The 48,734-nt window shown below is 71.7% G+C and carries 43 protein-coding genes, 5 tRNA genes and 1 pseudogene (1 of these 49 cut by a window edge); 27 read left to right on the top strand and 22 right to left on the bottom strand.

Annotated features, from left to right (window positions below; translation table 11 throughout):
* Nucleotides 1-157: 157 nt before the first annotated feature.
* Nucleotides 158-1,687: an MFS transporter gene (locus ACZ60X_RS21270; protein WP_469600566.1), complete on the bottom strand. Its 1,530-nt coding sequence runs from the start codon at nt 1,685-1,687 to the stop codon at nt 158-160.
* A 98-nt stretch (nt 1,688-1,785) separates the two neighbouring features.
* On the opposite strand from ACZ60X_RS21270, the gene ACZ60X_RS21265 reads away from it, so the two are divergent.
* Nucleotides 1,786-2,364 carry a TetR/AcrR family transcriptional regulator gene (locus tag ACZ60X_RS21265; RefSeq protein ID WP_469600564.1) on the top strand — a complete coding sequence of 193 codons (579 nt, stop codon included), beginning with the start codon at nt 1,786-1,788 and terminating at the stop codon, nt 2,362-2,364.
* A gap of 24 nt (nt 2,365-2,388) precedes the next feature.
* On the opposite strand, the gene ACZ60X_RS21260 is transcribed toward ACZ60X_RS21265, so the two are convergent.
* The gene (locus ACZ60X_RS21260; RefSeq protein ID WP_469600561.1) at nt 2,389-3,690 is read right to left on the bottom strand and encodes a PucR family transcriptional regulator; all 1,302 of its coding nucleotides are present in this window, start codon (nt 3,688-3,690) and stop codon (nt 2,389-2,391) included.
* A gap of 164 nt (nt 3,691-3,854) precedes the next feature.
* Here ACZ60X_RS21260 and ACZ60X_RS21255 point away from each other — a divergent pair, with 164 nt between their 5' ends.
* Nucleotides 3,855-4,781 (top strand): proline dehydrogenase family protein, encoded by a 927-nt coding sequence (locus tag ACZ60X_RS21255; RefSeq protein ID WP_469600558.1) that lies wholly within the window; start codon nt 3,855-3,857, stop codon nt 4,779-4,781.
* A 49-nt stretch (nt 4,782-4,830) separates the two neighbouring features.
* Nucleotides 4,831-6,462, top strand: a complete 1,632-nt coding sequence (pruA, locus tag ACZ60X_RS21250; protein WP_469600556.1) for an L-glutamate gamma-semialdehyde dehydrogenase — start codon at nt 4,831-4,833, stop codon at nt 6,460-6,462.
* A 77-nt stretch (nt 6,463-6,539) separates the two neighbouring features.
* Here pruA and ACZ60X_RS21245 read toward each other — a convergent pair whose 3' ends face one another.
* Nucleotides 6,540-7,415 carry an alpha/beta fold hydrolase gene (locus ACZ60X_RS21245; protein WP_469600554.1) on the bottom strand — a complete coding sequence of 292 codons (876 nt, stop codon included), beginning with the start codon at nt 7,413-7,415 and terminating at the stop codon, nt 6,540-6,542.
* Between the two features lie 70 nt (nt 7,416-7,485).
* Here ACZ60X_RS21245 and ACZ60X_RS21240 point away from each other — a divergent pair, with 70 nt between their 5' ends.
* Nucleotides 7,486-8,025 (top strand): GNAT family N-acetyltransferase, encoded by a 540-nt coding sequence (locus tag ACZ60X_RS21240; protein ID WP_469600551.1) that lies wholly within the window; start codon nt 7,486-7,488, stop codon nt 8,023-8,025.
* Nucleotides 8,026-8,032: 7 nt separating this feature from the next.
* Here ACZ60X_RS21240 and ACZ60X_RS21235 read toward each other — a convergent pair.
* Nucleotides 8,033-8,281, bottom strand: a pseudogene (locus ACZ60X_RS21235) (NADP-dependent oxidoreductase); the annotation flags it as partial.
* A 422-nt stretch (nt 8,282-8,703) separates the two neighbouring features.
* On the opposite strand from ACZ60X_RS21235, the gene ACZ60X_RS21230 reads away from it, so the two are divergent.
* The 3 genes from ACZ60X_RS21230 (at nt 8,704) to ACZ60X_RS21220 (ending at nt 11,285) form a co-directional block, all read left to right on the top strand.
* Nucleotides 8,704-8,835 carry a hypothetical protein gene (locus tag ACZ60X_RS21230; RefSeq protein ID WP_158925129.1) on the top strand — a complete coding sequence of 44 codons (132 nt, stop codon included), beginning with the start codon at nt 8,704-8,706 and terminating at the stop codon, nt 8,833-8,835.
* 70 nt (nt 8,836-8,905) lie between these two features.
* On the top strand, nt 8,906-9,949 hold the full coding sequence (locus ACZ60X_RS21225) for a 3-isopropylmalate dehydrogenase (protein ID WP_469600547.1): 1,044 nt from the start codon (nt 8,906-8,908) through the stop codon (nt 9,947-9,949).
* 247 nt (nt 9,950-10,196) lie between these two features.
* Nucleotides 10,197-11,285 (top strand): branched-chain amino acid aminotransferase, encoded by a 1,089-nt coding sequence (locus ACZ60X_RS21220; protein WP_469600544.1) that lies wholly within the window; start codon nt 10,197-10,199, stop codon nt 11,283-11,285.
* A 142-nt stretch (nt 11,286-11,427) separates the two neighbouring features.
* Here the strand turns inward: ACZ60X_RS21220 and ACZ60X_RS21215 are convergent, their stop codons facing one another.
* Nucleotides 11,428-12,864 (bottom strand): cytosine permease, encoded by a 1,437-nt coding sequence (locus ACZ60X_RS21215; RefSeq protein WP_469600542.1) that lies wholly within the window; start codon nt 12,862-12,864, stop codon nt 11,428-11,430.
* A 154-nt stretch (nt 12,865-13,018) separates the two neighbouring features.
* Here ACZ60X_RS21215 and ureA point away from each other — a divergent pair, with 154 nt between their 5' ends.
* From ureA to ACZ60X_RS21190, 5 genes are all read left to right on the top strand, one after another.
* Entirely contained in the window at nt 13,019-13,720 is a 702-nt protein-coding gene (gene ureA, locus ACZ60X_RS21210) for an urease subunit gamma (protein WP_469600539.1), read from the top strand.
* A complete protein-coding gene (locus ACZ60X_RS21205) occupies nt 13,717-15,441 on the top strand; it encodes an urease subunit alpha (RefSeq protein ID WP_469600537.1) in 1,725 nt (574 codons plus the stop codon). The genes ureA and ACZ60X_RS21205 overlap by 4 nt, the downstream gene beginning before the upstream one ends.
* An 11-nt stretch (nt 15,442-15,452) precedes the next feature.
* Nucleotides 15,453-16,493 carry an agmatine deiminase family protein gene (locus ACZ60X_RS21200; protein WP_469600535.1) on the top strand — a complete coding sequence of 347 codons (1,041 nt, stop codon included), beginning with the start codon at nt 15,453-15,455 and terminating at the stop codon, nt 16,491-16,493.
* Nucleotides 16,494-16,510: 17 nt separating this feature from the next.
* Nucleotides 16,511-17,113, top strand: a complete 603-nt coding sequence (locus tag ACZ60X_RS21195; RefSeq protein ID WP_469600532.1) for a TetR/AcrR family transcriptional regulator — start codon at nt 16,511-16,513, stop codon at nt 17,111-17,113.
* A 375-nt stretch (nt 17,114-17,488) separates the two neighbouring features.
* Complete coding sequence (locus tag ACZ60X_RS21190; protein ID WP_469600530.1) at nt 17,489-17,935, top strand: MarR family winged helix-turn-helix transcriptional regulator; 447 nt, start codon at nt 17,489-17,491, stop codon at nt 17,933-17,935.
* On the opposite strand, the gene ACZ60X_RS21185 is transcribed toward ACZ60X_RS21190, so the two are convergent.
* Both ACZ60X_RS21185 and ACZ60X_RS21180 read right to left on the bottom strand, forming a co-directional pair.
* On the bottom strand, nt 17,932-18,057 hold the full coding sequence (locus tag ACZ60X_RS21185; protein WP_469600527.1) for a hypothetical protein: 126 nt from the start codon (nt 18,055-18,057) through the stop codon (nt 17,932-17,934). The two genes, ACZ60X_RS21190 and ACZ60X_RS21185, sit on opposite strands and share 4 nt — an antisense overlap.
* A gap of 448 nt (nt 18,058-18,505) precedes the next feature.
* The gene (locus ACZ60X_RS21180; protein WP_469600524.1) at nt 18,506-19,900 is read right to left on the bottom strand and encodes a hypothetical protein; all 1,395 of its coding nucleotides are present in this window, start codon (nt 19,898-19,900) and stop codon (nt 18,506-18,508) included.
* A 66-nt stretch (nt 19,901-19,966) separates the two neighbouring features.
* Between ACZ60X_RS21180 and ACZ60X_RS21175 the strand changes: the two genes are divergently transcribed.
* Nucleotides 19,967-20,566, top strand: coding sequence for a GPP34 family phosphoprotein (locus tag ACZ60X_RS21175; RefSeq protein WP_469600522.1), 600 nt, complete (start codon nt 19,967-19,969; stop codon nt 20,564-20,566).
* A gap of 21 nt (nt 20,567-20,587) precedes the next feature.
* Here ACZ60X_RS21175 and cimA read toward each other — a convergent pair whose 3' ends face one another.
* The 4 genes from cimA to ACZ60X_RS21155 form a co-directional block, all read right to left on the bottom strand.
* Complete coding sequence (cimA, locus tag ACZ60X_RS21170) at nt 20,588-22,198, bottom strand: citramalate synthase (RefSeq protein WP_469600520.1); 1,611 nt, start codon at nt 22,196-22,198, stop codon at nt 20,588-20,590.
* A 284-nt stretch (nt 22,199-22,482) separates the two neighbouring features.
* Nucleotides 22,483-23,793 carry an MFS transporter gene (locus ACZ60X_RS21165; RefSeq protein WP_469600516.1) on the bottom strand — a complete coding sequence of 437 codons (1,311 nt, stop codon included), beginning with the start codon at nt 23,791-23,793 and terminating at the stop codon, nt 22,483-22,485.
* 50 nt (nt 23,794-23,843) lie between these two features.
* Nucleotides 23,844-24,959, bottom strand: coding sequence for a TolB family protein (locus ACZ60X_RS21160; RefSeq protein WP_469600513.1), 1,116 nt, complete (start codon nt 24,957-24,959; stop codon nt 23,844-23,846).
* Nucleotides 24,960-25,094: 135 nt separating this feature from the next.
* Complete coding sequence (locus ACZ60X_RS21155; RefSeq protein WP_469600755.1) at nt 25,095-25,706, bottom strand: YceI family protein; 612 nt, start codon at nt 25,704-25,706, stop codon at nt 25,095-25,097.
* 237 nt (nt 25,707-25,943) lie between these two features.
* Here ACZ60X_RS21155 and ACZ60X_RS21150 point away from each other — a divergent pair, with 237 nt between their 5' ends.
* From ACZ60X_RS21150 to ACZ60X_RS21140, 3 genes are all read left to right on the top strand, one after another.
* On the top strand, nt 25,944-28,274 hold the full coding sequence (locus tag ACZ60X_RS21150) for a polysaccharide lyase 8 family protein (RefSeq protein ID WP_469600511.1): 2,331 nt from the start codon (nt 25,944-25,946) through the stop codon (nt 28,272-28,274).
* A gap of 154 nt (nt 28,275-28,428) precedes the next feature.
* Nucleotides 28,429-30,024 carry an acyl-CoA carboxylase subunit beta gene (locus ACZ60X_RS21145; protein ID WP_469600508.1) on the top strand — a complete coding sequence of 532 codons (1,596 nt, stop codon included), beginning with the start codon at nt 28,429-28,431 and terminating at the stop codon, nt 30,022-30,024.
* A 57-nt stretch (nt 30,025-30,081) separates the two neighbouring features.
* Nucleotides 30,082-30,273: an acyl-CoA carboxylase subunit epsilon gene (locus tag ACZ60X_RS21140; protein WP_469600504.1), complete on the top strand. Its 192-nt coding sequence runs from the start codon at nt 30,082-30,084 to the stop codon at nt 30,271-30,273.
* Between the two features lie 466 nt (nt 30,274-30,739).
* Here the strand turns inward: ACZ60X_RS21140 and ACZ60X_RS21135 are convergent, their stop codons facing one another.
* The 8 genes from ACZ60X_RS21135 to ACZ60X_RS21100 all read right to left on the bottom strand — a co-directional run bounded on the left by ACZ60X_RS21135 (nt 30,740) and on the right by ACZ60X_RS21100 (nt 41,529).
* On the bottom strand, nt 30,740-31,321 hold the full coding sequence (locus ACZ60X_RS21135) for a GTP-binding protein (protein WP_029183992.1): 582 nt from the start codon (nt 31,319-31,321) through the stop codon (nt 30,740-30,742).
* On the bottom strand, nt 31,302-31,871 hold the full coding sequence (locus ACZ60X_RS21130) for a DUF742 domain-containing protein (RefSeq protein ID WP_469600501.1): 570 nt from the start codon (nt 31,869-31,871) through the stop codon (nt 31,302-31,304). Before ACZ60X_RS21130 ends, ACZ60X_RS21135 begins: the two co-directional genes overlap by 20 nt.
* A 94-nt stretch (nt 31,872-31,965) precedes the next feature.
* Nucleotides 31,966-32,379: a roadblock/LC7 domain-containing protein gene (locus ACZ60X_RS21125; RefSeq protein WP_004983065.1), complete on the bottom strand. Its 414-nt coding sequence runs from the start codon at nt 32,377-32,379 to the stop codon at nt 31,966-31,968.
* Nucleotides 32,380-32,389: 10 nt separating this feature from the next.
* The gene (locus tag ACZ60X_RS21120; RefSeq protein WP_469600499.1) at nt 32,390-35,680 is read right to left on the bottom strand and encodes a sensor histidine kinase; all 3,291 of its coding nucleotides are present in this window, start codon (nt 35,678-35,680) and stop codon (nt 32,390-32,392) included.
* 418 nt (nt 35,681-36,098) lie between these two features.
* Nucleotides 36,099-36,674: a GTP-binding protein gene (locus ACZ60X_RS21115; protein ID WP_067004841.1), complete on the bottom strand. Its 576-nt coding sequence runs from the start codon at nt 36,672-36,674 to the stop codon at nt 36,099-36,101.
* Nucleotides 36,655-37,053 (bottom strand): DUF742 domain-containing protein, encoded by a 399-nt coding sequence (locus ACZ60X_RS21110; protein WP_009190816.1) that lies wholly within the window; start codon nt 37,051-37,053, stop codon nt 36,655-36,657. The genes ACZ60X_RS21115 and ACZ60X_RS21110 overlap by 20 nt, the downstream gene beginning before the upstream one ends.
* Nucleotides 37,054-37,164: 111 nt before the next feature.
* On the bottom strand, nt 37,165-37,578 hold the full coding sequence (locus ACZ60X_RS21105) for a roadblock/LC7 domain-containing protein (RefSeq protein ID WP_023546525.1): 414 nt from the start codon (nt 37,576-37,578) through the stop codon (nt 37,165-37,167).
* 9 nt (nt 37,579-37,587) lie between these two features.
* A complete protein-coding gene (locus tag ACZ60X_RS21100) occupies nt 37,588-41,529 on the bottom strand; it encodes a sensor histidine kinase (protein WP_469600495.1) in 3,942 nt (1,313 codons plus the stop codon).
* Nucleotides 41,530-42,102: 573 nt separating this feature from the next.
* Here ACZ60X_RS21100 and ACZ60X_RS21095 point away from each other — a divergent pair.
* The 3 genes from ACZ60X_RS21095 (at nt 42,103) to gltX (ending at nt 44,730) form a co-directional block, all read left to right on the top strand.
* Entirely contained in the window at nt 42,103-42,291 is a 189-nt protein-coding gene (locus ACZ60X_RS21095; protein WP_469600493.1) for a hypothetical protein, read from the top strand.
* 140 nt (nt 42,292-42,431) lie between these two features.
* Complete coding sequence (locus tag ACZ60X_RS21090; RefSeq protein ID WP_469600491.1) at nt 42,432-43,217, top strand: fumarylacetoacetate hydrolase family protein; 786 nt, start codon at nt 42,432-42,434, stop codon at nt 43,215-43,217.
* Nucleotides 43,210-44,730, top strand: coding sequence for a glutamate--tRNA ligase (gltX, locus tag ACZ60X_RS21085; RefSeq protein ID WP_469600489.1), 1,521 nt, complete (start codon nt 43,210-43,212; stop codon nt 44,728-44,730). Before ACZ60X_RS21090 ends, gltX begins: the two co-directional genes overlap by 8 nt.
* Before the next feature lie 60 nt (nt 44,731-44,790).
* On the opposite strand, the gene ACZ60X_RS21080 is transcribed toward gltX, so the two are convergent.
* Nucleotides 44,791-45,075 (bottom strand): type II toxin-antitoxin system RelE family toxin, encoded by a 285-nt coding sequence (locus ACZ60X_RS21080; RefSeq protein ID WP_469600486.1) that lies wholly within the window; start codon nt 45,073-45,075, stop codon nt 44,791-44,793.
* A 41-nt stretch (nt 45,076-45,116) separates the two neighbouring features.
* Here ACZ60X_RS21080 and ACZ60X_RS21075 point away from each other — a divergent pair, with 41 nt between their 5' ends.
* The 6 genes from ACZ60X_RS21075 to ACZ60X_RS21050 all read left to right on the top strand — a co-directional run bounded on the left by ACZ60X_RS21075 (nt 45,117) and on the right by ACZ60X_RS21050 (nt 46,415).
* A complete protein-coding gene (locus tag ACZ60X_RS21075; protein ID WP_469600484.1) occupies nt 45,117-45,863 on the top strand; it encodes an HAD family hydrolase in 747 nt (248 codons plus the stop codon).
* A 90-nt stretch (nt 45,864-45,953) separates the two neighbouring features.
* Nucleotides 45,954-46,025: transfer RNA gene (locus ACZ60X_RS21070), tRNA-Gln, on the top strand.
* A gap of 21 nt (nt 46,026-46,046) precedes the next feature.
* A tRNA-Glu gene (locus ACZ60X_RS21065) sits at nt 46,047-46,119 on the top strand.
* Between the two features lie 29 nt (nt 46,120-46,148).
* A tRNA-Glu gene (locus ACZ60X_RS21060) sits at nt 46,149-46,221 on the top strand.
* A gap of 21 nt (nt 46,222-46,242) precedes the next feature.
* Nucleotides 46,243-46,314 (top strand) — tRNA-Gln (locus tag ACZ60X_RS21055).
* A 28-nt stretch (nt 46,315-46,342) separates the two neighbouring features.
* Nucleotides 46,343-46,415: transfer RNA gene (locus ACZ60X_RS21050), tRNA-Glu, on the top strand.
* Nucleotides 46,416-46,469: 54 nt separating this feature from the next.
* On the opposite strand, the gene ACZ60X_RS21045 is transcribed toward ACZ60X_RS21050, so the two are convergent.
* Entirely contained in the window at nt 46,470-47,114 is a 645-nt protein-coding gene (locus tag ACZ60X_RS21045) for a MerR family transcriptional regulator (protein WP_469600481.1), read from the bottom strand.
* Nucleotides 47,115-47,197: 83 nt separating this feature from the next.
* On the opposite strand from ACZ60X_RS21045, the gene ACZ60X_RS21040 reads away from it, so the two are divergent.
* Nucleotides 47,198-47,707 carry a DUF4188 domain-containing protein gene (locus ACZ60X_RS21040; protein ID WP_469600478.1) on the top strand — a complete coding sequence of 170 codons (510 nt, stop codon included), beginning with the start codon at nt 47,198-47,200 and terminating at the stop codon, nt 47,705-47,707.
* 77 nt (nt 47,708-47,784) lie between these two features.
* Here the strand turns inward: ACZ60X_RS21040 and ndgR are convergent, their stop codons facing one another.
* Nucleotides 47,785-48,501, bottom strand: coding sequence for an IclR family transcriptional regulator NdgR (ndgR, locus tag ACZ60X_RS21035; protein WP_009320373.1), 717 nt, complete (start codon nt 48,499-48,501; stop codon nt 47,785-47,787).
* A gap of 210 nt (nt 48,502-48,711) precedes the next feature.
* Here ndgR and leuC point away from each other — a divergent pair, with 210 nt between their 5' ends.
* Nucleotides 48,712-48,734, top strand: the 5' end (the start) of a protein-coding gene (leuC, locus tag ACZ60X_RS21030; RefSeq protein ID WP_469600475.1) for a 3-isopropylmalate dehydratase large subunit. It continues 1,402 nt past the right edge of the window; 23 of the gene's 1,425 nt are visible here — the first part of the coding sequence; its start codon is at nt 48,712-48,714; its stop codon lies beyond the right edge, outside the window.

Raw genomic sequence — 48,734 nt, 5'->3', positions numbered from 1 at the left:
CGTGGGGGGGGGGGGGGGGGGGGGGGGGGGGGGGGGGGGGGGGGGGGGGGGGGGGGGCCGGGGGGGGGGGGCGCCCCCCCGGGGGGGGGGGCCCGCCCCCCCCCGGGGGGGGGGGGGGCCCCCCCCCCCCCCCCCCCCCGCCGCTTTTCCCGCCGTCCTACTTCCCGTCCCTGACCTCGATCCTCCGCAGCCCCAGCGCCGCGCCCACCGCCGCGCACACGAGGATCACCGCCCCGGCCAGCGCCGCGCCCCGCATCCCGCTGGTGAACGCCTCGCGGGCCGTGGCGAGGAGGGACGCACCCGCCTGGCCCGGCAGGTGGGCGGCCGTGGCGAGGGCGCCGCCCAGGGTCTGGCGGGCCGGGGCGGGGGCCGTGGCCGGCATCTGGTGGCGGTACAGCGCCGTGCCGATGGAGCCGAGCACCGCCATGCCGAGCGCGCCGCCGAACTCCGTGCTGGTCTCCAGCAGCGAGGAGGCCGTCCCCACCCGCTCCACCGGGGCGCTGCTCAGGGCGAGGTCCACCAGCTGGGACGAGATCGCGACCATCCCGCAGGCGAGGACGCCGGCCCCGGCCAGCACCAGCCACAGCGAGTCGGTGCCGAGCAGGGCGAGCATCGAGTATCCGGCCGCCATGGCCGCGAAGCCGGCGGAGACGACGTACGCCCGGTGGAGGCCGCGCTGGACCAGAGCTGCGGTGACCGGGCCGGCGAAGCCGATGAAGACCGAGGGCAGCAGGCTCCACAGGGCCGACGACAGCGGGCTGAAGCCGAGGACCGACTGCAGGTACTGCGTGGTGAAGATGGCCGAGCCCATCATGGCGAGCGCCGCGACGAGGTTCAGGACCAGCGCCGGGGTGAAGCCGTGGCCCTTCAGCAGGGCCGGCGGGATCAGCGGGGAGGCCGAGGTGCGCTGGCGCCGGACGAACAGGGCCGCGAAGAGCAGGCCGGCGGCGATCGAGACGACGTAGAGCGGGTGCCAGCCCTCGGACGGGATCTCCTTCAGGCCGTAGATGACGGGGAGCACGGCGGCCATCGACAGCGGAACGCTCAGCAGGTCGAAGCGGCCGGGGTGCGGGTCCTTGGACTCCGGCAGCAGGACCGGGCCGAGGACCAGCAGCAGTGCCATCGCGGGCAGGTTGACCAGGAAGACCGAGCCCCACCAGAAGTTCTCGACGAGCAGGCCGCTCATCACCGAGCCGAGCGCGACGCCGCCGGTCATCACGCCGGACCACAGCCCGATCGCCTTCGCCCGCTGGGCGGGGTCGGTGAACATCGTGCGCAGCAGCGCCATCGTGGACGGCATCAGGGTCGCGCCGCCGATGCCGAGGACCGCGCGGGCCGCGATCAGCGTTCCGGCGCTGCCGGCGTAGGCCGCGAGGAGCGAGGCCCCGCCGAAGGCGACGGCTCCCGCGAGGAGCAGCCTGCGGCGGCCGATGCGGTCGCCGAGGGAGCCCATCGTCATCAGCAGGCCCGCCAGGACGAAGGCGTAGATGTCGTAGATCCACAGCTGCTGGGTGCCGCTCGGGTGGAGGTCCGCGCTGATCGCGGGTGTCGCGAAGTACAACACGGAGACGTCCATCGAGACCAGCAGCAGCGGCAGCATCAGCACGCCGAGAGCGGTCCACTCACGGCGTCCGGCGCGGGCGCCCTCGGCGCCGGCGATGGGGGTGGTGCCCGTCAGGTTCGTCATGCCGGGAAATGTACGCGTGTATTAAACGCTTGTCTAGAACGAATGTATAAGTCATGCGTCTAGGACACGTGTATGACCCGAGGGGTAGGGTGACCGGCATGGGACACCGTGAGGATCTGCTCGAAGGCGCCAAGCGCTGCCTGCTGGAGAAGGGGTTCGCGCGCACCACCGCACGCGACATCGTCAAGGCCTCGGGGACCAACCTCGCCTCGATCGGCTACCACTACGGCTCGAAGGACGCGCTCCTCGCGCGGGCCTACATCGCGCTCGTGGAGAACATGTCCGGCGCCTTCGACGGGAGCGGGGGCACCGCGCTCGACGGCGCGCCGGGCTCGCTGGAGCGCTTCCGGCAGGTGTGGTCCAACATCGTCGGCACCATGCGGGAGCCCGACTCCATGTGGCGGCTGAGCATGGAGGTCATGACCATCGACATGCCGGAGGTGCGCGAGCACCTCGCCCGCGCGCAGCGCGAGGGCGGGCGCGGACTCGTCTCCATGCTCCAGGGCGTGCCGGAGGAGAAGGTGTCCGACGAGACCGCCGACACCCTCGGCCGCTTCTACATGACGCTGATGACCGGGCTCATCGCCCAGTGGACGTTCGACCCGAAGACCGCCCCCGACGGCGACGCGCTCACGGCGGGCCTGCGGCAGATCGTCGAGGCGGCCACGGCGAACTGACCGCGCGTCCGGCCGCGGCCCGTGTCACAACCGGGCCCGCTTGAGCGCCATGTGCAGCAGCAGCCGGTCCTCGCCGTCGTCCAGGTCCAGGCCTGTCAGCTGTTCGACCCGGGAGAGGCGGTAGTACAGCGTCTGCCGGTGGATGCCCAGCTCGGCGGCCGTGCGGCCGGCCTGGCCCGCGCAGTCGAGGTAGGCCTCGGCCGTGCGGGCGAGTTCCCGGTGGGCGTAAGTGAGCAGCGGGCCGACGACGGGATCGTGCGCCACCTGCGGCGGCAGGGCCGTCAGCAGCCGGTAGGGGCCGATGCGCGCCCACTGCGCGACCGGACCGAAGCGCGGTTCGGCCAGGGCGGCGCGCGCGGCGGCGGTGGCCTGCTCCCACATCGTGCCCAGCTCGGCGAGCCCGGCGCGCGGGTCGCCGATCCCGGCCGCGTACCCGGCGCCCGAGGCGGCGCGGGACACGCCCGCCACCCCCGCGGCCGCCGCCGCGGCCACCCGGGCCCCCGCCCCGCGCGCCGCGCCCGCCCCCCGCACCGCCCCGGCCTCCTTCAGCAGGCGCGTGGCCGCCGCCAGCGCCGGTGCGCTCGCCTCCGTGCTGCGCAGCCGGACCAGCAGCGCGAGGCTCTGCCCCGCCGCGCCCCAGGGCAGCGTGCACAGCGCGAGGGCGTGCGGGACCGTCCGGGCGGCCGGGGCGTCGTCCGGGTCGGCCGAGGGCCAGGGCGCGACGCAGATCAGCGTGTGCGGGCCGTCGGCCCGCGGGCCGAGCGCCGTACGGAGGTCCGCCACCGCCATGTCCCGCTGCCAGCCGGGCTCGGCGCTGAGCACCGCCCGCAGCTCCCGGCTCAGCCCGGCCCCGGCCTCCGCCTCGTCCGCGAGCAGGGCGCCGATCCGCCCGGCCACCTGCATCGCGGCGGTCAGCTGCGCGTCCGTCGGACCCGGGTCGCCGTCCAGGAGCCAGACGTAGCCGAGGACGACACCCCGGTGGCGTACCGGAAGACAGATCCGGCCTCGGTAGACCCCGGCCTCCGTGCTCGGCGGGATGCGCACCGGGCCGGTCGCGCGGGTGATGCCGAAGCCCTCGAACCAGGAGCGGACCGTGGCCGTGGAGCGCCGGGTCAGGATCGAGCGGGTGCGCACCGGGTCCAGCGCGGACGGGTCCAGCTCGTCGTCGCTGTCGTACGCGCCGAAGGCGATCAGCTCGAAGTCGCGGTTCTCCAGCGTCGCCGGCACGCCCAGCAGCTCGGAGATCTCGTCCACCAGCTCCTGGTAGTCACCCTTGAAGGCTTTGAAACCCTTGAAATCCGCCGCCACTCGGGCATTCTCCCTCATTTTCCAGCCGCCTTCATACATCTGTCTGAGATCCAGTGCACGGATGCGTGACAGCTGTCGATGGCTCAGGATCGGAGGGATCCTTAGGTTTCACGGTGGTTCTCCGTGCCGTACCCGAATCGTCGGGTGACGGCCTCTTCGGTGCTTGTCTGTGGAGGTGCCCCGTGCTGGGTCCCGTGATTCTCGCCGCGTCGCGCAGCGACCGGATGCGACGCCTGATCTCGGCGGCCCCGGTGACCAAGCAGGTCGTCGACCGCTTCATCCCCGGCGAGAGCGTGGACGACATCGTCCCGATCATCACGGACCTCACGGCCAAGGGCCTGGAGCTGACGATGGACGTCGTCGGCGAGGACATCACCACCCCGGAGCAGGCCACCACCGCCCGGGACGCCTACCTGGCGCTGATCGACCACCTCAAGGACCTGGGGCTCGGCGAGAAGGTCGAGATGTCGGTCAAGCTGTCCATGTTCGGCCAAGCGCTCCCCGGCGGTCACGAGCTGGCGCTCGCCAACGTCCGCCCGGTCGTGGAGGCCGCCGCCGCGATCGGCACGACCGTGACGCTGGACGCCGAGGACCACACCACCCTCGACTCGATGTTCGCCATCCACGAGGAGCTGCGCAAGGACTTCCCGCAGACCGGCTGCGTCATCCAGGCCTACCTCTTCCGCACCGAGGCCGACGCCCGCCGCCTCGCCGCCGCCGGCAGCCGCGTCCGCCTGGTCAAGGGCGCCTACAAGGAGCCCGCCGAGGTCGCCTACCAGCAGAAGCACGAGATAGACAAGGCGTACGTCCGGATCCTGCGCATCCTGATGGAGGGCGAGGGGTATCCGATGATCGGGTCCCACGACCCGCGCCTGATCGCCATCGCCCAGGAACTGGCCCACAAGGCCGGGCGCAAGCTCGACGAGTACGAGTTCCAGATGCTGTACGGCATCCGCGGCGACGAGCACCTCCGGCTGGCCGCCGAGGGCCACCGCATGCGCGTCTACACCGCCTACGGCACCGACTGGTACGGCTACTTCATGCGCCGTCTCGCGGAGAAGCCGGCGAACCTGCGCTTCTTCCTCCGCAGCATGGTCAGCAAGGGCTGAGCCCCCGAAAGCCCCAACACCCGCTCACGTACAAGGAGTTACGGATCTCATGGACGCTGTGACCCAGGTCCCCACCCCCGTCAACGAGCCGGTGCACGGCTATGCCCCCGGCTCGCCCGAGCGCGCCCGGCTGGAGGCCAGGCTCAAGGAGCTGGCCGAGAACCCGATCGAGCTGCCGATGACCATCGGCGGCGAGAAGCGGATGGGCGGCGGTGAGCCGTTCCAGGTGGTCCAGCCGCACAACCACAAGGCCGTCATCGGCACCGGCCGGCACGCCACGCAAGCGGACGCGCGGGACGCCATCGACGCGGCCCTGGCCGCCGCGCCGGCCTGGCGCGCGATGTCCTTCGACGACCGCGCCGCGATCATCCTGCGCGCCGCCGAACTGCTCGCCGGCCCGTGGCGCGAGACGATCGCCGCCTCGACCATGCTCGGCCAGTCCAAGACCGCCCAGCAGGCCGAGATCGACACCCCCTGTGAGCTGGTCGACTTCTGGCGCTTCAACGTGCACTACGCCCGCCAGATCCTCGCCGAGCAGCCCCCGGCGAACTCCCCGGGCGTCTGGAACCGCCTGGACCACCGCCCGCTGGAGGGCTTCGTCTACGCGATCACGCCGTTCAACTTCAGCGCGATCGCCGCGAACCTGCCCACCGCTCCGGCCCTCATGGGCAACGTGGTGGTCTGGAAGCCGTCCCCGACCCAGACCCACGCCGCCGTCCTGCTGATGCAGCTGCTGGAGGAGGCCGGTCTGCCCAAGGGCGTCATCAACCTCGTCACCGGTGACGGCGTCGCGGTCTCCGAGGTCGCCCTGGAGCACCGCGACCTCGCGGGCATCCACTTCACCGGTTCGACCAGGACCTTCCAGTACCTGTGGAAGACGGTCGGCAACAACATCGAGAAGTACCGCGCCTATCCGCGGCTGGTCGGCGAGACCGGCGGCAAGGACTTCCTGGTCGCCCACCCGAGCGCCGACCGCGCGGTCCTGAAGACGGCCCTCACCCGGGGCGCCTTCGAGTACCAGGGCCAGAAGTGCAGCGCGACCTCCCGCGCCTACATCCCGGCGTCCATCTGGAACTCCGGCTTCAAGGAGGAGTTCGCGGCCGAGGTCGACTACCTCACCATGGGTGACGTCACCGACCTGTCGAACTTCATCGGCGCCGTGATCGACGACCGCGCGTTCGCGAAGAACAAGGCGGCCATCGACCGGGCGAAGCAGGACCCCACCTGCGAGATCGTCGCGGGCGGCAGCTACGACGACTCGGTCGGCTACTTCGTCCGTCCGACGGTCATCGTCTCCACCGATCCGGAGAACGAGGTCTTCCGCACCGAGTACTTCGGCCCGATCCTCGGCGTCCACGTCTACGAGGACGACAAGTACGACGAGATGCTGGAGCAGATGGAGTCGGTGTCCGACTACGCCCTGACCGGCTCGGTCATCGCGAACGACCGCGCGGCGGCGGCGTACACGATGGACAAGCTCCGCTACGCGGCCGGCAACTTCTACATCAACGACAAGTCGACCGGTGCCGTCGTCGGCCAGCAGCCCTTCGGCGGCGGCCGCGCCTCCGGCACCAACGACAAGGCCGGCGCCCCCCAGAACCTGCTGCGCTGGACCCTGACCCGCGCCATCAAGGAGACGCTGGTCCCGCCGACCGACTACACGTACCCGCACATGGGCTGATCCTCGCCCCCCCGTGAACGCGGGCCGGCAAGCCCGACACCGAGCGGGCTTGCCGGCCCGTCGCCATGCCTGGACTCTCAGCGGGGCAGCCGCCGGTCCAGAAAGCCGGTCATGAGCCGCGCGATCTGGTCCACGTGCGTCTCCAGCGCGAAGTGACCGGTGGGCAGCAGATGGATCTCAGCCTCGGGCAGGTCCCGCCGGAAGGCCAGTGCCCCCTCTGGTACGAAGATCTCGTCGTGGGCGCCCCAGACCGCGAGCAGGGGGACCTGGCGCTCGCGGAAGTACTCGTGAAACACCGGGTACAGCGCGAAGTTGGAGCCGTAGTCCGCGATCAGATCCAGCTGGATCGCCGCCTGGCCGGGGCGGCCCAGCCCGGCGGCATCGTGTTCGTAGGCGTCGGGGCTGACCAGGGTCGGGTCCGTGACGCCGTGCAGGTACTGCCACTTGACGCCGTCGAGCGTGTAGATCTCCCGCACCGGCGCCTCCGTCTCGGGCGCGCGCTTCTCGATCAGCGCCAGCACCGGGGCCCACGCCTCGGTGCCGAGCCCCTCCTCGTAGGCGTTGCCGTTCTGCGTGACGATCGCGGTGACCCGGCCGGGGTGGGCCAGGGCGAGGCGCAGGCCGATCGGAGCGCCGTAGTCCTGGACGTAGAGGGCGTACCGCCCGAGCCCCAGCAGCTCGGTGAACTCCCCCGTGAGCGAGGCCAGTTGCTCGAAGGTGTAGGGGAACTCGGCGGCGTCCGGCGTCGCCGAGCGCCCGAAGCCGACGTGGTCCGGGGCGATCACCCGGTAGCGGTCGGCGAGCAGCGGGATCAGTTCGCGGAACATGTGCGAGCTGCTCGGGAAACCGTGCAGGAGCAGCAGGACGGGGGCGTCCACGGGCCCGGCCTCGCGGTAGTACACGTCGAGGCCGCGGACGGTCACGGTGCGGTGGTGCACCTGGTGGGTCGGCATGGGAGAAGTGCAGCACCTCATGACCTAACCGGTCAAGATGATTTCAGGGGTTAGGTGGCATCATGGAGGCATGACCATCCGACTGCGCGTCGCCCACACCGCCGATCTCGAACCGGGTGAACTGGCCGCCGCCCGCGCCCTGTTGGACGACGCGTTCGAGGGGGACTTCTCCGACGAGGACTGGGACCACGGGCTCGGCGGGATGCATGCGCTGCTTCAGGACCGGGCCGGGCTCGCCGCGCACGGGGTCGTGGTGATGCGGCGCGTGCGGCACCGGGGGCGCTGGCTGCGCACCGGGTACGTCGAGGCCGTCGCCGTGCGCGGCGACGTGCGGCGCGCGGGGCTCGGCGGGCGGGTGATGGCGGAGCTGGAGCGGGTGATCGACCGGGCCTACGACCTCGGCGCGCTCGCCGCGAGCGAGGACGGAGCCCGGCTGTACGCCGCGCGCGGCTGGCAGCGGTGGCCCGGCCGGCTGCACGCCCTCTCCCCGGACGGGATCGTGCGGCTGACGGAGGAGGAGGGCTTCGTGTACGTCCGGCCGGCGCTCGCCGGGGCGCTCGACCCCGGCGGGGAGTTCGTGCTCGACTGGCGGGACGGTGACGTCACCTGACGGAACGTCAGCAAACGGCCCGCACCAGGATCTTGCCCGTGTTTCCGCCGCGCAGCATCAGCAGGAACGCCTCCACGATCCGCTCGAACCCGTCGACCACCGTCTCGTCCGCCACCAGCGCCCCGCTGCGCAGGTGCGGCACGGCGAAGTCGTACAGCTCCTCCTGCGCGTCCTGGTGGTCGCTCACCAGGAACCCCTCGATGCGCAGGCGCTTCTCCACCGCATCGCAGTGATGGAACACGACCGGCGGGGCGTCCGCCGGCACTGTCGCTCGCCGGTGCGCCGCCCGCCGTCGGGATCACCGACCTCGGGCCCGGACGGCCGTACCGCTCCGTCGGCTACGTCACCACCGCGCCCCTCGCCGCCGCCACCGCCGTACGGGCGCTCATCCGCACCCTGCGCGCCCTTGCGTCACGTTCACTCGAACGCACGAAAGTCCAGCTCAGAGCGGTGTGATGCGGGTCGCCGTCTCAGATAGTAGGAAGTCCGAGTAATTGTGCAGACAGGAGCAGGTCGCTCGCTTACGTTTGTAGGAGCCGAACGCATCGCTCGATCCAGCGAATGGCGGTCGTGAGCCGGGCCCGAGGCAGGCAACCCCTGCGGCCGTGCGCTCCCCGCCCCTTCCGGCGTCTCGCAATCCCGCAGCGTGCTCCCCGTTTGCCGAAGGAGTCGATTCCCATGGCCGAGACGACCGTCCGCCGCCGCGTCCGCCACGTGTCCCGCACGAGCGAGGCCGACCGCAAGAACGCCGCCGCCGCCCTCCAGCGCGCCCTCGACCGCCGTGACAACGGCGGCGAGACCGGCCACTGAGCGCACCGACACGGTGTCCGCATCGCGGACATCGCGTGTCATCACCTGGGACTGGAAGTAGGGTGCCCGCATGTCTCGCAGCATCAATCTCGCAGTGATCCCCGGTGACGGCATCGGCCAGGAAGTCGTGTCCGAAGGTCTCAAGGTCCTCTCCGCGGTGCTTCCGCAGGATGTGAAGCTGGAGACGAAGGAGTACGACTTCGGCGCCAAGCGGTACCACGCCACCGGTGAGACCCTCACCGACGCCGACCTCGACGCCCTCAAGCAGCACGACGCGATCCTGCTCGGCGCCATCGGCGACCCGTCGGTGCCGTCCGGCGTCCTGGAGCGCGGCTTCCTGCTGAAGCTCCGCTTCGCCTTCGACCACCACGTCAACCTGCGGCCGAGCAAACTGCTCCCGGGCGTCGCCACCCCGCTCGCCGGTGAGCCGAGCATCGACTTCGTCGTCGTCCGCGAGGGCACCGAGGGTCCGTACACCGGCAACGGCGGCACCATCCGCAAGGGCACCGAGCACGAGGTCGCCACCGAGGTCTCCGTCAACACCGCCTACGGTGTCGAGCGCGTGGTCCGCGACGCCTTCGCCCGCGCCCAGGCCCGCCCGCGCAAGAAGCTCACGCTGGTCCACAAGAACAACGTGCTGACCTTCGCCGGCCACCTGTGGACGAACGTCTTCAACCAGGTGGCGAAGGAGTTCCCCGAGGTCACCACCGACTACATCCACGTCGACGCGGCCACCATCTACCTGGTCACCGACCCGGGCCGGTTCGACGTGATCGTCACCGACAACCTCTTCGGCGACATCATCACCGACCTCGCCGCGGCCGTCTCCGGCGGCATCGGCGTGGCCGCCAGCGGGAACATCAACCCCTCCCGCGAGTTCCCCTCGATGTTCGAGCCGGTCCACGGCAGCGCGCCCGACATCGCCGGACAGGGCAAGGCCGACCCCACCGCCACGGTCCTGTCCGTCGCCCTGCTGCTGCGTCACCTCGGCTACGACGCCGAGGCCGGCCGCGTCGAGGCGGCCGTCACCGCGGACCTCACCGAGCGCGCGGCGGGACCCGCCCGCTCCACGTCCGAGATCGGCGACGCGCTCGCCGCGCGAGTAGCCGGCTGACCCGGCGCGCCACCACGACAAGCCGCCGGGTCGGACGACCACCCGGCGGCTTCCCCATGTCCCCGCCGGGTGCCACCATCAAGCCTCGGGCCGCTCTCACCCCGATTCCGTCCGCCGCAGCCCCCGCGCGATAATCGAACGCGGAGCCGCGGTATGAGGGAAAGCTCGGACGTCCTAGCACCGGCTGAGAAGCCGGTGCGGGCGTGAGCGCGGCCCGGTCACTACAACCGGTGAAGGACAACCACTCATGACGACGCCCACGATCGAGCTCAAGCCCTCCGCCAGCCCCCTCGCCGCCGCCGAGCGGGAGGCCATCCTGGCCAACCCCGGCTTCGGCCGCCACTTCACCGACCACATGGTGACGATCAAGTGGACGGAGGGCCGCGGCTGGCACGACGGGCAGCTCGTTCCGTACGCGCCGATCCCGCTCGACCCGGCGACCAACGTCCTGCACTACGCCCAGGAGATCTTCGAGGGCCTGAAGGCCTACCGCCAGCCCGACGGCTCGGTCGCCCTCTTCCGTCCGGACCAGAACGCCAAGCGCTTCCAGCGCTCCGCCAAGCGGCTCGCCATGCCCGAGCTGCCGGTCGAGACGTTCATCGAGGCCTGTGACGCGCTGGTCCGGCAGGACATCGACTGGGTGCCCGCGCACGGCGGCGAGGAGTCCCTGTACCTGCGCCCGTTCATGATCGGCACCGAGGTCGGCCTGGGCGTCAAGCCGTCCAACGAGTACCTGTTCCTCGTCATCGCCTCGCCGGCCGGCGCCTACTTCCCGGGCGGCGTCAAGCCCGTGTCCATCTGGGTCTCCGAGGACCGCGTCCGTGCCGTGCCCGGCGGCATGGGCGACGCCAAGACCGGCGGCAACTACGCCGCGTCCCTGCTCGCCCAGGCCGAGGCCGCCGCCAAGGGCTGCGACCAGGTCTGCTATCTCGACGCGGTCGAGCACCGGTGGGTCGAGGAACTGGGCGGCATGAACCTGTACTTCGTGTACGGCGACAAGATCGTCACCCCGACCCTCACGGGCTCCATCCTGGAGGGCGTCACGCGTGACTCGCTGCTGTCCGTCGCCCGCGACCTCGGCTACACCTCCGAGGAGTGCCGCGTCTCGGTCGAGCAGTGGCAGCGTGACTCCGAGAACGGCACCCTCACCGAGGTCTTCGCCTGCGGCACCGCGGCCGTGATCACCCCGGTCGGCACGGTGAAGCGGGCCTCGGCCGAGTGGCGGCAGGGCGGGGGAGAGCCGGGCGAGGTGACCCTGCGTCTGCGCCGGGCCCTGCTCGACCTCCAGCGGGGGACGGCCGAGGACAAGCACGGCTGGATGCACAGGATCGGCTGACGGTCGCCGGACCCGCTCAGGGCCGCTCAGCGCCCCGCTCGGCAGTGCCGCGAGGTGCCGTCGTTCGTCTGCGGCGCCGTCGTGGCCGGTCGCGCCCACGCGGCGGCCGCATGCCGGATACCGCCCCGCGCCCCCTCGGGCGCTACACGCTCAGGGCCGCCTCGGACTCGTCGTCGGGTTCCGTGGCGGCCCTCGCCTGTCCCTCACCGGCCGTCAGCAGCAGGTACACCACCCCGCCCACCGCCCCCGACAGCAGGAAGCTGCAGTCCACCCCGCCGGTCAGGTGCAGCAACGGGCCCTGGTACGACGGCAGGGAGACCGCCAGCAGGCCGACCCCGGCGCCCAGTGCCCAGGAGGCGGTCGCGCGGACGTTCCAGCCCGCCCGGTACCAGTAGATTCCGCCCCGCGAACGGCGGTTGAAGACCTGCAGGGCGTCCGCGTCGTACACACCGCGGCAGCGGGCGAAGCCGATCAGGGTGATGACGGCCCACGGGGTGCCGATCGCGGTGAGCAGCAGCACGAAGGACGTCATCGCCGACTGGGCGTTCCAGGCGTAGTGCCCCACGAAGACGCAGGCCGTGGCGACGACGGCGACCGTGCAGGTGGCCCGCGCCCGTGAGGCCCTGGGCAGGATCGCGTCCAGGTCCAGGCCCATCGAGTACAGCATCAGACCGGCGTTGCCGACCGAGCCGGCCGAGGCGGACAGCAGCAGCGGGATCAGGTACCAGGTGGGGGAGGCCGTGACGAGGGGGCCCGCGTAGTCGGTGGCCGCCTTCGCCGCGTACGCCGTGAAGGTGCCGAACAGCTGCGGCACCAGCAGTCCCAGGAGCAGGCCCAGCCAGGTTCCGTGCAGCACGCGGGGGCCGGAGTGCCGGGACGGCGAGATGTAGCGGGTGTAGTCACCGAGCAGCGTGATGAAGGCGATGGGCCCGGACAGGCCCGCCGCGACGGCGGCCAGGAACCAGGTCGGCCAGAACGAGCCCAGCAGCAGGCCGCCCGCGCCCGGCAGCGCCGCGGTGGTGAAGTGCGGGGCGTAGGCGACGACTCCGAGGGCCAGCAGGGCCGTCATGCCGATGGACAGCACCTTGGACATGCCGAGCAGCACCCGGTAGCCGTAGACCGCGCCCGCGACGGTGGCGGCGGCGAGCACGGCGTAGACCACGGCGTACGACACCCCGTCCGCGGGCAGTGCGACCATCCGGCCGAGCACGCTGATCATCACGTCCCCGCCGATCCACACGGTCAGCGCGGTGTAGCCGAGGGCCAGCAGCAGACCGACGACCGAGCCCACGAGCCGGCCCCGGACGCCGAACTGGGCGCCGGAGGAGGTGGACAGGTTGGTCGCGGTGCGCAGGGAGATCAGGGCCAGCGGGGCCGTCACGGCCGTACCGACGAGCGTGCCCGCCGCGATCGCGCTCACCGACGCCCACCAGCCGAGCCCGAAGGACGGCGGTAGCCAGCCGAAGATGATCACTCCGAGGCAGAGGTTGGAGCCGAGCAGGATCGCAACGAGGTCCCGCGGACCGCTGGTCCGCTCCTCGTCCGGGATGGTGTCGACTCCGCGCTGTTCGATCGGCATGGCGTGGTCTCCTTCGACGGCCACGGGAAAGTTAGAGCGACGTTCAATGTCGGCGACCTGATATCTGATGTCAATGGTTCCCATCCCTGAATCTAAGGTTTAGAGTGACGCTCTAATGCGAGAGGCAAGGTAGGAAGCAAGGAGGTGTCGGGTCGTGCGACTGACCCCCACGGAGCGTGACCGGCTGCTGCTCTTCGGCGCCGCCGAGCTGGCCCGGGCCCGCCGGGCGCGCGGCCTCAGGCTGAACGTGCCCGAGGCCACCGCGCTGATCGCGGACACCGTCTGCGAGGCGGCACGGGACGGCAGGCGGCTCGCCGAGGCCATCGAGGCGGCCCGGTCCGTCCTCGGCCCCGACGACGTGCTGCCGGGCGTCGCGGACGTCGTCACCGAGGTGATGGTCGAGGCCGTCTTCGACGACGGCTCGCGGCTCGCGGTGGTCTCCGACCCGATCGCGGGCGGCGGCCTCGGCGAGCGGGGTCCGGGCGCGCTGCTGCCCGGACCCGGACACGCCGACCCCGCGCCGGCCGTGCGCCTCACCGTCACCAACACCGCGAGCGTGCCGGTCTCCGTCACCTCCCACTTCCACTTCTTCGAGGCCAACCCGCGCCTGGACTTCGACCGCGCGCGGGCCTACGGCATGCGGCTCGCCGTCCCCGCCGGGTCCTCGGTGCGGTTCGGGCCGGGCGAGAGCGAGGAGGTCGGGCTCGTGCCCATCGGCGGCGACCGGATCGCGATCGGCTTCGCCGGACTGGTCGACGGGCCGCTGGACGCGCCCGGCGCCCGGCAGGAGGCGCTGCGCAGGGCCGCCGCCTGCGGATACCTGGGGGCGACGACGGACGGAGGCGAGGAACGATGAGCCGCTCGAAGGGACGCGAGGTGAGCCGGGCGGTCCACGTCGACCCGCACGCCTACGCCGCCACCCACGGCCCCCGCGCCGGCGACCGGATCCGCCTCGGCGACTCCGGGCTGACCGTCCGCGTCGAGTCCGACTCCCAGGCCTACGGCGACGAGTTCCTGGCCGGCTTCGGCAAGACCGCCCGCGACGGACTGCACCTGAAGGCCGCCGCCGTCCGCGACACCTGCGACGTCGTGATCAGCAACGTCGTCGTGATCGACGCCGTGCAGGGCATCCGCAAGATGTCCATCGGCATCCGCGAGGGGCGCATCTGCGCGATCGGCCGGGCCGGCAACCCCGACACCCTCGACGGCGTGGACGTCGTCGTCGGCACCGGGACGTCGATCGTCTCCGGGGAGGGGCTGATCGCCACCGCCGGTGCCGTCGACACGCATGTCCACCTGCTGTCGCCGCGCATCATGGAGGCCTCCCTCGCCTCCGGCGTGACCACGATCATCGGGCAGGAGTTCGGCCCGGTGTGGGGCGTCGGCGTCAACTCGCCCTGGGCGCTGCGCCACGCCTTCAACGCCTTCGACGCCTGGCCGGTCAACATCGGCTTCCTGGGCCGGGGTTCCTCCTCGTCCGCCGCCCCGCTGACCGAGGCCCTGGCCGAGGGCGGCGCCTCGGGCTTCAAGGTGCACGAGGACATGGGCGCCCACACCCGCGCCCTGGACACCGCCCTGCGCGTCGCCGAGGAACACGACGTGCAAGTGGCCCTGCACAGCGACGGGTTGAACGAATGCCTGTCGGTCGAGGACACCCTGCGGGTGCTGGAGGGCCGGACGATCCACGCCTTCCACATCGAGGGCTGCGGCGGCGGACACGTCCCCAACGTGCTGAAGATGGCCGGCGTCCCGAACGTCATCGGCTCCTCCACCAACCCCACCCTGCCCTTCGGCCGGGACGCGGTCGCCGAGCACTACGGCATGATCGTCTCCGTCCACGACCTCAAGCCCGACCTGCCCGGCGACGCGGCCATGGCCCGCGACCGCATCCGGGCCGGCACGATGGGCGCCGAAGACGTGCTGCACGACCTGGGCGCGATCGGCATCACCTCCTCCGACGCCCAGGGCATGGGCCGCGCCGGGGAGACCGTGCGCCGCACGTTCGCCATGGCCGGCAAGATGAAGGCCGAGCTGGGCCCGCTGCAGGGCGACGGCGAGGGCGACGACAACGCCCGCGTCCTGCGCTACATGGCCAAGCTGACCATCAACCCGGCCATCGCCCACGGCCTCTCCCACGAGGTCGGCTCCATCGAGGTCGGCAAGCTCGCCGACATCGTCCTGTGGCGCCCCGAGTACTTCGGCGCCAAGCCGCAGCTGGTGCTCAAGTCCGGCTTCCCGGCCTACGGCGTCGTCGGCGATCCCAACGCCGCCACGGACACCTGCGAACCCCTCGTGCTCGGGCCGCAGTTCGGCGCGTACGGCGCGACCCCCGCCGACCTCTCGGTCGCGTTCGTCGCCCGCGCCGCCGCCGAGCAGGGAGGCGACCGGATGCCCACCCGCCGCCGCCGGGTCGCCGTGCGCGGCACGCGCGGGATCGGCCCGGCCGACCTGTGCCTCAACGCCCGGATCGGGGCGGTCGACGTCGACCGGCGCACCGGCCTGGTCACCCTCGACGGCGACCCGCTCAGCTCGCGGCCCGCCGACTCGGTCTCCCTCAACCGCCTCTACTTCCTGTGAAGGACCCCCGCATGAACACCCCCGCCGCCGACGGCTTCCGCATGCCCGCCGAGTGGACGCCGCACGAGCGCACCTGGATGGCGTGGCCGGGCCCCAACCCCACCTTCGAGGACCCGGACGACCTCGCCGCCTCGCGCGCCGCCTGGGCGTCGGTCGCCCGCGCGGTCCGCCGCTTCGAGCCGGTGACGGTCGTGTGCGGCCCCGGCCAGTCCGCCGAGGCGCGCGCCCTGCTCGGCCCGGACGTCGACACCGTCGAGCGGGACCTGGACGACGCCTGGATGCGCGACATCGGCCCGACCTTCCTCACCGACGGCCGTGGCCAACTGGCCGCCGTCGACTGGACGTTCAACGGCTGGGGGGCCCAGGACTGGGCCCGCTGGGAGCACGACGCCAAGATCGCCGCGTACGTGTCCGACCTCGCGGGCGCGAGGACGTACGCCTCGCAGCTCGTCAACGAGGGCGGCGCGGTCCACGTCGACGGCGAGGGCACCGTGCTGCTCACCGAGACCGTGCAGCTCGGCCCGGAGCGCAACCCGCACTGGTCGAAGGAGGAGGTCGAGGCCGAGATCCACGCCCACCTCGGCACCAGCAAGGCCATCTGGCTGCCGCGCGGCCTGACCGGCGACTACCCGCCCCACGGCTTCGGCACCCTCGGCCACGTCGACATCGTCGCCGCCTTCGCCCGGCCCGGCGTCGTCGTGGCGCACTCCCAGCCCGACCCGGCCCACCCCGACCACGAGGTCACCCGGGAGGTCATCGGCATCCTGCGCTCCCAGACGGACGCCCGGGGCCGCGCCCTGGAGGTCGTGGAGGTGCCCGCGCCGACCGTCCTGGAGGCCGACGGCCACTGGGCCGACTACTCCTACATCAACCACTACCTGTGCAACGGCGGCGTGGTGCTGTGCGGCTTCGACGACCCGCGCGACGAGCCGGCCGCCGGGATCTTCCGCCGCCTCTTCCCCGAGCGGACGGTGACCCTGGTGGACGCGCGTACGATCTTCGCGGGTGGCGGCGGCATCCACTGCATCACCCAGCAGCAGCCGAAGGTATGAGCGTGTAGGAGAGACCGATGGCCGGTGCGGCACGGGCGCGCAGGAACGCGCCGCCGCGCGAGGAGGTGCTCGCCGCCGCCATGGGCATGATCGCCGAACGCGGTCTGGAGAAGCTCACCATGGCGGCGCTCGGCCGCGAGGTCGGGATGAGCAGCGGCCATCTCCTCTACTACTTCCGCTCCAAGGACGAGCTGCTGCTCCAGGCCCTGGAGTGGAGCGAGGGCCGGCTGGGCGCCGAGCGCGGCCGCCTCCTCACCCGGCCCGGCACCGCGCGCGAACGTCTGGCGGCCTACGTCGACCTCTACGTCCCCGACGGCCACCGCGACCCCCACTGGACACTGTGGCTGGAGGTCTGGAACCGCTCGCAGAACGCCGACGAGGACGCGCGCGCCCGCCAGGCCGCGATCGAGGGGGCGTGGCACCGCGATCTGGTCGCGCTGATCGCCGAGGGCATCTCGCGGGAGGAGTTCCGCCCGGTGGACGCCGACCGCTTCGCGGCGCGGCTGCGCGCGCTGCTGGACGGCTTCTCCATCCACGTCGCGATCGGCCTGCGGGGCACGGACCGCGAGCAGGTCCTCGCCCACGTACGGGAGTTCATCGAGGACGCCCTCGTGGCCTGATCACCCCTTCGCACCCCACCGGCCCGCTCCGCACGCTCTCGCCCACCTTCGCCTCCGGCGGGGACCGGGAGGAGCCACCACGCCGCCGCGACGGACGGGACCGCGCCCAGGGCCATCGCGGCGAGGCGGGTCGTGAGCAGGCTCGCCGCGTCCTGGCCGAAGTGGCCGAGGAGCGTACCGCCGCCGCCGTGCTGGGGGCACCACGTCGGGTTCGGGGCGCCCGGGGCCGTAGTGGTCGGCGAGGGCCTGGACGAGCCGGACCCGCCGTCATGGTCACCAGTGCTTCGTACGCATTGCGTATGAGTTTTGAGCGCACATGCTGACAGGAAAGCGAAGTTCGGTGCGAGCTACTAAGCTTTGCGTACGATCTGCGCCATGGATCATCTCTCCGACGCCGCACGTCTCCGGCGTGCCGTCGTCCGGCTCAACCGGCGGCTGCGACAGGAGCGCGGGGAGGGCGGCCTCAGTCCGAACCAGCTCGCCGTGCTCGGCCACCTGGACCGCTACGGCCCGGCGACCCCCGGCGAGATCGCGGCGGCCGAGCGGCAGCGGCCCCAGTCGCTCACCCGGGTCCACACGGAACTCGAGGCCGAGGGGCTGATCGTCCGGGAGCGGGGTACCGACGACCGGCGCCAGTCCGTGCTCTCGCTCACCGGGCCCGGCCGATGCGCACTGGAGCGGGACTTGGCCGAGCGGGACGCCTGGCTCGCCGGGGCGCTGGGCACGCTCGGCGAGACCGAGCGCGGGGTGCTGATGCTGGCGGCGGCCGTCATGGAACGGCTGGGGGAGTCGGCCGGGGACACCCCTGGTCGCGCGTCCTAGCAGTGGCCGCTCGAACCGCTGCCCCACTCGTGGTGCCAGTACCAGTTGTTGTCCGTGTAGGCGCCGTAGACGAAGCCCTGGCCGATGTGGTAGCCGTAGCTGCCGGAGTAGGTGCCCTCCACGCGGTACCAGAGTCGCCCTGGTTGTTGATGTCGTCGCCCGTGACCCAGCACTCGATGTCGATCTCGTCCGGGGAGCCGGCGACCGACCACAGATCACCGGCGACCTTGGAACTGCCGGCGTGCGGCTGGGAGTAGACGCCCACCCCGTGACCGCTCGCGTAGTAGGGGAAGCTGTACCAGTAGGCGTCGGCGGACGCGGTGCCCGCCGCCAGGCCGAGCCCGCCCGCCGCCATCGCCACCGCGGCCACCGCGGTCGCGCAGCGCCGCCTGATCGTGCCGATGCCCTTGGCCATGTCGATTCTCCATCCCGTCGAACCGTTGCTCGCGCGCGGCGGTTGGCCGCAGGGAGATGGTGGCCGCCGGGATCGGGCGGGTGCGAGCTGTTCGGCCAGGACCAAATAGCTTGCGCGAGCGCCCCGCAGCCGTACGGAGCGCGTGGCACGCCCTCTCAGAACCCCCCGCCGAAGTCGCCCCCGCCGTCCGACCCCCCTCCGCCGAAGTCGCCGCCGCCGTCCCCGAAGCCGCCCCCGAAGTCACCGGGGTCGAAGTCGGTGCCGGAGACGTCGCCGCCCTGGAAGCCGCCGCCGAAGTCGCCGTAGCCGGGGCCGAAGTCGCCGTAGCCGGTGCCGTAGTCGGCCGCGTACGACGGGGCGGCCATCATGCTGCCGAGCAGGGTGCCGACGAGCAGGCCGGGCAGGATGCCGCCGCCGAAGTATCCGCCCGCCCAGGGGCCGTAGGCGGGGCCCGCGTCCCAGTAGGGGCGGCGGCCGTACTCCGTATCGACCTCGCGGATCACCGGGTCGCGGCCGTCGGCCAGCCGGGTGGCGTCGGCCGCGCAGACCGGGACCTGGCGCGGGGCGCCACCGGGCGGGGTCCAGGTGGCGTCGGCCACCGAGGGGCCGTGGCGCGGGTCGAAGAAGCAGGGCGGCCGGCGCTCCGGCAGCGGGCGGCCCTCGCGGCGGGCGGCGAGCCGGGACAGGGAGAACCGTCCGTCCTCCAGCGCCTCCGTCACCGTGCGGACGTCCTCGGGCCGCCGCGCCTCGGCCATCCGCTGCTTGGCGGTCTCGTAGGCGTCCAGCGCGCGCTCGTAGTCGGCGCGCATCGCGTCGTCGGCGCCGGGTTCGCCCGGTCGGAAGTCGAGGCGGTCCAGCTCCTCTCCGAAGGCGGTGATGTCCTCGTCGACGACCACCCGCAGCCGTTCGAGTGCCGCCCGCTGCTCGTCCTCGCGCCGCCGCCGGCCGCGCCGCACCAGCGCGTACGCCCCGGCGCCTCCGGCCACGAGCACGGCACCCGTGATGAGCACCGCCGCAGCGGACACCCCGTCGTCCGAGCCGCCCCAGCTCTTCGGCGCGTGGCCGCGGGCCGTGGCCAGGGCGCGGTCGGTGAAGTCGCTCAGCTGGGTCTTCGCCGGTTCGCCCTGGACGCTGCGCACCAGGTTCCGCCGGGCCGTCGCCGGCATGACGGAGGAGTCGGCGCGGGCGTCGAAGCGGTCGCCGAGGCGGATGCCGTACAGGCCGGTGATGCCGGTGGCGGCGCGCAGGTCGGCGAACAGGCCGGTCGTCGGATAGCCGGCCGGGAGCACCGCGACGAACACCGGCTTGTCCGCGTCCTCGATCCGCTTCGCGAGGGCGTCGGCGTCCGCCTTCGGCAGCTGGGCGGCGGCCGCCGGGTCGACGTAGACAGGGCTCGAACGCAGGGAACGGGCGATCACGGAGACGCTCGTGTCCGCGCTCGCCCGGGGTGCGAACGGGGTCGCCAGGACCAGGAGGAGGGCGGCCAGCAGCAGGGCGGGGACGGCCCGCGGCGGGGCGGGCAGGCTGCGGGACCAGGGGACGGCCTTCATGGTTCGAAGCTACCCGAATCATCAGTAAATCCGGCATATCGCGGGGCGGTGGGGAACGATGACGGTATGACCACACCGCGGGATCTGTTCCTCGTCAGCCTGGACGTGCCCGGCGAGCACCCCGTCGAGCCGGGAGATCTGTCCCTGGCGCTCGCGGGCGCCGAGCTGATCGACCTGCTCGGCGCCCGGGCGCTCACCCTGGACGGCGCGCGCATCGTGCCCGGACCACCGCTGACCCTGGGCGACCGGATGCTGGACGAGGCCCGGACGGCGCTGCGGCGGCAGGAGCCGTACGAGACGGTCGAGGACTGGCTGTGGCGCCGGGGCGAGGGGCTGGCCACGGCCTACGGCGACGTCCTGGACGCCGAGGGGCAGCTCGCCGGGAAGCCGCACCGCTGGCCGCACCGGGCCGCCAAGGCCGCCGCGGCCGAGACCCCGGCCCGGCGGCACGCCGCCGACCGCTGGTGGTCGCGCGAGCCGGTCCTCGCCGGGCTCGCCGCCACCCTGGGCATCCAGGACGAGCGGCCGCCCGAGGAGGAACCCGGCGAGGAGGCCGTCGTCACCGTGCTGGTCGCGGTCGGCGACGCGGTGACCGAGCTGGCGGCGGTACGCGAGCGGCGGCGCATCGAGAACGTGGCCTTCGACAACATCTGGCGCGCGCCGTGACGCTCCTCTCCGGGAGGCGCCCTACCGGGCCGGCTCCACCCCGGCCCGCAGCAGGCCGTACGCGTACGCGTCCTCCAGGGCCTGCCACGAGGCGGCGATGACGTTGTCCGCCACGCCGACCGTGGACCACTCGCCGCTGCCGTCGGAGGTGGAGATCAGCACGCGGGTCGTGGAGGACGTGCCGTGCTTGCCCTCCAGGATGCGGACCTTGTAGTCGACCAGCTCCAGCGCGGCGAGCTGGGGGTAGATCTTCTCCAGGGCGACGCGCAGCGCGCGGTCGAGGGCGTTGACCGGGCCGTTTCCCTCCGCCGTGGCGACGATCCGCTCCTTCTTGGCCCACAGCTTGACCGTGGCCTCGTTGGCGTGGGTGCCGTCGGGGCGGTCCTCGACGATGGCCCGCCAGGACTCGACGTCGAAGTACTTCAGCGGGCGGCCCTCGACCTCCCCGCGCAGCAGCAGCTCGAAGCTCGCGTCCGCCGCCTCGTACGTGTAGCCCTTGAGCTCGCGCTCCTTCACCCGCCCGACCACCCGGCCGACCAGCTCGCGGTCGCCGCCGAGGTCGATGCCCAGCTCCTTGCCCTTCAGCTCGATCGAGGCGCGGCCCGCCATGTCGGAGACCAGCATCCGCATCGTGTTGCCGACCAGCTCGGGGTCGATGTGCTGGTACAGGTCCGGGTCGACCTTGATCGCGGAGGCGTGCAGGCCGGCCTTGTGGGCGAAGGCCGACACCCCCACGTACGGCTGGTGCGTCGACGGCGTGAGGTTGACGACCTCGGCGATGGCGTGGGAGATCCGGGTCGTCTCACGGAGCCTGCCGTCGGGCAGTACCTTCTTGCCGTACTTCAGCTCAAGGGCGGCGACGACGGGGAAGAGGTTGGCGTTGCCGACGCGCTCGCCGTAGCCGTTGGCCGTGCACTGGACGTGGGTGGCGCCCGCGTCCACGGCGGCCAGGGTGTTGGCGACCGCGCAGCCGGTGTCGTCCTGGGCGTGGATGCCGAGCCGGGCGCCGGTGTCGGCGAGGACGGTGGAGACGACCGCGTGGATCTGGGCGGGGAGCATGCCGCCGTTGGTGTCGCACAGGACCACGACGTCGGCGCCGGCCTCCGCGGCCGCCCGCACGACCGCCTTCGCGTACTCCGGGTTGGCGCGGTAGCCGTCGAAGAAGTGCTCGCAGTCCACGAACACCCGGCGGCCCTGCTCGCGCAGGTGGGAGACGGTGTCACGGACCATCTCCAGGTTCTCGTCCAGGGTGGTGCGCAGCGCCAGTTCCACGTGCCGGTCGTGCGACTTGGCGACCAGCGTGATCACCGGGGCGCCGGAGTCGAGCAGGGCCTTGACCTGGGGGTCCTCGGCGGCCCGGCTGCCTGCGCGGCGGGTGGCGCCGAAAGCGACCAACCGGGCGTGCCGGAAGTCGATCTCGGCAAGGGCGCGGGCGAAGAACTCGGTGTCCCGGGGGTTCGCGCCGGGCCAGCCGCCCTCGATGAAGCCGACGCCGAAGTCGTCCAGGTGCCGTGCGATGGCGAGCTTGTCCGCGACGGTGAGGTTGATGCCCTCGCGCTGCGCGCCGTCGCGCAGCGTGGTGTCGAAGACGTGGAACGAGTCGTCCAGCTCGTTGGTTGCCGTCTCGGTCATGGTGTCAAGGCTCCTGTTGTGGATCTTCGGTCTTACCGGAAGGACCGGCTCCACCGTCCCCCCAATGGTCCCTCGCGCTCCGCTCCCGGCTGAAGGTGGGCCGGAAAACGAAAAAACCCCTCGCGGGTGCGAGAGGTCTGCGCGCGGGTCGAGGACGACGGTGGCCACCCGCACCCGTTCGTACGAGTGGTCACTGCGGACCGGCGCGCCTGCTGCCAATAATCATGGCGAACGAGAGCACGGGGGCAGTCTGGCACAGCCCCGCGCCGGGCTCACCGCCCGTCTCAGGATGCGGTCGTCACACTGGACTCGCCGGAACCCCGGGCGGCCTTCACCCGGGTCAGGTCCAGGTCCCTGGTCTCCCGCATGGCGAGGTAGACCACGAGGGACACGGCGGCGCAGCCGGCCACGTACCAGTAGAAGCCGGACTCGATCCCGCCCTTCTTGAACCACAGCGCGACGTACTCCGCCGTACCGCCGAAGAGGGCGTTGGCGATCGCGTAGGGCAGGGCCACGCCGAGGGCGCGGATGCCGGTCGGGAACAGCTCGGCCTTCACGCAGGCGTTGATCGAGGTGTACCCGGTGACGACGATCAGCGCGAGCAGGGCGAGACCGAGGGCGGGCCAGTAGCCGTTCGCGTGCCTGAGCAGGGTCATGATCGGCACGGTGAGGAAGGTGGAGCCGACCGCGAAGGTGATCAGCAGCGGACGGCGCCCGATCCGGTCGGACAGCCGGCCCGCGAGCGGCTGCAGGCAGGCGAAGACGATCAGCGCCGTGAACGAGACGAGCGTGGCCGTCTGCTTGGACAGCCCGGCCGAGTTGGACAGGTACTTCGTCAGATAGGTGGTGTACGTGTAGTACGCCACGGTGCCGCCCATGGTGAGGGCGATGACGAGGAACGCCTCCCGCCGGTGCTGCCACAGGGCGCGCAGGGTGCCGCGCTCGGCGGCGTGCGAGTCGTCCTCCTCGTAGACCTCGGTCTCCAGCATGCTGCGGCGCAGGTAGAACACGACCGCCGCGCCGAGGGCGCCGACGACGAACGGGATGCGCCAGCCGTAACTGTGCAGCGCGGAGTCGGACATGGTGCGTTGCAGGACGATCTGGAGCCCCAGGCCGACGATCTGGCCGGCGGTCATGGAGACGTACTGGAAGCTGGAGGCGAAGCCGCGGTTCCCCGGGTCCGAGGCCTCCGTCAGATAGGTGGCGCTGGCCGCGTACTCGCCGCCGACCGACAGGCCTTGCAACAGGCGGGCGACGAGCAGCACGAACGCGCCGCCGTACCCGGCGACCGCATAGGTCGGGGCGAGGGCTATGAGGATCGCCGAGGCCGACATGAGCGTGACGGTCAGGGTCAGCGCCGCCTTGCGCCCCCTGCGGTCGCCGACCCTGCCGAGCAGCCAGCCGCCCACGGGCCGCATGAAGAACCCGACGGCGAAGATGCCGGCGGTGTTCATGAGCTGGGCGGTGGGGTTGCCGCTCGGGAAGAAGGCGCCGGCGAAGTAGGTGGCGAAGCTCGCGTACACGAACCAGTCGAACCACTCGACCATGTTGCCCGCCGAGCCGACCCAGATCTTCTTCCAGTGGTGTCGTTCCATGGGCCGTTACCTGCCCGGCCGTTGATCAAACGATTCCTTTGCCCGTCCCTTCACCCGAACGAGCGGGCGAAGACGTCCGGCACGCCGTTCGTGTCCTCGGGGACCAGGGCGGCGGCGGAGGTGAAGACGACGGTAGGTCCGTGCCGGGTGACGGCGCCGGGTACGGCACTGGCGGCCGCGGCCGCGGCGGCCACCGTCCGCTGCCGGCCGGTGCGGGTGTCGGCGAGGCGCAGGGCGCCGGTGGCGTCCCGCAGCAGGACGTACCGGCCGGTGGCGTCGAGGGCGACGGCCGTGGAGCCGGCGGGCCCGGCGGGCACGGCGCGGCCGGTGCGGGTGTCGGCGAGGTAGGGCCGCGCGGTGGAACCCGGCTGCCCGGTCGCGGAGTTGAACAGCACGTGCCGTCCGTCGGCCGAGATGTCGACGAGGTCGGGGTCACCGCCGTCGGGGGTGTCCAGGCGCCGGCTCGTGCCGGTGGTCCGGTCCGTGACGTAGAGGGTGGTGGCGCGCAGGCCGTCGAGGGTGACGGAGGCGACGTGGCGGCCGTCGGCACTGAGCCGGGCGCCGATGAGGTTGCCGGGGTCCGCGACCGGGTCCGCCAGGGTGTCGGTGCCGGTCCTCAGGTCCCGGACCATCAGGTGGACGGCGAAGGCGTCGCCGTCGCGGTTGCCGATGGTGTAGGCGGCGTAACGGCCGTCGGCGCTCAGCCCTTTGAGGTCGGCGCGCTCGTACCAGTGGTCCTTCGGCGGGTGCGCCGGCCAGATCTCCTGGAGCCGGCCGGTCCGGCGGTCGTAGACCACGGGGCGGAAGTGGTGGTAGTGCCCCTTGGTGTAGCCGACCTCGGTGCCGTCGGCGCTGATCATCGGGCCGTAGTCCTCGACGTCGGCGCTGGGCACCCGGACGGTCTTTCCGGTGCGCAGGTCCTTGACGAAGACGCACCAGCCGTAGGGGGTCGGACAGCCGTCGACGGGGCCCTTGGTCCCGTAGGCGGCGTAGCGTCCGTCGGCGCTGACGGTGCCCAGGTCGGAGGCGGTGGCGGACTGCATGCCGCTCAGGGTGGTGCTGACGCGCGTGACGCCGTGGCGCGGCGCGGCGACGGACTGCGGCGCGACCGCCAGCCCGAGCACCGTGGCCGCCGCCACCAGCACCGTTCTGCTGCTCTTCCCCATGCCGACCCCCTGGACGCGTCTGCCCCCGCCCGGCGCCGAGGGCCCACCGGGATGCAATCCCACGGCGCGAGCCGGGTCAATCGGACAGAACGCGTACAACCTGGGCGGGAGTTCGGGCGTCGCGCCTCCCCGGGCTCACGCGTTCCTGACCGCCGAGACGTCGAAGTTCAGCTTGATCTTGTCGGAGACGAGGACGCCTCCGGTCTCCAGGGCCGCGTTCCAGGTCAGGCCCCATTCCGAGCGCAGGATCTCCGCCCTGCCCTCGAAGCCGACGCGCTCGTTGCCGAAGGGGTCCTTCGCGGCGCCGTTGAACTCCAGGTCGATGGTGAGCGGCCGGGTCACGCCGAGGAGGGAGAGGTCGCCGGTGACGCGGTACTCGCCGCCGCCCAGGGACTCCGCCTTGGTGGAGCGGAAGGTCATGTCCGGAAACTCGTCGATCCTGAAGAAGTCGGAGGACTTCAGGTGCCCGTCGCGGTCGGCGTTGCCGGTGTCGATGCTCGCCATCCGGACGTCGAGGGTGGCGGTGGACCTCGACGGGTCCGCGCCGTCCAGGTGCAGGCTGCCGGTGAAGTCCTGGAAGGTGCCCTTGACGTTGGTGACCATGGCGTGCCGGGCGGTGAAGCCGATCGTGGTGTGCGCGGGGTCGATCGTGTAGTCACCGGAGAGCGCGGTGAGGTCGGGGCCCGCGCCGGGGGCGGCCTGCGGGGTGGTCTCGGGGGTGGTGTCCTTGCGGCCGAAGATGCCCATGTCCTGCTCCAGGGGGTTTCTGTTGAACATTAAACGAATCTGACGTCTCCGACGGTAGACCCATTCAGTTCGACTTTCAACATCATCCGGGGTGTGTTCTCGCCGTCGCGGTGAGTGATACCGTCCGCACCCCTGGTGCGGCCCGGCGGGAAGCGGCACCAGCTGCGTGCGCCACGGGTGAGCGGCCGCGACCGCGGCCGCTCGCCGAGCCGGAAAGGGGCGGCGGTGGGAGGTGCGGTGGGAGATCCCGCGGGGCTCACCCGGCGCGCGGCGCTGCGGGCCGCCGCCCTCGCCCCGGCGCTGGCTGCAGGCGTTCCGGCCCCGCCCGCCGCGGCAGGCGCCGACCCCTACGACGCCCTGCGCCGCCGCTGGCTCGACATCGCCCTCGGGACCGGATACGACCCCGGCGCCGAGCCCTACGCCTCCCGGCTCGCCCAACTCGGCGCCCTGGCGCGGGACGTCACCGGCACCATGGCACCGGCCCCCGACTCCCTGTGGCCCGGCCACCCCTTCGACCCGCCGTCCGGCATCACCTACAGCTACGGCCGGCTGTGGACCATGGCCCAGGCCTGGATCCAGCCCGGTACCGGCGCCACCGGCGACCCCGCGCTCCTCGCCGCCGTCCTGCGCGGCCTCGACCACCTCTCCGCCCGCGTCTACAACCCCTCGACCAGCCGCTACGGCAACTGGTGGGAGTGGCAGATCGGCAGCCCCCGGCTGCTCATGGACATCACGGCCACGCTCCACGACCGGCTCGGCGCCGACCGGATCGCCGCCGCCTGCGCGGCCGTGGACCATTTCATCCCGGACGCCATGCTCACGGACTACTCCGGCACCTCCACCGGCGCCAACCGCGTCGACCTGTGCCGTTCCGTGGTCCTGCGCGGCATCCTCGGGCGGGACGGCGCCAGGATCGCCCTCGCCCGCGACGCCCTCTCGCCCGTCTTCCCGTACGTCGCCCAGGGGGACGGGCTCTACGCCGACGGCTCCTTCGTCCAGCACACCTGGGTCGCCTACTCGGGGACGTACGGCCAGGTCCTGCTCGACGGCCTCGGGCGGCTGTTCGCGCTGTTCGCCGGGTCTCCCTGGGACGTCACCGACCCCGCCCGGCGACACGTCGTGGACGCCGTCGAGCAGGCCTTCGCGCCCCTCGTCCACGACGGCCTGGTCGTGGACGGCGTCAACGGCCGTGCCATCAGCCGGGGTTACCTGCTCGGCGACGACCTCCGCCTCATGCGCGGCGACCACTTCCACGGGCAGGCGCTCATCGGCTCCATCGCGCTGCTCGCGGCCGGGGCGGGGCGGGAGTGGCGGGAGAAGTGGTACGGGCTGGTGAAGGGATGGATCGAGCGGGACACGGTGACCCCGGTCCTGACGGGTGGTCAGTTCGGTGTCGCCGATCTCGCCCGGCTGCACACCATCGCCGCCTCACCCGTCCCCGCGGCCGCCGAACCGCTCGGTCACCGGCTCTTCCCGGCCATGGACCGCGCCGTCCACCGCGGCCCGCGCTTCACCGCCGCGCTGTCCATGGCCAGCGACCGCATCGCCCACTACGAGTGCGGCAACGGCGAGAACCCGCGCGGCTGGCACACCGGTTCGGGGATGCTGTACTGGTGGCCGGCAGGCCGCGGCGACCAGTACACGGACTGGTACTGGCCGACCGTCGACTGGTACCGGCTGCCCGGCACCACCGTCTCCACCAGGCGGCTCGCCGACCGCGCCGGCGGAGAGTGGGGCGCGCCCAAGCCGGACGCGCGCTGGGTCGGCGGGACGACGGACGGCACGTACGCGGCCGTGGGCCAGCACCTCAAGGGCCTCGGCTCCACCCTTGAGGCCCGCAAGTCCTGGTTCTTCCTCGACGACGCCGTCCTCTGCCTCGGCGCCGGGATCACCTGCGCCGACGGCGTCCCGGTCGAGACGGTCGTGGACAACCGCAACCTGGGCGAGGGCGGCACCGCGGCCTTCGTACGCGGCCGGAACTGGGCGCACCTCGACGGGCACGGCGGCTGGATCCTGCCGCACGGGGGTGAACTGCGCACCCTCCGCGAGGACCGCACCGGCGCCTGGTCCGACATCAACACGGGGAGTACGGCCGAGCGGCGCACCCGGCGCTGGCAGACCCTCTGGCTCGACCACGGCACCGACCCGGCGGACGCCGGCTACGTCTACGTCCTGCTGCCGGGCGCCTCCCGCGCCGAGACCGCCGCCCGGGCCGCCGGCCGCCACCGGATGCGCGTCCTCGCCAACGACCCCGGCCGCCAGGCGGTCGCCGTGCCCCGGCTGGGGCTGACCGGGGCGAACTTCTGGCGGGCGGGTACGGTGGACGACCTCGCCGTCTCCGCGGGGGCGAGCGTGCTCGTCGTCCGGCGGGGCCGCACGGCCGCGGTGCACATCGGCGAGCCGCCGCGCACGGGCAAGCCGCTGGAGCTGGTCTGGGACCGTCCGGTGCGGGCCGTGAGGCGAGCGGGCGACGGCGTGGAGGTGCTCGCCGCGGACCGCTGTCTGAGGCTGCGTGTCACTCCAGGGATGGCATGTGCCGACCGCGTATGTGAGGTGGCTCTCAGGTGACCGCTTTGTGGCGTCCCCACAACCAAGGCGCCCTCTGAGCAGTCGGAACGGCTGCACGCGCCCACGGTTCTGTTCACTGGTACCAGGAAAACGGGCCGGAGACTGTACGGAGTCAACGGCTCGCTTTCCTTGGTGTCCTTCGTAAGGTCGCTACATGACCGTTTTGGAAGAGACGACGGGTGAGCCGACCGGCGAGCCGACGGACGCGCGCGGACGGGTCGCCGAGCTGCACGAGATTCGTGCCAGGGCCGTGGCGGGCCCCAGCGAGAAGGCGACGGCGGCGCAGCACGCCAAGGGCAAGCTGACGGCCCGGGAGCGGATCGAGCTGCTCCTGGACCCGGGTTCCTTCCAGGAGGTCGAGCAGCTGCGCCGGCACCGCGCCCAGGGCTTCGGCCTGGAGGCGAAGAAGCCGTACACCGACGGTGTGATCACCGGCTGGGGTACGGTCGAGGGCCGTACGGTCTTCGTCTACGCGCACGACTTCCGGATCTTCGGCGGCGCGCTCGGCGAGGCCCACGCCACCAAGATCCACAAGATCATGGACATGGCCATCGCGGCCGGCGCGCCCCTGGTGTCGTTGAACGACGGCGCGGGCGCCCGTATCCAGGAGGGCGTCAGCGCGCTCGCCGGGTACGGCGGCATCTTCCAGCGCAACACCAAGGCGTCCGGCGTCATCCCGCAGATCAGCGTGATGCTCGGCCCGTGCGCGGGCGGCGCCGCCTACAGCCCGGCCCTGACGGACTTCGTCTTCATGGTCCGCGAGACCTCGCAGATGTTCATCACCGGCCCCGACGTCGTCAAGGCCGTCACCGGCGAGGAGATCACCCAGAACGGCCTGGGCGGCGCGGACGTGCACGCCGAGACCTCCGGCGTGTGCCACTTCGCGTACGACGACGAGGAGACCTGCATCGCCGAGGTCCGCTACCTCCTCTCGCTGCTCCCGCAGAACAACCGCGAGAACCCCCCGCGCGTCGAGTCCTCCGACCCGGTCGACCGCCGTGGCGACGTGCTCCTCGACCTGGTGCCGGCGGACGGCAACCGGCCGTACGACATGGCCAAGGTCATCGAGGAGATCGTCGACGACGGCGAGTACCTGGAGGTCCACGAGCGCTGGGCCCGCAACATCATCTGCGCGATGGCCCGCATGGACGGCCAGGTCGTCGGCATCATCGCCAACCAGCCGCAGGTCCTCGCGGGCGTCCTGGACATCGAGGCCAGCGAAAAAGCTGCGCGCTTCGTCCAGATGTGCGACGCTTTCAACATCCCGATCATCACCCTTCTGGACGTGCCGGGATTCCTCCCCGGCGTCGACCAGGAGCACGGCGGGATCATCCGCCACGGCGCGAAGCTGCTGTACGCCTACTGCAACGCCACCGTGCCGAGGATCTCGCTCATCCTGCGCAAGGCGTACGGAGGTGCCTACATCGTCATGGACTCCCAGTCGATCGGCGCCGACCTGACCTACGCCTGGCCGACGAACGAGATCGCCGTGATGGGTGCCGAGGGCGCCGCCAACGTCATCTTCCGCCGCCAGATCGCGGAGGCCCAGGACCCCGAGGCCATGCGGGCGCGGATGGTCAAGGAGTACAAGTCCGAGCTGATGCACCCGTACTACGCGGCCGAACGCGGCCTCGTGGACGACGTCATCGACCCGGTCGAAACCCGCGAGGTCCTGGTCAAGTCCCTGGCGATGCTCCAGTCCAAGCACGCCGACCTGCCTTCCCGCAAGCACGGCAACCCGCCGCAGTAACCGAGCGGACCCGCCGCGGCAACCCCGCGGACCCCTCTTCCACGGAGACTGACACCCATGAGCACTCCTGACATCCGCGTCGAGAAGGGCCACGCCGAGCCCGAGGAAGTCGCCGCCATCACGGCCGTCCTGATGGCCCGCGCGGCCGCCCGCACCTCCCCGGCCCCGACCCACCGCGCCCGCCGCAAGGCCGCCTGGCGCCGCCTGGACCGCGAGGGCGGCTTCAGGGCGCCGCACAGCTGGCACTGAACCCCGCGCACCGTCGGGCCGCGGCCCCGCTCTCCTTTCGAGAGCGGGGCCGCGATCGGTTCCGGGGCCGACCGCCGGGTGCCGACGTAGAACCAGATGTACTCACGGCGACGGAGCCGGAGGCTCCGCGCATGCACGACGGGGAGCCGGACGAACGTCGTTTCCCGGCCGTCGGGCCAATCCTCCGACGACCGTTCGGGACCGCGCGGCCTCGCGGTGCCAGGAGACCCGGGCGTCTTCGATGGTGATCTCACAGTCGGGATCCCGCCCGACCCGGTAGCACCGGTTCGGGCTCATCACCATCGGACCCGCGTCGGTCCTGAGGACGATTTCGGGCGCCGGCGGCACCCCGGGCCGCGCTTCCATGGCCGGGATTCTGCCTCTGGCCGGCAGCGGTCACCGGTGCCGCACGCACGGGAAAGGGGCCCTCTCCGGGAGAAAGGGCCCCTGGCAAAACGAGCGTTGGCTAGCGAAGCCGTGCCATCAGCGCGTGCTCGACCAGCGTGATCAGCGCACTCTTGGCGTCCGCGCGGTGGCGGGCGTCGGTGGTGATGATCGGGGTGTCGGGGCCGATCTGGAGGGCTTCGCGGACCTCGTCGGGGCTGTAGGGCTGGTTGCCGTCGAAGCCGTTGAGGGCGATGACGAAGGGCAGGCCGGAGTTCTCGAAGTAGTCGACGGCGGGGAAGCAGTCGGCGAGGCGCCGGGTGTCCACGAGCACGATCGCGCCGATCGCGCCGCGTACCAGGTCGTCCCACATGAACCAGAAGCGGTCCTGGCCGGGGGTGCCGAACAGGTACAGGATGAGGTCCTGGTCGAGGGTGATGCGGCCGAAGTCCATGGCCACCGTGGTGGTGGTCTTGTCTCCGGTGTGGGTGAGGTCGTCGATTCCGGCCGAAGCGGACGTCATGACGGCCTCTGTGCGCAGCGGGTTGATCTCCGAGACGGCGCCGACGAACGTGGTCTTGCCCACGCCGAAGCCGCCCGCCACCACGATCTTCGCGGAGGTGGTGGAGCGGGAAGGACCGCCGCTAGAGCTTGCGAAGTCCACTGAGCACCCTTTCGAGCAGTGTCACGTCTGGCTGGCCACCGGCGTTCTCGTCGCCGCCGGGCTGATGGATGGCGACCAGGCCCGCCTCCGCCAAGTCGGCGACGAGGATCCTGGCCACGCCGAGAGGGATCGTCAGGAGCGCGGAGATCTCGGCGACCGACTTGATTTCTCGGCAGAGGTTGCAGATCCGCTGATGCTCGGGCAGCTGGCCCTGCATCTGGTGCGGCTGCGCGGTGGTGTGCACCAGTGCCTCGATGGCGAGCTGGTAGCGCGGGCGGGTCCGGCCGCCGGTCATGGCGTACGGACGCACCAGGGGGTTGTTGGACGCCGAGGCCGGCGCCGGCTCGGGGCGGCGCTGCGGCTGTACCGGCTGGATGCGCGGCGCCGGGGGCTGGTCGTACGGCGACGGGCCGGGGCCCTGCGGCGCGTACGGCTGCCGGTGGCTCGGGGCGGAGGGGAAGTTGTACCGGTTCGCCGAGCCGTCGCCCTGGCCCTGGGCAGGCCCGTACGACCAGTTGCCCGCATGCGAACCGCCTGGGGGTGTTGCCACTTTCTCCTCCTCCGACTGTGCCGGGCACCCATCACTGTGGAGCCGCGTCCCGAAACCTTACGGCCCCGGGACGCGAATACGCACCGTCCGCCTGTTAGTTGAGAAGGCTCCCCTGGAGCTCCGCACGCAGATCCGGGGTCAGGACCGTGCCCGCACGGTCCACCAGAAGGGCCATCTCGTACCCGATGAGACCGATGTCCGCTTCCGGGTGGGCCAGAACCGCGAGGGACGAGCCGTCGGAGATGGACATGATGAAGAGGAATCCCCTCTCCATCTCCACAACCGTCTGGTTCACACTGCCCCCCTCGAAGATGCGGGAGGCGCCTGCCGTCAGTGACGTCAGACCGGAGGCGACGGCCGCGAGCTGGTCGGCGCGGTCGCGGGGGAAGCCTTCGGACATCGCCAGAAGGAGTCCGTCGGCGGAGACCACCACCGTGTGGGACACCCCCGGGGTGTTGTCCACGAAGTTGGTGATCAACCAGTTCAGGTTCTGTGCCGCCTGGCTCATCGGGCTCACACTAACGCTCCTGGTTGTAGGTGCTGTCAGGACCGAAGCCCTGGCCGTTCGTTTCACTGCCTGCGCTGCGTCCGCGCTGGACGCCCCGGCGCAGGTTGCTCAGCCTGCCCCGGACGTCCTCCGGGGCGCGGGAGACCTGTGGGCCCCCCTGAGGGGTGGATTCGGCGGAACCCTCGACCAGGTTGGCCTTGGGCACCCGCCGGGGCAGACCGGAGGCGGTGACCCCGCCCGCCTTCGGCTTCCGGAGCTGCGCGGCCTGCTGCCACCGCTCGTCGTTCGCCGAACGCCAGCTACTGTCGCCGCCCGCTCCCGGAGCGCCGCCCGGTGCGGGAGCCGGCGCTTCCTGCGGCACACGCGCCGTACCGTTCGCGGCAGCCGAGCCGCCTGCGCCGCTCGCGGTGGAACCGCGGCGGGGCAGCCCGGCGTCGGTCAGCTCGTGGGCGGCGGGAGAGGCCGGTCCCGGACGGTCGAAGCCTACGCGGTTCCGCTCACTCGCGTCAGCGGCCTGCGAGGATTCCGTTTCCGGAGCGTACTGGGCCGGATAGCCGTTCTGGTAGCCGTCCTGCTGGGGCCAGTCGTCCTGGTAGGAGTGGGCCGGAGCCGGCTCGGTGTACGCCGGGTCCGGGTAGCCGCCGTTCGCGGGGAAGCCCTCGCCCTGCGACAGGCCGCCGTTGGGCGCGAAGTACTGCTCCTCGTACGACCCGGTTCGCTGCTCCTCGTACGAGGTCTGCCGCTGCTCCTCGTACGCCTGCTCCTGGTAGGCCTGCTGCGCCGGCTCCGCCTGGAACGCCTGGTCCTGCCCGAACGCCTGCTGCTGCGGCAGGTCCTGGTAGGCGGGCCGGCCGTCGAACAGCGGGTCGGCGTAGGCGGCGGACGCCTCCGGCTCCGGCTGCGCGTGCTGCCCGTGCCGCGGCTGCTGTTCCTGCTGCGGCTCGGCCTGCTGCTGCCCGTGGCTCTGGGCCTCCAGAGCGGCGCGGCGCTCCTCGCGCATCAGCGAGCGGCCGACCGGGTCCAGCTCGCGGATGTCGTCCGGGACCTGCGGGTACTGGCTGTCGTCGAAGCCCAGCTCGGCGGCGGTGCGCATCGGCTGCGGCTGGTTGAAGCTCTCGCCCCGGAACTGCTGCTCCGGGATGATCTGCGAGACCGTGAACTCCTCGCGGTCCAGCGGCGCCTCGCCGCCGCCGCCGTGCGTGATCGCGTCCGGCAGCATGACCAGGGAGGTCGTACCGGCCTGCTCGCCCGAGGGGCGCAGCTGGACGCGGATGCCGTGCCGGTCGGACAGCCGGCCGACCACGAACAGGCCCATGCGCTGGGAGATCGCGGCGTCCACGGTCGGCGGGTTGGCCAGCTTGTGGTTGATGTCCGCGAAGTCCTCGGCCGTCAGGCCGATGCCCTTGTCGTGGATCTCGATCATGATGCGGCCGTCGGGGAGACGGGTCGCGGTGACGCGGACCTTGGTCTGCGGGGAGGAGAACGTCGTCGCGTTCTCCAGCAGCTCGGCGAGCAGGTGCACGAGGTCGGTGACCGCGCGGCCGTGGATCTCGGCCTCCGGTACCCCGGACAGCTCGATGCGCTCGTACTGCTCCACCTCGGAGGAGGCGGCGCGCAGCACGTCGACCAGGGGGACCGGCTGGTCCCAGCGGCGGCCGGGCTCCTCGCCCGCGAGGACCAGGAGGTTCTCGCCGTTGCGGCGCATACGGGTGGCCAGGTGGTCCAGCTTGAAGAGGTTCTCCAGCTGGTCCGGGTCGGCCTCGTTGTTCTCCAGGTCGGTGATCAGGGTCAGCTGGCCCTCGATCAGCGACTGGTTGCGGCGCGAGAGGTTGGTGAAGATCGCGTTGATGTTGCCCCGCAGCAGGGCCTGCTCGGAGGCGAGCCGGACGGCCTCGCGGTGGACCTGGTCGAAGGCGCGGGCGACCTCGCCGATCTCGTCCTTGGTGTTGATCGGGATCGGGGCGACCCGGGTGTCGACCCGGCCGGGGTCGGTGCGGGAGAGCTGGTCGACCAGCATCGGCAGGCGCTGCTCGGCGATGCCGAAGGCGGCGTTGCGCAGCTGGCGCATCGAGCGGCTCATCTGGCGGGCCACGCTGGCGGCCAGGATGAAGGCCAGCAGCAGGGCGACCACGACGACGGCACCGGTGATGAACGCCGAGTTCTTGGCGTCGTCGGCGATCGACGAGGCCTCGCTCACGGCCTTGTCGGCCATGCCCGTCTCGATGTCGCGGTACGCGTTGAACTTGAGCGTGTTGACCGCCCACCAGTTCTCCGCCGTGATGCCCCTCTGGGCCAGCTCGGCACGCGCGGCCGGATCGGTGGAGCTGATCGTGGCGAGCGCCGTGACCATCTTCTGCGGGTCGGACGGCGGCGCGACGTAGTTCGGGTCCTTGGCCTTGGCCTGCTGCGCCATCGCCGCGGCCTTGGTCTGGATGTCCTTCTTCTCCGCGTCCAGCTTGTCGGCGTCGGCCTGGGTGCCACCGCCGATGTACTCCTCGACGGCGATGCCCTCGAGGTAGGCGTAGGAGGACAGGGCGACGCGCTGGCTGGCCAGGTTGCCGGCGTCGGGGCCGGGCTTGACCAGGATGTGCGTGCCGATCGAGCGCTCCAGCGACAGGGCCGCCTTGGTGAGCGAGATGGCGTAGACGGTACGGCCGTAGGAGGTGATGTTGCCGGTGCCCAGACCCAGCTCGTTGGCGAACTCCATCAGCGGGTGGGCGACCTTGACGTAGCCCTCCTCGGTCTGCACGGCGGGGAACTTGGAGGTGTACGCGCCCGCGCGCAGCGTCTGCAGATAGGGCTCGGCCTCGCGGAACAGCTTCAGCCGGCGCTCCAGGCCGGACTTGTGCGGCATGTTCTTCGCGGCCTGGTCGAAGGCGTCGGCCGCCTGGTCGGTCGCGCCGCGGGCCGCCGTGACCGTCTGCTTGTCCTGGGCGGTCTCCAGCTTGCCCTTCAGCAGGGGAGCGGCGCTGACGTCCCGCTCGTTGTAGAGGGCGTCGGCGTAGGCCAGGGAGGCACGCACCAGACGGGCGGTGTTCTCGGCGTCACGGGCCTGCTGCCAGGTGTCGATCGAGTTCTTCACCTGGAAGCCGCCCATGACGAGACCGACCGCCACGGGTATCAGCAGGATCGCGTTGAGTCGGGTGGGCACCCGCCAGTTGCGCGGCGAGAAACGGCCCCCGCTCGGCGCCTGAGGTGCCGCCGGTTCCGCGCCGGTGACGGGGGTGGGCGCCGCAGCGCGCGGCGGCGGGGTGAAGTTGCCCCGTGCCGACGGCTCGGGACCGTTCTTGCTTCGCCTCACTCGACCAACAACCTCTCGGCGATCAGCACCTACGTCGTGCCGCAGAGTCTCTCAGAGCCCGGTTCGTCATCGACACTGAGTACGTCTTTGACTATTGGGCAGTTCAGGCATTCCAGCACGTGGACCAGTGCTCTTCCAAACAGCGGAAACCGCTGAGGAGGGCGGAAGTATGCGCCAGATAAAACGGTCATAAAGAGCGAGCCCCGCCAAAAGGCGGGGCGTTCGTGAGCGCAGCGGTACAGGGCGACTGCGTCGCGTGGTGATGCCCGGGGATTCCTCTGCCGAACTGTTATGAACACCGGAGCCGACCGTGTCAAAGGCCACAGTCGGCTCCGGATCGCTCTCGGGCCCGGTTACGACAACTGCCGTACGGCACGTCGTACTTGACCATGTATGCGTGGGCTGACGTGCGCGCGGGCTACCGCAGGCGCGCCATCAGCGCGTGCTCGACCAGCGTGATCAGCGCACTCTTGGCGTCCGCGCGGTGGCGGGCGTCGGTCGTGATGATCGGGGTGTCGGGCCCGATCTGCAGGGCCTCGCGCACCTCCTCGGGCTGGTACGGCTGCTGGCCGTCGAAGCCGTTGAGCGCGACGACGAAGGGCAGGCCGGAGTTCTCGAAGTAGTCGACGGCCGGGAAGCAGTCGGCGAGGCGCCGGGTGTCCACGAGCACCACCGCGCCGATCGCGCCGCGTACCAGGTCGTCCCACATGAACCAGAAGCGGTCCTGGCCCGGCGTACCGAAGAGGTAGAGGATCAGGTCCTGGTCGAGGGTGATGCGGCCGAAGTCCATGGCCACCGTGGTGGTGGTCTTGTCCCCGGTGTGGGTGAGGTCGTCGATCCCGGCCGAAGCGGACGTCATGACGGCCTCTGTGCGCAGCGGGTTGATCTCCGATACGGCGCCGACGAACGTGGTCTTGCCCACGCCGAAGCCGCCCGCCACCACGATCTTCGCCGAGGTGGTGGCCCGGCCCGCGTCAGAGCTTGCGAAGTCCACTGAGCACCCTTTCGAGCAGCGTCACGTCCGGAGCGCCGCCGTTGTTCTCGTCGCCACCTGGCTGGTGGATGGCGACCAGGCCGGCCTCGGCGAGGTCGGCGACCAGGATCCGGGCCACCCCGAGCGGCATGGCCAGCAGCGCGGAGACCTCCGCGACCGACTTGACCTCACGGCACAGGTGGCAGATGCGCTGGTGCTCCGGGAGCAGCCCCATGAGCGCTGCCGGGTCGGCCGTGGTGCTGATCAGCGCCTCTATGGCGAGCTGATAGCGCGGCCGCGTCCGGCCGCCGGTCATCGCGTACGGACGGACCAGCGGCTGGTCGCCCTCGTCCCCGTACGGTTCCGCGTACGGATCGTGATGGGCGGTGGGCGGGGTCATGAATCCTCCGGGCGGGACAGCAAGTCGGTCAGTCGTGCCGTCTGACGGGGCCGGTGGGGGGATTGTGGCGGCCGGACGGTGGTTTGGTGAGGTGGGTGGTGCCGGGGGCGGTCAGTGCAGCAGACTGCCTTGGAGTTCGGCGCGCAGGTCCGGGGTGAGTACCGCCCCTGCGCGGTCGACGAGCAGGGCCATCTCGTAGCCGACGAGACCGATGTCGCACTCGGGGTGGGCCAGGACCGCGAGGGACGACCCGTCCGAGACGGACATCAGGAACAGGAACCCCCGCTCCATCTCGACGACCGTCTGCGCCACGGTGCCGCCCTCGAAGATCCGGGACGCCCCGGCGGTCAGCGAGGTCAGCCCGGAGGCGACGGCCGCGAGCTGGTCGGCGCGGTCCCGGGGGAAGCCTTCGGACATCGCCAGCAGAAGGCCGTCGGCGGAGACCACCACCGTGTGCGACACCCCGGGGGTGTTGTCCACGAAGTTGGTGATCAACCAGTTCAGGTTCTGTGCCGCCTGGCTCATCGGACTCAACTAACGCTCCTGCTGGTGAGTGGGGCTCGGGTAGCTGCCGGTCTGGCCGCTGCCGGCCTGACGGCCCTGAGCGATACCCCGACGGAGATTGGTCAGCCGTCCGCGTACGTCGTCAGGCGCACGCGACACCTGCGGACCGGCCTGGTGCTGTTGCTGCTGAGCCGTGCCCGGTACGAGGTTCGCCCGGGGCACCCGGCGCGGCAGGCCGGAGGTGGTGACACCGCCGGAGGCGGGCTGCCGGACGCGCTCGGCCTGCCGGACGAGGTCGTCGTTGGGCGAGGTGCGCCAGGAGCCGGTGGCCGAGCCGCCGCCACTGCCGTTACCGCCGTTTCCGTTCGCGCCGCTGCCGTTCGCACCGCGCCGGGGCGCGGGCGCGGGTGCCTGCGGCTGCGCTGCCGCGGCCGCGCCCTCCTGCGGACCGCCGTGGAACCAGTTGGTCTCCAGCGTGTCGTACAGCGGGGTACGGCCGTCCAGGGGGCCGCTGGCCGGCGGCAGCGCCTCCGGCTCGCGCTGCACCGGGCGCGGCGGCTGCGGCTGCGGGGCCGGCGGGCGCGGGGCGCCGAAGTCGTCGCGGGCGGGCGGCTGCGGGCGCTCGAACTGTCCGGTGTGGGCCGGGTTCTGCCGTCCGGGCAGGGCGTGCTGGCCGGTGGAAGCGGCGTCGAAACCGCCCTCGTAGGCCTGCGGAGCCGTGAACCGGCCGGTGTCCCGCGCGCTGTCGTCAGGCCGCGCGGGCGCCGGGGCGCCGAAGACGTCGGAACGGACGTACTGCCCCGAGTCCTGCTGACCGTCGTGCCCGCCATGAGCGGCGGGGGAGCCGGGAGCGCCGGCACCGTCGAACCGGCCCGGCAGCTGCGGAGCCTCGGGACGGGCGAACTGGCCGGTCTGCTGCGCGATGTCCGGGCGCGGGAACTCGCCGGTCTGCTGGGGGCTGTCCGGGCGGGCGAACTGCCCGGTCTGCTGGGGGGCGTCGGGCCGGGGGAACTGGCCCGTGTGCGGGGTGCTGTCGAAGCCGTTCAGCTCGGCGCGCGGGAACTCGCCCGTGGCGGAGGGACCCTGGTCGTCGAACGCGGGTATCGCCGGTATCTCCGCCGTCGAGCCGGGGCCCTGGCGGTCGTCGACGCGCGGCATGCGCGCGGTGTGCGCCGGGCCCTGCTCGTCGTGGCCGCGCGGGGTGTCCAGCGAGGCACGCGACAGCGGGGGACGGTTGTCGGCCCAGCCCGGGGTGCGCGACGGGGCGTCGCCGCCGGGCAGTTCGGCCCGCGGCCCGCCGCGCGGCGGCAGCTGGGGCTGCCGGCCCTGCTCGGCGGGGGCGCCGGGGCGCCGCGGGCCGCGGCCGCCGAAGGCGTCCGCCTGCGGCCCGGCCGGGTTCGCGGCCTGGAGGTTCTGCGGGGCGCCCGGCGTCTGACCACCGAAGAAGTCACCGGCACCGGAACCGGCGGGGGCCGGCCGGCCCTGCTGCGGACCACCGGGGCCGCCGAACGCACCTGCACCGCCGGGACCACCCTGGGGGCCACGCGCACCGCCCGGCGCACCGGGACGACCGCCCTGGCCCGCGCCGGGCAGCGCGGCCCGGGGACCCTGGCCGGCACCGACCTGGCCGCGCGGAGCCGGACCGGCACCGAGCAGCCCGCCACCGGCCGGGGCGCCGCCGCCCGCGTTGCCGGCCTGCCGCCGGGCCGCGGCAGCGCCCGCGGCGGCCTGCGCGGCGGCGGGGCCACCGCTGCCGCCGGGTCCGCCCGGCTTGCCCGGAGCGGGCTTCTTGCCGCCCTGGGCGACGTCCACGGGCAGCATGACCAGCGCGGTCGTACCACCGGAGTCGGACGGGCGCAGCTGGATGCGGATGCCGTGCCGCTGGGACAGCCGGCCGACCACGAACAGGCCCATGCGGCGGGAGACGGAGACGTCCACGGTGGGCGGCGAGGCGAGCCGCTCGTTGATCGCCGCGAGGTCCTCGGGGGACAGGCCGATGCCCGTGTCGTGGATCTCGATCAGGACCCGGCCGTCGGGCAGCGCGTGACCGGTGACCTTGACCTTGGTCTGCGGCGAGGAGAACGAGGTCGCGTTCTCCAGCAGCTCGGCGAGCAGGTGCACGAGGTCGTTGACGACGCGGCCGGCGACCTCGGTGGTGGGCACGGAGGCCAGCTCGATGCGCTCGTACTGCTCCACCTCGGAGGCGGCGGCGCGGAGCACGTCGACCAGCGGGACCGGGCGGGTCCAGCGCCGGCCGGGCTCCTCACCGGCGAGGACGAGGAGGTTCTCGCCGTTACGGCGCATACGCGTGGCGAGGTGGTCGAGCTTGAACAGCGAGGACAGCTGGTCCGGGTCGGCCTCGCGGGACTCCAGTTCGGAGATGAGCGACAGCTGGCGCTGGATCAGGCCCTGGGAGCGGCGCGAGAGGTTGGTGAACATCGCGTTGACGTTGCCCCGCAGCAGGGCCTGCTCGGCGGCGAGGCGGACCGCCTCGCGGTGGACGTCGTCGAAGGCCGCGGCCACCTGGCCGATCTCGTCCCGCGAGTGCACACCGACGGACTCCACGGAGGTGTCGACGTCCTGCGGGTCGGACTCCGACAGCTGCTTGACCAGCTCGGGCAGACGGTCCTGGGCGACCTTGGTCGCGGTCTCCTGCAGCCGGCGCAGCGAGCGGATCATGGAGCGGGCCACGACGAACGCGCCGACCAGCGACACGCCGAGCACGAGCAGGATCAGCGCACCGGAGATGATGGCGTCCTGCTGGGTGGCGCTCTTCAGCTCGCGGGCCTTCTGCTCCATCTCCTCGAGCAGCGTGTGCTCGATCTTCTTCATCTGGTCGATCTTGGTCGAGCTGTCGTCCACCCAGTCGCGGTACGACCGCGCCGGCAGCTGCTGCATGCCGTTGGGGGACTCGAAGGCGCGCTTGGCGTAGGTGTCGGCGGCCTCGATCGTCGGGTTGCCCGCGTCGATCGGCTTGAGCAGTTCCTCGGCGTTCTGGCTGGCGTAGATCTTGCGGAAGATCGCCAGCTCGGAGTTCTCGCTCCCGTACGCGGACTGGCCGTAGAGGCGGTCGTTCTCGGTGAGGTCGCCCTTGGAGGCGGTGTTCGCGGGCAGCGCGGCGGCGATCGTGGCGCGCTCCACGGAGGCGTACTCCTTGGCGGTGGAGAAGGCCGCCAGGGCGCGGGTGCGGGAGATCATCTCCGGGTTGCTGGACGCCTCGGCCATGTCCTGGGACAGCGAGATCAGCTGGGTGATCAGGCGGTGGTAGGACTCGATGGTCTGGGTCGAGTTGCCCTGCGCCTGGTAGGCGGAGCGGCGGATCTTGGCCAGGTCGTCCAGCTGGTTGGCGAGGCCGACGAGCGCGTCGCGGACGCCCTGCAGCTGGCCGTCCTTGCTGGCCGCGTCGATCTGCTCGGAGGCGTTGAGGAAGTTCTCGCGGGCCTGGTCGGTCTTCTGCTGGTAGCCCTTGACCGTGTAGTCGGTCGCCTTCAGGCCGTGCGACAGGGGACCGGCGGACTGGTCGCGCTCCTCCTGGAGCGCGGCGGCCAGTTCCGTGGCCTGCTTGGTCATGTCCGTCAGCAGCTTCATGTTGTCGAGCTGCTGGATGTCGTTGATGTTCTGGTCGATGCGCAGCGCGCCCAGCGAGGTCGCCGCGACCACGGGGAGGGCGAGCAGGGAGACCAGGCGCGTGGAGATGCGCCAGTTGCGCAGGGCCATGCGTGAGCCGGGACCGGCGGAGCCCTTGGCGGGCTTCACGGTCGGCGTGGTGGCCGCGGCGCCGCCGGGGGAGGCGGTCGAGGAGGTCGGGCCCGACGCGCCGGGCCGGCCGCCGCGCTCACCGCCGTCGCCGGACGGGGCCGGGCCCGGGTTCTGGGCGTGCTGGGGGGAGGAGCCGCCCTTCATGGGAGCAGTCCCGTCGTGCGGCTCCGGCTCCGCCGAAGCGCTGCCATCCCTCTTGAAACGTCCCTGCACTAGCGTCGCAACCTCTGGACCAGGCACCCCTCCGCGCGAACGGAGGGACACGGTGTCGGCGTCGTGGAGAGCGCCCTGAATACGCCCCCCGATGGTCTTGAGTGACCGGCGCTGGTTCCCCCCTGTTCTCGCCCGCCACTCGGCGCTGCGTCGCGCCCCCTGTGCGCCGGCTCGATCCTGCGGCGGTCCGTGGAATTCCAGCACAGTGCCGGATCTCCAACAAGGGCCGTGGGCCGAGCCGTGACCTCGGTGACATGCTGTGAGCGCCACGTCACCTGCCGTGGAAGCCTATCCCGTGCATATCGGGCGTATCCCGGCGAGTCGCCGGTCGGTGCCAGGTGTCCCAGTCGCCATGATCAGGAGCGGAATGATGGCTTCAGGGGGTCAATGTCCGTTTCGTCGGGGCGGATTGCTGGCGCGTTTTGACTCGTTTGTCCGCGAGGTCGTGAGCAAACTCACACGCCCCCCGGGGGCAGTTGGCGCCATCGGTGGGGAATCGGATGTTTAGCCTGACGCTTTACAAGAGGGGCGACTCTGCCAACCCACTCGACCAGAGGGCACAGGACGACAACGGTGAAGACGACGATGATGTTCCACAAGATCGCAAACCCGCGGCGCACGACCCTGGCGCATCTCAAGGACGCCGGCGAGCTGCAGACCCCCGAGCTGCCGGAGCACTCCGTCGACCTCCCCACCCAGACGGCCAACCCCAGGCGCACCGTCCTCATGGACGTCCCGGCTCCGGCGGCAGCCGCACAGTAGCCGACCGGCGCTCACCTGTTCCGCCGAATTCCGGGGCGCCCGGAATTCGGCGGACCGCTATTTCGGGCGGATTGCGGCACACCGACCGGTTAACCTGGGACGACAGTACGCCGGTTCTAGTTGAGGGGCGCAAGGATCCCGTGCGCATCGCCAGGTTCTCCATCGACGGGAACGTCGCCTTCGGCGCGGTCGAGGGCGACAAGCAGGACGAACTCGTCCTCGACATCATCAAGGGCATCCCGTTCGCGGACTACGAGCTGTCCGGTACGAAGGTGCCGCTGAGCAAGGTCAGACTGCTCCCGCCGGTGCTCCCCAACAAGGTCGTGGCCTTCGGCCGCAACTACGCCGACCACGCGCGCGAGCTGGGCAACGAGGTGCCCGAGGCGCCCTTCGCCTTCTTCAAGCCGTCCACCTCGGTGATCGGCCCCGGGGACGACATCCAGTACCCCTCCTTCTCCGAGGAACTGCACCACGAGGCCGAGCTGGCCGTCGTGATCGGCCGCATGTGCCGCGAGGTCCCGCGCGAGCGCGTCAAGGACGTGATCTTCGGCTACACCTGCGCCAACGACGTCACCGCGCGCGACGTGCAGAAGCGTGAAAAGCAGTGGGCCCGGGCCAAGGGCTTCGACAGCTCCTGCCCGCTCGGCCCCTGGGTGGAGACGGACCTCGACCTGGAGCGCGCGAACGACCTCACGGTCCAGCTCACGGTCAACGGCGAACAGCGCCAGCTCGGCCGTACCAGCGAGATGATCCACCCCATCGAGGACCTGGTCGTCAACCTCTCCGAGGCCATGACCCTGCTCCCCGGCGACGTCATCCTCACCGGCACCCCCGCGGGGGTCGGCCCCCTGAACGTCGGCGACGAGGTCGCCGTCACCATCGAAGGCATCGGCACACTCACCAACAAGGTTGTCAAGCGTGGCTAGCGCACCCTCCCCCAAGCCCTCGGCTTCGCCCGAGCAGGGGGCACCCCGACCCGTACGCGTCCGTTTCTGCCCCTCGCCCACCGGCAACCCCCACGTGGGCCTGGTCCGCACCGCCCTGTTCAACTGGGCGTTCGCCCGGCACCACCAGGGCACCCTGGTCTTCCGCATCGAGGACACCGACGCGGCCCGCGACTCGGAGGAGTCGTACAACCAGCTCCTCGACGCGATGCGCTGGCTCGGCTTCGACTGGGACGAGGGCCCGGAGGTCGGCGGCCCGCACGCGCCGTACCGCCAGTCGCAGCGCATGGACATCTACGCCGACGTCGCGCGCAGGCTCCTGGACGCCGGCCACGCCTACCACTGCTACTGCTCCCAGGAGGAGCTGGACACCCGCCGCGAGGCCGCCCGCGCCGCCGGCAAGCCTTCCGGCTACGACGGCCACTGCCGCGACCTGAGCGCCGAGCAGGTCGAGGAGTACCAGGCCCAGGGCCGCACCCCGATCGTCCGCTTCCGGATGCCGGACGAGACGATCACCTTCACCGACCTGGTCCGCGGCGAACTGACCTTCACACCGGAGAACGTGCCGGACTACGGCATCGTCCGCGCCAACGGCGCCCCGCTGTACACGCTGGTCAACCCGGTCGACGACGCCCTGATGGAGATCACCCACGTCCTGCGCGGCGAGGACCTGCTCTCCTCCACCCCGCGCCAGATCGCGCTCTACAAGGCGCTGACGGAGCTGGGCATCGCCAAGGGCGTCCCCGCGTTCGGCCATCTCCCCTACGTGATGGGCGAGGGCAACAAGAAGCTCTCGAAGCGTGACCCGCAGTCGTCGCTGAACCTCTACCGGGAGCAGGGCTTCCTGCCCGAGGGCCTGCTCAACTACCTGTCCCTGCTGGGCTGGTCGCTCTCCGCGGACAAGGACATCTTCTCGATCGAGGAGATGGTCGCCGCCTTCGACATCTCGGACGTGAACCCCAACCCGGCGCGCTTCGACCTGAAGAAGTGCGAGGCGATCAACGCCGACCACATCCGCATGCTGCCCGTGAAGGACTTCACGGAGCGCTGCCGCCCCTGGCTCCAGGCGCCCTTCGCGCCCTGGGCGCCGGAGGCCTTCGACGAGGTCAAGTGGGAGGCGATCGCCCCGCACGCGCAGACCCGCCTGAAGGTCCTGTCGGAGATCACCGACAACGTCGACTTCCTGTTCCTGGCGGAGCCCGTCTTCGACGAGCCGTCGTGGACGAAGGCGATGAAGGAAGGCTCCGACGCCCTCCTGCGCACGGTCCGCGAGAAGCTTCAGTCCGCGGACTGGACGTCCCCGGAGTCCCTGAAGGAGGCCGTCCTGGCGGCCGGCGAGGCCCACGGCCTCAAGCTCGGCAAGGCCCAGGCCCCGGTCCGCGTCGCCGTCACCGGCCGCACCGTCGGACTGCCGCTCTTCGAGTCCCTGGAAGTCCTGGGCAAGGACAAGACGCTGGCGCGGATCGACGCGGCGCTGGCGAAGCTCACCGCCTGACCGACCCGCAGGCGACAGGGGCGGCAACCGGATCTCCGGCTGCCGCCCCTGCCGCGTCGGTCACCGGGCGTCGGCTTCGTCGATCAAGTAGTGGTTCTCGTCAAAGATCTCCAGTACGACGATGACCATGATCGCGCCGGCCACCCTGTACTCCAGCATGACGCCCGGCGCGACGTACGCCCTACGCAGATGCTCGTCGGGCCCCAGCTGTGCGGCCGACGTCTTCCGGAACGGGTCGCGCGCCAGTATGCGTACGGCCCTGTCCAACTGTGCCCGGCGCTCTGCGGGCAGGGCGTCGTACGTCGCACGGGCCTCGACGGTGAACTGGACGCGGTACTCGTTCATAGCCCTCAGCGTGTCAGCCGTTCGGCGGTACCGTCGGTGCCATGACGATCAGAGCCGTGGTCTGGGACGTGGACGACACCCTCTTCGACTACACGACCGCGGACCGGCGGGGCATGCGGGCGCATCTGGTGGCCGAGGGGCTGCTCGAGGGGTACGGCGGCGTCGAGGAGGCGCTGGCGCGGTGGCGGGAGGTCACCGACCAGCAGTGGGCGCGGTTCGCGGCGGGGGAGCGCGGCTTCCAGGACCAGCGGCGCGACCGCGTGCGCGTGTTCCTCGGACGGGACGCGCTGACCGACGCCGAGTGCGACGCCTGGTTCCAGCGGTACATACGGCACTACGAGGCCGCCTGGAGCCTCTTCCCGGACGTCCTGCCCGCCTTGGAGGCGCTCTCCGCCACTCACCGGCACGCGGTGCTGTCCAACTCCAGCCTCACGGTCCAGGAGCCCAAGCTGCGCACCCTCGGCATCCTCGACCGCTTCGAGGCCGTCCTGTGCGCCGCCGAGCTGGGCGTCTCCAAGCCGCGGGCGGAGGCCTTCCTGGCCGTCTGCGAGGCCCTGGGGCTGCCGCCGCACGAGGTGGCGTACGTCGGCGACCACCCGGAGATCGACGGCCGGGGCGCCGCCGAGGCCGGGCTGGTGTCGGTGTGGATCGACCGCGCGGCGGCCTGCGTACGGGCCGGCGCGGAGGCCGCCGGGGAGATCCTCGCGCACCGGATCACGAGCCTCGCCGAACTCCCGGCGCTCGTCCGCGCGGATACCCGTTTTGGAGCCCCGTCCACCTTCGGGTAATGTTCTTCCTGCGCCGAGGGGAGCGGGCCGAAAGGCCGGAGCCCCGAGGAGCACGCTAGAACGAGAACCCCGCAGGGGCTTGAGTTCCAGTGGCCTATGGTGTAATTGGCAGCACGACTGATTCTGGTTCAGTTAGTCTTGGTTCGAGTCCAGGTAGGCCAGCTCGCAGAGCTTATCTGCAAAGCCCCCGTTGTGTAGCGGCCTAGCACGCTGCCCTCTCAAGGCAGTAGCGCCGGTTCGAATCCGGTCGGGGGTACTGATCTCGATCTTGTCGGGATCGCTAGGGCCCCCGTTGTGTAGCGGCCTAGCACGCCGCCCTCTCAAGGCGGTAGCGCCGGTTCGAATCCGGTCGGGGGTACTGACTGGTCTAAACCATCATTGGTCTATGGTGTAATTGGCAGCACGACTGATTCTGGTTCAGTTAGTCTTGGTTCGAGTCCAGGTAGACCAGCTCGGACCTGCGGAAACGCAGTGTCCACGCCCCCGTTGTGTAGCGGCCTAGCACGCCGCCCTCTCAAGGCGGTAGCGCCGGTTCGAATCCGGTCGGGGGTACAGGAGGAAGGCCCTCCGCTTCGGCGGAGGGCCTTCGTCGTGCCCGGCGCCGGCTCACTCGAAGCCGTACCGCCGCGCCGTCTCCTCCTCCTGGGCCAGCCGGTGCAGCGCCTGCAGCAGCGGCTCGTTGAGGATCGCCCCGAGGACCGCGAACTCGACCCGCTCCGCCTCCGACGGGTGCGTCTCCATGTTGTCGAGGTCGAGGACGGCGGTCCGGTGCATCAACTCGGCGTAGGGCGCGATCTGTTCGGCCCCCCAGTCGTAGCCGAGCCGGCGGAACGCGGCCACCGCGACCACCAGTGAGCGGTACGCGGGCGAGATGGTCGTGAGCTGCTGGGCGTTCCGCCAGCCGAGCCGGTCCAGGAGCGCGTCCACCTCCTCGTGCGCGGCCCGGACGTCCTCGTCGTCCTCGTCCGGCTCCGGCAGCTGCGGCAGCGCCCACAGCGCCGCGCCCACGCGGATCGTGCGGCCGAGCGAGTCGTCGTCCACGTGCCCGAGCACCTCGCGCACCTTCGCCACCGGCACCCGGCCCACCTGGATCATCGCCCGCACCAGGCGCAGCCGGCGCAGATGCTCCTCGTCGTACTCGGCCGTCCTCGCGTTGATCTGGCGGCCCGGCGGCAACAGCCCTTCGCGCAGGTAGTACTTGATCGTCGCCGTGGCCACGCCACTGCGCTCGCTCAGCTCGGCCAGTCGCATCTCTTGCGCTCTCTCTCGGATAGGGGCACTATCCAATCATCGCCCATTGGATAGCTTGGCTCACCAACGAGGGGGACGTGGTCATGGTGACCCGTACGACCGCTGACGCGAAGGGCGAGGTCGTCGTCCTGCTGATCGGCATGCGCATCAACCGCTTCTGGGCGGTGCACCTGTGGCTTCCGGTGATGCTCGCCATGCTCCGCATGCTGCGGGACCTGCGGAAGGAACCGGGGCGGGGGCTGCTCGGCCACGTCCTGCTGACGGCCTCGCCGCGCACGTACTACGTCGTGCAGTACTGGGAGTCCAAGGAGAAGCTGTACGGCTACGCGACCGCGCCGGACGCCTTCCACCACACGGCCTGGGCGCGCCTCAACCGCAAGGAACGGGCCGGGAAGCTGCGCGGACAGGTCGGCATCTGGCACGAGACGTACGTCGTGCCGGAGGGGTCGTACGAGGCGATCTACGGCGACATGCCCGCGTTCGGGCTGGCGGCCGCGCACGGGCAGATCCCGCTGGAGAAGCGGGGCCGGTACGCGAAGGACCGGTTCGCCTACCGCTCGCGGCAGGCGCCGGTGGCCGAGCAGACCGGCTGACCCGGGGGACGGGGGAGCGAGGGGGGCCTGCCGCGGCGTTGAGGCAGGCCCCCCTCGGCGTTCCGTACGGCTCCCGCTCAGCCCGAGCGGCGCAGGGCCTCCGACAGGCGCGCCGCGGCGTCGATGACGGCCTGGGCGTGCATACGGCCGGGATGGCGCGTCAGGCGCTCGATCGGGCCGGAGACGGACACCGCGGCCACCACGCGGTTGGAGGGGCCGCGCACGGGCGCGGAGACGGACGCCACGCCCGGCTCCCGCTCGCCGATCGACTGGGCCCAGCCCCGGCGCCGTACGCCCGACAGGGCCGTCGCCGTGAAGCGGGCGCCCTGCAGGCCCCGGTGCAGGCGCTCCGGCTCCTCCCAGGCCATCAGGATCTGCGCCGAGGAGCCGGCCTTCATCGTGAGCGTGGAGCCCACCGGGACGGTGTCCCGCAGGCCGGACAGGCGCTCCGCCGCGGCCACGCAGATGCGCATGTCGCCCTGGCGCCGGTAGAGCTGCGCGCTCTCGCCGGTGACATCGCGCAGGTGAGTGAGCACCGGGCCGGCCGTGGCGAGCAGGCGGTCCTCGCCGGCCGCCGCCGCCAGTTCCGCGAGGCGCGGGCCGAGAATGAAACGGCCCTGCATGTCGCGTGCCACCATGCGGTGGTGTTCCAGGGCCACGGCCAGGCGGTGGGCCGTGGGTCGTGCCAGTCCGGTGGCCCCGACCAGACCCGCGAGGGTGGCCGGACCGGACTCCAGAGCGCTCAGGACGAGGGCCGCCTTGTCCAGAACGCCGACGCCGCTACTGTTGTCCATGCAACGATACTCACGTCTCACTCTGTGAAACGCAAGTTCAATTTTCCGTGGAACGCGCCACCCTGGAATCACACAGGCGGCCCGCGGACCAACGGGCCCGGTGGCGGACGCCCGGAATCACGACTTTCAGGGGCCCCCAAGAAGGGCAGCCGCCGCATCCCCAAGATCTCTAGTTGGGCCGGCGCACGTTTGCCGGCCGGAGGGAAAGCGATGGGTAGGACACTCGCGGAGAA

It is taken from the genome of Streptomyces sp. NPDC104106 (assembly GCF_055584345.1).
Note: the sequence above shows the minus strand (reverse complement) of the source record. Positions and strands in the feature narration are given on the sequence as shown.

Coding starts and splice junctions, on each gene's coding strand:
- ACZ60X_RS21270 (WP_469600566.1), bottom strand. CDS start 1,687: ATGACGAACCTGACGGGCACCACCCCCATCGCCGGCGCCGAGGGCGCC.
- ACZ60X_RS21265 (WP_469600564.1), top strand. CDS start 1,786: ATGGGACACCGTGAGGATCTGCTCGAAGGCGCCAAGCGCTGCCTGCTG.
- ACZ60X_RS21260 (WP_469600561.1), bottom strand. CDS start 3,690: ATGAGGGAGAATGCCCGAGTGGCGGCGGATTTCAAGGGTTTCAAAGCC.
- pruA (WP_469600556.1), top strand. CDS start 4,831: ATGGACGCTGTGACCCAGGTCCCCACCCCCGTCAACGAGCCGGTGCAC.
- ACZ60X_RS21245 (WP_469600554.1), bottom strand. CDS start 7,415: ATGCCGACCCACCAGGTGCACCACCGCACCGTGACCGTCCGCGGCCTC.
- ACZ60X_RS21240 (WP_469600551.1), top strand. CDS start 7,486: ATGACCATCCGACTGCGCGTCGCCCACACCGCCGATCTCGAACCGGGT.
- ACZ60X_RS21230 (WP_158925129.1), top strand. CDS start 8,704: ATGGCCGAGACGACCGTCCGCCGCCGCGTCCGCCACGTGTCCCGCACG.
- ACZ60X_RS21225 (WP_469600547.1), top strand. CDS start 8,906: ATGTCTCGCAGCATCAATCTCGCAGTGATCCCCGGTGACGGCATCGGC.
- ACZ60X_RS21220 (WP_469600544.1), top strand. CDS start 10,197: ATGACGACGCCCACGATCGAGCTCAAGCCCTCCGCCAGCCCCCTCGCC.
- ACZ60X_RS21215 (WP_469600542.1), bottom strand. CDS start 12,864: ATGCCGATCGAACAGCGCGGAGTCGACACCATCCCGGACGAGGAGCGG.
- ACZ60X_RS21205 (WP_469600537.1), top strand. CDS start 13,717: ATGAGCCGCTCGAAGGGACGCGAGGTGAGCCGGGCGGTCCACGTCGAC.
- ACZ60X_RS21200 (WP_469600535.1), top strand. CDS start 15,453: ATGAACACCCCCGCCGCCGACGGCTTCCGCATGCCCGCCGAGTGGACG.
- ACZ60X_RS21195 (WP_469600532.1), top strand. CDS start 16,511: ATGGCCGGTGCGGCACGGGCGCGCAGGAACGCGCCGCCGCGCGAGGAG.
- ACZ60X_RS21190 (WP_469600530.1), top strand. CDS start 17,489: ATGGATCATCTCTCCGACGCCGCACGTCTCCGGCGTGCCGTCGTCCGG.
- ACZ60X_RS21180 (WP_469600524.1), bottom strand. CDS start 19,900: ATGAAGGCCGTCCCCTGGTCCCGCAGCCTGCCCGCCCCGCCGCGGGCC.
- ACZ60X_RS21175 (WP_469600522.1), top strand. CDS start 19,967: ATGACCACACCGCGGGATCTGTTCCTCGTCAGCCTGGACGTGCCCGGC.
- cimA (WP_469600520.1), bottom strand. CDS start 22,198: ATGACCGAGACGGCAACCAACGAGCTGGACGACTCGTTCCACGTCTTC.
- ACZ60X_RS21165 (WP_469600516.1), bottom strand. CDS start 23,793: ATGGAACGACACCACTGGAAGAAGATCTGGGTCGGCTCGGCGGGCAAC.
- ACZ60X_RS21160 (WP_469600513.1), bottom strand. CDS start 24,959: ATGGGGAAGAGCAGCAGAACGGTGCTGGTGGCGGCGGCCACGGTGCTC.
- ACZ60X_RS21155 (WP_469600755.1), bottom strand. CDS start 25,706: ATGGGCATCTTCGGCCGCAAGGACACCACCCCCGAGACCACCCCGCAG.
- ACZ60X_RS21145 (WP_469600508.1), top strand. CDS start 28,429: ATGACCGTTTTGGAAGAGACGACGGGTGAGCCGACCGGCGAGCCGACG.
- ACZ60X_RS21140 (WP_469600504.1), top strand. CDS start 30,082: ATGAGCACTCCTGACATCCGCGTCGAGAAGGGCCACGCCGAGCCCGAG.
- ACZ60X_RS21125 (WP_004983065.1), bottom strand. CDS start 32,379: ATGAGCCAGGCGGCACAGAACCTGAACTGGTTGATCACCAACTTCGTG.
- ACZ60X_RS21110 (WP_009190816.1), bottom strand. CDS start 37,053: ATGACCCCGCCCACCGCCCATCACGATCCGTACGCGGAACCGTACGGG.
- ACZ60X_RS21105 (WP_023546525.1), bottom strand. CDS start 37,578: ATGAGCCAGGCGGCACAGAACCTGAACTGGTTGATCACCAACTTCGTG.
- ACZ60X_RS21080 (WP_469600486.1), bottom strand. CDS start 45,075: ATGAACGAGTACCGCGTCCAGTTCACCGTCGAGGCCCGTGCGACGTAC.
- ACZ60X_RS21075 (WP_469600484.1), top strand. CDS start 45,117: ATGACGATCAGAGCCGTGGTCTGGGACGTGGACGACACCCTCTTCGAC.
- ACZ60X_RS21045 (WP_469600481.1), bottom strand. CDS start 47,114: ATGCGACTGGCCGAGCTGAGCGAGCGCAGTGGCGTGGCCACGGCGACG.
- ACZ60X_RS21040 (WP_469600478.1), top strand. CDS start 47,198: ATGGTGACCCGTACGACCGCTGACGCGAAGGGCGAGGTCGTCGTCCTG.
- ndgR (WP_009320373.1), bottom strand. CDS start 48,501: ATGGACAACAGTAGCGGCGTCGGCGTTCTGGACAAGGCGGCCCTCGTC.